Origin of the sequence: Gilliamella sp. Pas-s27 (assembly GCF_009795865.1) — a bacterium.
GTDB lineage: Bacteria > Pseudomonadota > Gammaproteobacteria > Enterobacterales > Orbaceae > Gilliamella.
In genome coordinates, this window is sequence record NZ_WTEW01000011.1 from 1 (window position 1) to 57,671 (window position 57,671).

55 protein-coding genes, 1 tRNA gene, 2 pseudogenes and 1 other annotated feature (1 of these 59 running past the window's edge) are annotated in these 57,671 nt (G+C 34.8%); of the genes and pseudogenes, 31 read left to right on the forward strand and 27 right to left on the reverse strand.

Annotation, left to right across the window (positions count from 1 at the left end):
* Window positions 1–158: 158 nt before the first annotated feature.
* The 3 genes from GQ589_RS05600 to GQ589_RS05610 form a co-directional block, all read right to left on the reverse strand.
* Window positions 159–905 carry a hypothetical protein gene (locus GQ589_RS05600; RefSeq protein ID WP_160425031.1) on the reverse strand — a complete coding sequence of 249 codons (747 nt, stop codon included), beginning with the start codon at window positions 903–905 and terminating at the stop codon, window positions 159–161.
* A 344-nt stretch (window positions 906–1,249) separates the two neighbouring features.
* Window positions 1,250–2,485, reverse strand: a complete 1,236-nt coding sequence (locus GQ589_RS05605) for an integrase domain-containing protein (protein ID WP_160425033.1) — start codon at window positions 2,483–2,485, stop codon at window positions 1,250–1,252.
* 161 nt (window positions 2,486–2,646) lie between these two features.
* Window positions 2,647–2,723: transfer RNA gene (locus GQ589_RS05610), tRNA-Ile, on the reverse strand.
* Between the two features lie 211 nt (window positions 2,724–2,934).
* On the opposite strand from GQ589_RS05610, the gene GQ589_RS05615 reads away from it, so the two are divergent.
* The gene (locus tag GQ589_RS05615; protein WP_160425035.1) at window positions 2,935–3,294 is read left to right on the forward strand and encodes a DUF4156 domain-containing protein; all 360 of its coding nucleotides are present in this window, start codon (window positions 2,935–2,937) and stop codon (window positions 3,292–3,294) included.
* A 68-nt stretch (window positions 3,295–3,362) separates the two neighbouring features.
* Here GQ589_RS05615 and serC read toward each other — a convergent pair whose 3' ends face one another.
* The 6 genes and pseudogenes from serC to GQ589_RS05645 all read right to left on the reverse strand — a co-directional run bounded on the left by serC (window position 3,363) and on the right by GQ589_RS05645 (window position 11,113).
* Window positions 3,363–4,448, reverse strand: coding sequence for a 3-phosphoserine/phosphohydroxythreonine transaminase (gene serC, locus GQ589_RS05620; RefSeq protein WP_160425037.1), 1,086 nt, complete (start codon window positions 4,446–4,448; stop codon window positions 3,363–3,365).
* Between the two features lie 158 nt (window positions 4,449–4,606).
* Window positions 4,607–5,980, reverse strand: a complete 1,374-nt coding sequence (gene argH, locus GQ589_RS05625; protein WP_160425039.1) for an argininosuccinate lyase — start codon at window positions 5,978–5,980, stop codon at window positions 4,607–4,609.
* Window positions 5,981–6,223: 243 nt separating this feature from the next.
* Window positions 6,224–7,441 (reverse strand): annotated as a pseudogene (locus GQ589_RS05630) (argininosuccinate synthase); the annotation flags it as partial.
* Between the two features lie 104 nt (window positions 7,442–7,545).
* Window positions 7,546–8,325 carry an acetylglutamate kinase gene (gene argB, locus GQ589_RS05635; RefSeq protein WP_160425043.1) on the reverse strand — a complete coding sequence of 260 codons (780 nt, stop codon included), beginning with the start codon at window positions 8,323–8,325 and terminating at the stop codon, window positions 7,546–7,548.
* Window positions 8,326–8,401: 76 nt separating this feature from the next.
* Window positions 8,402–9,412, reverse strand: coding sequence for an N-acetyl-gamma-glutamyl-phosphate reductase (gene argC, locus GQ589_RS05640; protein WP_160425045.1), 1,011 nt, complete (start codon window positions 9,410–9,412; stop codon window positions 8,402–8,404).
* A 237-nt stretch (window positions 9,413–9,649) separates the two neighbouring features.
* The gene (locus GQ589_RS05645; protein ID WP_160399763.1) at window positions 9,650–11,113 is read right to left on the reverse strand and encodes an aminoacyl-histidine dipeptidase; all 1,464 of its coding nucleotides are present in this window, start codon (window positions 11,111–11,113) and stop codon (window positions 9,650–9,652) included.
* Between the two features lie 148 nt (window positions 11,114–11,261).
* On the opposite strand from GQ589_RS05645, the gene gpt reads away from it, so the two are divergent.
* The 6 genes from gpt to proA all read left to right on the forward strand — a co-directional run bounded on the left by gpt (window position 11,262) and on the right by proA (window position 16,536).
* Window positions 11,262–11,795 carry a xanthine phosphoribosyltransferase gene (gene gpt / locus GQ589_RS05650; RefSeq protein ID WP_160399762.1) on the forward strand — a complete coding sequence of 178 codons (534 nt, stop codon included), beginning with the start codon at window positions 11,262–11,264 and terminating at the stop codon, window positions 11,793–11,795.
* 23 nt (window positions 11,796–11,818) lie between these two features.
* Window positions 11,819–13,075, forward strand: coding sequence for an alpha/beta hydrolase (locus GQ589_RS05655; protein WP_160425047.1), 1,257 nt, complete (start codon window positions 11,819–11,821; stop codon window positions 13,073–13,075).
* 25 nt (window positions 13,076–13,100) lie between these two features.
* Window positions 13,101–14,213, forward strand: a complete 1,113-nt coding sequence (gene proB, locus GQ589_RS05660) for a glutamate 5-kinase (protein ID WP_160411486.1) — start codon at window positions 13,101–13,103, stop codon at window positions 14,211–14,213.
* A 12-nt stretch (window positions 14,214–14,225) separates the two neighbouring features.
* Window positions 14,226–14,522, forward strand: coding sequence for a hypothetical protein (locus tag GQ589_RS05665; RefSeq protein ID WP_160399759.1), 297 nt, complete (start codon window positions 14,226–14,228; stop codon window positions 14,520–14,522).
* Window positions 14,523–14,558: 36 nt separating this feature from the next.
* The gene (locus GQ589_RS05670; RefSeq protein ID WP_160425049.1) at window positions 14,559–14,978 is read left to right on the forward strand and encodes a hypothetical protein; all 420 of its coding nucleotides are present in this window, start codon (window positions 14,559–14,561) and stop codon (window positions 14,976–14,978) included.
* A 304-nt stretch (window positions 14,979–15,282) separates the two neighbouring features.
* Window positions 15,283–16,536: a glutamate-5-semialdehyde dehydrogenase gene (proA, locus tag GQ589_RS05675; RefSeq protein WP_160425051.1), complete on the forward strand. Its 1,254-nt coding sequence runs from the start codon at window positions 15,283–15,285 to the stop codon at window positions 16,534–16,536.
* Window positions 16,537–16,594: 58 nt separating this feature from the next.
* On the opposite strand, the gene yegQ is transcribed toward proA, so the two are convergent.
* A complete protein-coding gene (gene yegQ / locus GQ589_RS05680) occupies window positions 16,595–17,938 on the reverse strand; it encodes a tRNA 5-hydroxyuridine modification protein YegQ (RefSeq protein ID WP_160425053.1) in 1,344 nt (447 codons plus the stop codon).
* Window positions 17,939–18,251: 313 nt separating this feature from the next.
* Here yegQ and GQ589_RS05685 point away from each other — a divergent pair, with 313 nt between their 5' ends.
* From GQ589_RS05685 to GQ589_RS05695, 3 genes are all read left to right on the forward strand, one after another.
* A complete protein-coding gene (locus GQ589_RS05685; RefSeq protein ID WP_160399755.1) occupies window positions 18,252–19,556 on the forward strand; it encodes a GntP family permease in 1,305 nt (434 codons plus the stop codon).
* A gap of 16 nt (window positions 19,557–19,572) precedes the next feature.
* Window positions 19,573–20,718, forward strand: a complete 1,146-nt coding sequence (locus tag GQ589_RS05690) for a glycerate kinase (RefSeq protein WP_160399754.1) — start codon at window positions 19,573–19,575, stop codon at window positions 20,716–20,718.
* 236 nt (window positions 20,719–20,954) lie between these two features.
* Complete coding sequence (locus GQ589_RS05695; RefSeq protein ID WP_160425055.1) at window positions 20,955–22,109, forward strand: sugar diacid recognition domain-containing protein; 1,155 nt, start codon at window positions 20,955–20,957, stop codon at window positions 22,107–22,109.
* Between the two features lie 38 nt (window positions 22,110–22,147).
* Here the strand turns inward: GQ589_RS05695 and GQ589_RS05700 are convergent, their stop codons facing one another.
* Window positions 22,148–22,339, reverse strand: a complete 192-nt coding sequence (locus GQ589_RS05700; RefSeq protein WP_160399752.1) for a thermostable hemolysin delta-VPH — start codon at window positions 22,337–22,339, stop codon at window positions 22,148–22,150.
* 147 nt (window positions 22,340–22,486) lie between these two features.
* Window positions 22,487–24,070 carry a glutamine-hydrolyzing GMP synthase gene (gene guaA, locus GQ589_RS05705; protein ID WP_160412140.1) on the reverse strand — a complete coding sequence of 528 codons (1,584 nt, stop codon included), beginning with the start codon at window positions 24,068–24,070 and terminating at the stop codon, window positions 22,487–22,489.
* 258 nt (window positions 24,071–24,328) lie between these two features.
* Between guaA and GQ589_RS05710 the strand changes: the two genes are divergently transcribed.
* Complete coding sequence (locus GQ589_RS05710; RefSeq protein WP_160399750.1) at window positions 24,329–24,760, forward strand: hypothetical protein; 432 nt, start codon at window positions 24,329–24,331, stop codon at window positions 24,758–24,760.
* Between the two features lie 3 nt (window positions 24,761–24,763).
* Complete coding sequence (locus GQ589_RS05715) at window positions 24,764–25,231, forward strand: MarR family winged helix-turn-helix transcriptional regulator (RefSeq protein WP_160425057.1); 468 nt, start codon at window positions 24,764–24,766, stop codon at window positions 25,229–25,231.
* Between the two features lie 225 nt (window positions 25,232–25,456).
* Here GQ589_RS05715 and pta read toward each other — a convergent pair whose 3' ends face one another.
* Window positions 25,457–27,607 (reverse strand): phosphate acetyltransferase, encoded by a 2,151-nt coding sequence (gene pta / locus GQ589_RS05720; RefSeq protein ID WP_160425059.1) that lies wholly within the window; start codon window positions 27,605–27,607, stop codon window positions 25,457–25,459.
* A gap of 65 nt (window positions 27,608–27,672) precedes the next feature.
* Window positions 27,673–28,878 carry an acetate kinase gene (locus GQ589_RS05725; RefSeq protein WP_160425061.1) on the reverse strand — a complete coding sequence of 402 codons (1,206 nt, stop codon included), beginning with the start codon at window positions 28,876–28,878 and terminating at the stop codon, window positions 27,673–27,675.
* A gap of 190 nt (window positions 28,879–29,068) precedes the next feature.
* On the opposite strand from GQ589_RS05725, the gene yfbV reads away from it, so the two are divergent.
* Together yfbV and priC are read left to right on the forward strand one after the other, a co-directional pair.
* On the forward strand, window positions 29,069–29,518 hold the full coding sequence (yfbV, locus tag GQ589_RS05730; RefSeq protein WP_255471111.1) for a terminus macrodomain insulation protein YfbV: 450 nt from the start codon (window positions 29,069–29,071) through the stop codon (window positions 29,516–29,518).
* A 14-nt stretch (window positions 29,519–29,532) separates the two neighbouring features.
* Window positions 29,533–30,042 (forward strand): primosomal replication protein PriC, encoded by a 510-nt coding sequence (gene priC / locus GQ589_RS05735; protein WP_160412146.1) that lies wholly within the window; start codon window positions 29,533–29,535, stop codon window positions 30,040–30,042.
* An 89-nt stretch (window positions 30,043–30,131) separates the two neighbouring features.
* Here the strand turns inward: priC and GQ589_RS05740 are convergent, their stop codons facing one another.
* Window positions 30,132–30,779, reverse strand: a complete 648-nt coding sequence (locus GQ589_RS05740) for a hypothetical protein (RefSeq protein WP_160425078.1) — start codon at window positions 30,777–30,779, stop codon at window positions 30,132–30,134.
* 267 nt (window positions 30,780–31,046) lie between these two features.
* Here GQ589_RS05740 and cysK point away from each other — a divergent pair, with 267 nt between their 5' ends.
* A complete protein-coding gene (cysK, locus tag GQ589_RS05745) occupies window positions 31,047–32,012 on the forward strand; it encodes a cysteine synthase A (protein WP_160425080.1) in 966 nt (321 codons plus the stop codon).
* A gap of 108 nt (window positions 32,013–32,120) precedes the next feature.
* Here cysK and ruvB read toward each other — a convergent pair whose 3' ends face one another.
* A complete protein-coding gene (gene ruvB, locus GQ589_RS05750) occupies window positions 32,121–33,125 on the reverse strand; it encodes a Holliday junction branch migration DNA helicase RuvB (RefSeq protein ID WP_160399742.1) in 1,005 nt (334 codons plus the stop codon).
* A gap of 13 nt (window positions 33,126–33,138) precedes the next feature.
* Entirely contained in the window at window positions 33,139–33,747 is a 609-nt protein-coding gene (ruvA, locus tag GQ589_RS05755) for a Holliday junction branch migration protein RuvA (RefSeq protein WP_160399741.1), read from the reverse strand.
* Between the two features lie 267 nt (window positions 33,748–34,014).
* Between ruvA and GQ589_RS05760 the strand changes: the two genes are divergently transcribed.
* Complete coding sequence (locus tag GQ589_RS05760) at window positions 34,015–34,821, forward strand: cold-shock protein (RefSeq protein WP_160425082.1); 807 nt, start codon at window positions 34,015–34,017, stop codon at window positions 34,819–34,821.
* A 66-nt stretch (window positions 34,822–34,887) separates the two neighbouring features.
* On the opposite strand, the gene GQ589_RS05765 is transcribed toward GQ589_RS05760, so the two are convergent.
* Together GQ589_RS05765 and dnaX are read right to left on the reverse strand one after the other, a co-directional pair.
* Window positions 34,888–35,226, reverse strand: coding sequence for a YbaB/EbfC family nucleoid-associated protein (locus GQ589_RS05765; RefSeq protein ID WP_065635232.1), 339 nt, complete (start codon window positions 35,224–35,226; stop codon window positions 34,888–34,890).
* Between the two features lie 33 nt (window positions 35,227–35,259).
* A complete protein-coding gene (dnaX, locus tag GQ589_RS05770) occupies window positions 35,260–37,509 on the reverse strand; it encodes a DNA polymerase III subunit gamma/tau (RefSeq protein WP_160425084.1) in 2,250 nt (749 codons plus the stop codon).
* Between the two features lie 508 nt (window positions 37,510–38,017).
* On the opposite strand from dnaX, the pseudogene GQ589_RS05775 reads away from it, so the two are divergent.
* Window positions 38,018–38,329: pseudogene (locus tag GQ589_RS05775) on the forward strand (DUF805 domain-containing protein); the annotation flags it as partial.
* Window positions 38,330–38,455: 126 nt separating this feature from the next.
* Here the strand turns inward: GQ589_RS05775 and GQ589_RS05780 are convergent.
* On the reverse strand, window positions 38,456–39,073 hold the full coding sequence (locus GQ589_RS05780; RefSeq protein ID WP_160412156.1) for a riboflavin synthase subunit alpha: 618 nt from the start codon (window positions 39,071–39,073) through the stop codon (window positions 38,456–38,458).
* A gap of 191 nt (window positions 39,074–39,264) precedes the next feature.
* Between GQ589_RS05780 and crcB the strand changes: the two genes are divergently transcribed.
* Together crcB and GQ589_RS05790 are read left to right on the forward strand one after the other, a co-directional pair.
* Window positions 39,265–39,642, forward strand: coding sequence for a fluoride efflux transporter CrcB (gene crcB / locus GQ589_RS05785; RefSeq protein ID WP_160399730.1), 378 nt, complete (start codon window positions 39,265–39,267; stop codon window positions 39,640–39,642).
* A gap of 106 nt (window positions 39,643–39,748) precedes the next feature.
* Window positions 39,749–40,159 (forward strand): SulA-like leucine-rich domain-containing protein, encoded by a 411-nt coding sequence (locus tag GQ589_RS05790; RefSeq protein ID WP_160399729.1) that lies wholly within the window; start codon window positions 39,749–39,751, stop codon window positions 40,157–40,159.
* A gap of 14 nt (window positions 40,160–40,173) precedes the next feature.
* On the opposite strand, the gene GQ589_RS05795 is transcribed toward GQ589_RS05790, so the two are convergent.
* The gene (locus GQ589_RS05795; RefSeq protein ID WP_160425086.1) at window positions 40,174–41,685 is read right to left on the reverse strand and encodes a class I adenylate-forming enzyme family protein; all 1,512 of its coding nucleotides are present in this window, start codon (window positions 41,683–41,685) and stop codon (window positions 40,174–40,176) included.
* Window positions 41,682–42,521, reverse strand: coding sequence for an SDR family NAD(P)-dependent oxidoreductase (locus GQ589_RS05800; protein WP_160425089.1), 840 nt, complete (start codon window positions 42,519–42,521; stop codon window positions 41,682–41,684). The genes GQ589_RS05795 and GQ589_RS05800 overlap by 4 nt, the downstream gene beginning before the upstream one ends.
* A gap of 970 nt (window positions 42,522–43,491) precedes the next feature.
* Between GQ589_RS05800 and GQ589_RS12205 the strand changes: the two genes are divergently transcribed.
* Both GQ589_RS12205 and GQ589_RS05810 read left to right on the forward strand, forming a co-directional pair.
* Window positions 43,492–44,241 (forward strand): hypothetical protein, encoded by a 750-nt coding sequence (locus GQ589_RS12205; protein ID WP_202115035.1) that lies wholly within the window; start codon window positions 43,492–43,494, stop codon window positions 44,239–44,241.
* A gap of 62 nt (window positions 44,242–44,303) precedes the next feature.
* A complete protein-coding gene (locus GQ589_RS05810) occupies window positions 44,304–44,627 on the forward strand; it encodes a hypothetical protein (protein WP_160412159.1) in 324 nt (107 codons plus the stop codon).
* An 89-nt stretch (window positions 44,628–44,716) separates the two neighbouring features.
* On the opposite strand, the gene GQ589_RS05815 is transcribed toward GQ589_RS05810, so the two are convergent.
* Window positions 44,717–45,613, reverse strand: a complete 897-nt coding sequence (locus GQ589_RS05815; RefSeq protein ID WP_160425091.1) for a DUF4261 domain-containing protein — start codon at window positions 45,611–45,613, stop codon at window positions 44,717–44,719.
* Window positions 45,614–45,729: 116 nt separating this feature from the next.
* Window positions 45,730–46,641: a LysR family transcriptional regulator gene (locus GQ589_RS05820; RefSeq protein ID WP_160425093.1), complete on the reverse strand. Its 912-nt coding sequence runs from the start codon at window positions 46,639–46,641 to the stop codon at window positions 45,730–45,732.
* Between the two features lie 142 nt (window positions 46,642–46,783).
* Here GQ589_RS05820 and GQ589_RS05825 point away from each other — a divergent pair, with 142 nt between their 5' ends.
* Window positions 46,784–47,185: a DoxX family protein gene (locus GQ589_RS05825; RefSeq protein WP_160412165.1), complete on the forward strand. Its 402-nt coding sequence runs from the start codon at window positions 46,784–46,786 to the stop codon at window positions 47,183–47,185.
* 211 nt (window positions 47,186–47,396) lie between these two features.
* Here the strand turns inward: GQ589_RS05825 and GQ589_RS05830 are convergent, their stop codons facing one another.
* Entirely contained in the window at window positions 47,397–47,948 is a 552-nt protein-coding gene (locus tag GQ589_RS05830) for a cysteine hydrolase family protein (protein WP_160425095.1), read from the reverse strand.
* 118 nt (window positions 47,949–48,066) lie between these two features.
* Between GQ589_RS05830 and GQ589_RS05835 the strand changes: the two genes are divergently transcribed.
* The 9 genes from GQ589_RS05835 (at window position 48,067) to hisIE (ending at window position 55,903) form a co-directional block, all read left to right on the forward strand.
* Window positions 48,067–48,459 (forward strand): Lrp/AsnC family transcriptional regulator, encoded by a 393-nt coding sequence (locus GQ589_RS05835; protein WP_160425096.1) that lies wholly within the window; start codon window positions 48,067–48,069, stop codon window positions 48,457–48,459.
* Window positions 48,460–48,654: 195 nt separating this feature from the next.
* Window positions 48,655–48,779 (forward strand) — a sequence feature (His leader region).
* 38 nt (window positions 48,780–48,817) lie between these two features.
* A complete protein-coding gene (hisG, locus tag GQ589_RS05840; RefSeq protein ID WP_160399723.1) occupies window positions 48,818–49,717 on the forward strand; it encodes an ATP phosphoribosyltransferase in 900 nt (299 codons plus the stop codon).
* Between the two features lie 4 nt (window positions 49,718–49,721).
* Window positions 49,722–51,023, forward strand: coding sequence for a histidinol dehydrogenase (gene hisD / locus GQ589_RS05845; protein ID WP_160425099.1), 1,302 nt, complete (start codon window positions 49,722–49,724; stop codon window positions 51,021–51,023).
* Window positions 51,024–51,032: 9 nt separating this feature from the next.
* Entirely contained in the window at window positions 51,033–52,091 is a 1,059-nt protein-coding gene (gene hisC, locus GQ589_RS05850) for a histidinol-phosphate transaminase (protein WP_160399721.1), read from the forward strand.
* Between the two features lie 8 nt (window positions 52,092–52,099).
* Window positions 52,100–53,167 (forward strand): bifunctional histidinol-phosphatase/imidazoleglycerol-phosphate dehydratase HisB, encoded by a 1,068-nt coding sequence (gene hisB / locus GQ589_RS05855; RefSeq protein ID WP_160399720.1) that lies wholly within the window; start codon window positions 52,100–52,102, stop codon window positions 53,165–53,167.
* Complete coding sequence (hisH, locus tag GQ589_RS05860) at window positions 53,168–53,755, forward strand: imidazole glycerol phosphate synthase subunit HisH (protein ID WP_160399719.1); 588 nt, start codon at window positions 53,168–53,170, stop codon at window positions 53,753–53,755.
* A 17-nt stretch (window positions 53,756–53,772) separates the two neighbouring features.
* Window positions 53,773–54,510 carry a 1-(5-phosphoribosyl)-5-[(5-phosphoribosylamino)methylideneamino]imidazole-4-carboxamide isomerase gene (gene hisA, locus GQ589_RS05865; RefSeq protein ID WP_160399952.1) on the forward strand — a complete coding sequence of 246 codons (738 nt, stop codon included), beginning with the start codon at window positions 53,773–53,775 and terminating at the stop codon, window positions 54,508–54,510.
* Window positions 54,492–55,268, forward strand: coding sequence for an imidazole glycerol phosphate synthase subunit HisF (hisF, locus tag GQ589_RS05870; protein WP_160399718.1), 777 nt, complete (start codon window positions 54,492–54,494; stop codon window positions 55,266–55,268). The genes hisA and hisF overlap by 19 nt, the downstream gene beginning before the upstream one ends.
* Window positions 55,262–55,903, forward strand: coding sequence for a bifunctional phosphoribosyl-AMP cyclohydrolase/phosphoribosyl-ATP diphosphatase HisIE (hisIE, locus tag GQ589_RS05875; RefSeq protein ID WP_160399717.1), 642 nt, complete (start codon window positions 55,262–55,264; stop codon window positions 55,901–55,903). Before hisF ends, hisIE begins: the two co-directional genes overlap by 7 nt.
* A 78-nt stretch (window positions 55,904–55,981) precedes the next feature.
* Here hisIE and cysB read toward each other — a convergent pair whose 3' ends face one another.
* Both cysB and topA read right to left on the reverse strand, forming a co-directional pair.
* Complete coding sequence (gene cysB, locus GQ589_RS05880) at window positions 55,982–56,953, reverse strand: HTH-type transcriptional regulator CysB (RefSeq protein ID WP_160399716.1); 972 nt, start codon at window positions 56,951–56,953, stop codon at window positions 55,982–55,984.
* Between the two features lie 163 nt (window positions 56,954–57,116).
* Window positions 57,117–57,671 carry the 3' end of a type I DNA topoisomerase gene (gene topA, locus GQ589_RS05885; RefSeq protein ID WP_160425100.1) on the reverse strand. The gene runs 2,055 nt beyond the window's last position, so 555 of the gene's 2,610 nt are visible here — the last part of the coding sequence; the start codon falls outside the window, past its right edge — the gene reads right to left on this strand; the stop codon is at window positions 57,117–57,119.

The following is a 57,671-nucleotide window of genomic DNA, read 5'->3' on the forward strand; positions in this document are numbered from 1 at the left end:
AAATATTGTTATGGGAAGACACCCTGGCAAACATGGAATGATGCAAAGGGGTTGGTTAAGGAAAAGCAATTGGAGAATTTATTTTGCTCATCGGACACGCATTTTGTTAAAATGAAAACCGATGAGTAATAGGTGTCTGTCAGGTTAAGTTTGAGCTACTACATGTTTTCTGTATCGATATTCCATCGAACATTATTAGCAACTCCTATTCCATAATTAGCAGTTATTAATGCTTTTATAAATTTAGCTTGAGCATTAAGTGATTTAGGACTATGTTGTAGACGAGTTTGTTGTTGTTTTCTTCGCTGAAACTCCATTTCAGCATTTTCATTGAACCAATGATACTCCCCACCATTTTTTAATAATTCCAATTCATAGTGACTAATATAGAGATTTGAAATTTTCATATACCAACATACTGAAAATTCAAAATCAGAGGGTTCATAACCGTCAGTTTTTGTGATTATTTTATCAACCCTAGGCAAACTAGCTGAGCATATATCAATAACTTTGATCTCTGATTTATTGCGTTCATAATACAACCGTCTAGTATCACTAAAATCTAATGCTAATAAACCACCTATAAAAGTATCATGTTCAATACAATCCCCAATTCTAATTGTTCTTTCTAAAATACTTGTGTACATAGTTTCATACTTAGCAAAAGCGTCATCCAGCTGATTTATTGGAATATCATTTAGAGTTGCTCCATCGCTTTTGATTGTTATAATCTCATCCTCTATACCAGTATCATCATAATAGTCATTAACAATATAATCGTCTGGAACTAAAAAACATAATTGTAAAACGCCCATATAAGCATAATGAAATAAGTCATCAACACTACATTTAGCTTTTTCTGCGGCTTGTTCAAGTGTATAAAATAATCTTTCTGGTAATGCCATAAATAAACCCTATCATCTGATTTGAACTTCCTTGAACATTATATCACTACTGGATAAAATTACATGTGTTTTTAATATCACTTTTTAGAGAAATCTGGCTAGCCAAAGGAAAGGCTCTCATTTAGAAATCAGTACGGATTTAGAATCAAACCTAATGACATAATTTAATGTTATATATGTTATTATTATCTTTTAATAACACTTAAAAAAATATATATAAATCAATTATATTATGTTATTAGTGTTGTTAGTGTTATTAAAAATAATATATAAAGTATATTCCTATATAAGAGGCAATAAAAAACCAGCCTAGTTGACTGGCTTAATATATGACTATGGCAAAACTAATCATTAACGGTTTTCAAAGCATTACTCCCTGATAAAGACACATTCCCTTGGCTTGCTTGCTCTACAAAATCACCCCACCAATTCATTAATTCACGACGTTGCTCAAGATAATTTGCTCGGTTATAAATACTCCTAACTTCATTTTTATCAGCATGAGCCAAGGATGCCTCTATCAAGTCAGGATTAAAGCCTTGTTCATTTAATGCCGTGCTTGCTAATGACCTTAACCCATGAGAAACAAGGCGACCATCAAACCCCATCCTTTTAATGGCCATATTGACAGTTTGGCTACTCATAGGCTTATTAATAGAACCTTTCATACTTGGGAATACGAATTCTTTATGACTGGTTATAGGTAGCATGATTTCAAGTATCTTTATAGCCTGATATGGTAGCGGAATAATATGATCTCGCTTCATTTTCATTTTACTAGCAGGAATTGTCCAAATCCTTTGCTTGATATCTATTTCCTCCCATAAAGCACCTACTGCCTCACTTGGTCTTGTGATAGTCAATAATTGCCATTCTATTAAGCATCTGGTTTGTAATTCTATATTAGCCAAAGAAAGGGCTTGCATAAATTCAGGCAGTTCGTCAGGTCGAATACTTGGCATATTTGTAGGTGTTGGGCTTTCAAATACTTTGCCTACTTTAATTAACTTGTTAGATTCTATTAATTCATAATTAACAGCATAATCCATTATTTTATTAACTCGCCTAATTACTCGTTTTATCATATCGAATTTTCTAGCTGCTTTTAATGGAGCTAATATATTAATAAATAGTGTCGGGGTTATATCTGTTATTAGTGTATTACCAAGATAAGGGAAAACATGATTTTCTAGTGACTGCCAACTTTTTTTGATTGTCTCATCCTTATAACCTTGTGACTTCTCCAATATAAGCCAATCATCGGCCACACTTTTAAGTGTTCTTATCTTTTGAGTATTGATTAACTCTTTTTCTAATGGATCTTTATTTTGCCTAATTAAATCTCTGGATTCATTACGAAGATTTCTAGCATCAATTAAACTAACTTGAGGATAATGACCAAAACTAATTAATGCCCTTTTTTTAGTTGATGGACGAATATAATTAAAGCGCCATATTTTAGAACCAGTCTTTTTAATCAGCAAATATAATCCGTCTCCATCAGATAAAGTGTAATCCTTTTCTTTTGGCTTGGCGTTTTTAATTTGTGTATCAGTAAGAGGCTTAACTATTTTTACCATGTTATACAACTCGATGTTATATTCAAACGTATAACATAATATATAACATAAAAGTTTGAATTTTGCTAAATCAGGATGAACTTAGTTGAACAGTAAATTAACTGGAAAGCTTGTTAGATAAAGGTTTTTTGAACGTTTTTAAACTTACTTGATTATTGCGATGGTGGCCCCTACTGGACTTGAACCAGTGACCAATCGATTATGAGTCGACTGCTCTGACCAACTGAGCTAAGGGGCCATTTGGATGTGCTACTGAGTTAGTAGGGTTGCGATTATAATAGAGTTAAATCGAATTTGCTACAATTAATTAATAAAACAAGTTGATTTGGCTATTTATTAATCTGTATTTTATTAAGTTTTATGCTAATTTAATTACTGATATTTTTTGTTTAACTAAACTGATACAATAATTTAAGTTATTATTCGTTGTTATATTGGATGAGGAAATTATGTTTATCAAAAAATCACTAGTTATCGGCGTTGCAATATCAGCAACGCTGCTTTTAAGTGCTTGTAGTAACTCTAATCATCAACTTACCTCTGCTGGTAGTCAGGTTAAATTCATCGATACAAAGCCTGCCGCTTCTTGTCAATTATTAGGTAAGGCTGAGGGGCGTCGTAGTAGTTTCTTTTCAGGAGTAAAAACGCATAGCGAGCTTATTCGTGATGCCGCGACAGAACTGATGAATAAGGCCGCTGAGATAGGAGGAAATGTGATTTACAATGCACAAGATACGTCTATGCAGTACATTTCAGATATTGCACCAACAGATGCAGTTATGGTTGGTGAGGTTTATAGTTGTAAATAATTTGTCACTAAAAAGCGGGAGGTTTTTCCTCCCTTTTGGTTATTGATACTTCTTAGTAAAATCTTAAATTAACCATTTTGTTTTTCAAATTGTTGCATAAAATCAATTAAATAATTTACACCATCTTGATCCATGGCATTATAAATAGATGCACGCATTCCTCCAGCAATTCGGTGACCTTTTATTCCTATAATGTTAGCTTGGGTTGCTTCGCTTACAAATTTTTTATCCAATTGTTCATTTGGTGATAAAAAGGTGACGTTCATTATTGATCGATTAGCTTTAGAAACCGTATTTCTATAAAAACCGGATTGATCGATAAATTGATAAAGTAATTGCGCCTTGGCCTGGTTTCGTTGTTGCATTGCTTTTAGTCCACCAAGGTTTTTAATCCATTTAAAAACTAAACCAGACATGTACCATGCAAATGTAGGCGGTGTGTTAAACATGGAGTCGTTGTCTAATAAGATTTTGTAGTCTAATATTGATGGTAGGATTTTTTGTGCATAGCCAATTAGGTCTTCACGCACAATAACTATAGTGATACCTGATGGGCCGATATTTTTTTGTGCACCAGCATAAATGATGCCATATCTACTTATATCAATAGGTTGTGATAATATGCACGAAGATAAGTCAGCAACAACAGTTTTGTTGTCAAAATTAGGTTCTTCGAAGATTTGAACGCCGTCGATTGTTTCGTTTGGACAATAGTGTACATAAGCAGCGTCATTATTTAATTGCCATTCTGACATGGGTTTGATAGCGGTTAATCCATCTTGTTTAACAATAACATTTTGTTCATTAATTTGGCAATATTTGCTAGCTTCTTTGGCGGCACATTGGCTCCAGTAACCGCTGTTAATGTAGTCTGCACTGGTTTTATTCCCTAAAATGTTTAGTGGTACGGCGGCAAACTGTGCTCTGGCTCCTCCCTGACAATAAAGGATTTTGTAATTATTAGGGATGTTTAAGATTTGACGCAGATCATTGCTTGCTTCAATAGCACATGCATCAAAATCTTTACCTCTATGGCTTAATTCCATGACCGATGCGCCAGTATTATGCCAATTTAATAATTCAGCTTGAACTTGTTTTAATACATCTGTAGGTAATTTTGCAGGACCTGCACTAAAATTATAACTTTTATTCATTGCAATTCACTTTAATCCATTCAAAAAAGAGTTCTATTCTTGCACTGTCTGCACAGATATACAATCAGATTTTTTATAACAAAATCGCATAGAAGTGAATACGTTAGTATAAAAACGCCAGCAGATGCTGGCATAACGTTATTGAGGAGTTTAGTTGATTATGATAATTGTTGTTTTGCAACTTCAATTGCTGATTTTACTTGTTGTGGCGATACACCACCTTTAGCACAACGTTTAGCTAGGCAGGATTCTAATGATAATACTGGGTAAACGTCACTTTCAATCACTAAGCTAAATTTCTGTAATTCTTCAAGTGAGAGTTCTTCAAGTGCTTTTTGTTTTGCAATAGCCTCTACCACCGCTTCACCAACAATATGGTGAGCTTCTCGAAATGGTATGCCTTTAGCAACGAGATAATCAGCCAGTTCGGTCGCATTAGAATAGCCTTGTTTGGCCGCTTCTTCGCAATTTGTGTAATTAATTTTAATATCTTCTAATACTAGTGTAGCCATATCCAAACATTCTAGCCAAGTATCAAGCGCATCAAATAGGTGTTCTTTATCTTCTTGTAGATCTTTATTGTAAGCCAGAGGTAATCCTTTGAAAGTCACTAATGCTCCTGTTAGCGCACCGACAACTCGCCCTACTTTGCCACGGATCAATTCTAATGCATCGGGATTCTTTTTTTGTGGCATAAGTGAAGATCCCGAAGTCACACGATCGGATAGTTCAACAAAATTGGCTTCGCCACTATTGAAAATAATAAGATCTTCAGCAAAACGAGATAGATGTATCATACCTATTGAAGCATCATTTAATAGTTCAAGAATGTGATCACGATCAGACACAGAATCTAAACTGTTATTAGTTGCTTGGGTAAACCCTAACCAATGCGCTAGTTGGTCACGATCCATTGGATAGGCTGTTCCTGCTAATGCACCTGAACCTAAAGGACTAACATCAAGACGTTTTAATGTATCTTCTAAGCGACTAACATCACGACTAAGCATTTCAAAATAGGCTAAACACCAGTGGGAAAACGTTATTGGCTGGGCTCGTTGTAAGTGGGTATAACCAGGCATAATCGCATTTTGATGTTGTTCTGCTGTTGTAACTAGTGATTGTCGCAACTGATCAATTGCATTAATTAAATGAGAAACTTGCGTTTTACACCATAGTTTTAGGTCAGTTGTCGATTGGTCGTTACGACTTCGTCCTGTGTGTAATTTTTTACCTAAATCACCAATTTTTTCGATCAGTTTTTGTTCAATCCAGCTGTGTATGTCTTCAGCATCACTTTGTAAAATCTGTTGAGGAGCTTGTTGAACTGAAAGTAGTAATTCATTTAAGGCTTTTTCTAGTTTTTTTTGCTCATCATAAGATATAACGTCAACGGTCACCAATGCTTTTGACCAAGCAATCGAACCGATAATATCTTGCTCAGCAAGACGATAGTCAAAGCGTAATGAGTCATTAAAATGTTTAAACCTTTGATCTGCCGCTTGGCTAAAACGTCCACCCCATAATGCCATAATTACCTCAATATTATTTTAATGATTAGTTATACGATTTTAATTTATCGTTTTTATATGTTTATATTTATAATAAAATTTGATTTTATCAACAATAAAAATAATATATACAGGGTTTAACCTGTATATATTTATTATAGTAGTTTGATTTTTTGATACTAGCGCTTATTTTTTCGTTTTTGTGACTGCTTTTTTAGTCGCTGTTTTTGGACTTTTAGCTGTTTTAGCCTTTTGGGCCGGTTGCTTTTTCTTTTCTTCGTTTAAGGCACGTATGCGTGATGACAATGAGAATAGACGAATAAACCCACCTGCATGGCTGTGATCATAAACTTCATCTTCACCAAATGTAGCAAATTCTTCGTTATATAAGCTATTTGGCGATTTCTTTTGTACTGCCGTTGCATTGCCTTTATAAAGTTTGACCACAACTTCGCCGGTCATGTCTTGCGCCAAGACTTCGGCTGCAGCTTGAATAGAACGACGATATGGTGCAAACCAACGACCATCATAAACAACATAAGCCATTTCTAAACCTAATTGTTCGCGCCATTTAAAACTGTCACGATCTAATATTAATTGTTCTAAGCCTCGTAATGCTGCCATCATTATGGTACCACCAGGGGTTTCATAACACCCTCGTGATTTGATACCAACTAAGCGGTTTTCAATAATATCAACTCGACCAACACCATGCTTAGCACCAATTTTATTTAATGTTGCAACGCAGTTATAAGGTGATAGTTTTTTACCATTGACTGAAACAACTTCGCCTTTTTCAATCCCAATAGTAACAAGTTCTGGTTTATTTGGCGCATCTTCTGGCGAAACAGTCCAAGCCCAACAATCAGCATTAGCTTGGTTCCATGTGCTTTCAAGAACACCACCTTCGGTTGAAATGTGCCATGCGTTTTCATCACGGCTGTAAATTTTTTCAACGGTTGCGGTAGTTGGAATTTTACGGGCTTTTAAATAATCAATTAACGCTTCGCGTGAACGTAGATCCCACTCACGCCAAGGTGCGATAACTTTAAGTTGTGGGGCTAGTGCAGTATAAGTGGTTTCAAAGCGTACTTGGTCATTACCTTTACCTGTTGCGCCGTGGCAAAGTGTGTCTGCACCGACTTCTAATGCATATTCAACTTGTGCTTTTGCAATAATTGGACGAGCCATGGAGGTTCCAAGATAGTAAGTACCTTCATATAGAGCCCCAGTTTTTAATACCGGATATACATAGTCTTTAACAAATTCTTCTCGTAAATCAACCACTTTACAAGCAACAGCACCTGATGCTTTAGCTTTCTTTTCGACATCTTTTAATTCTTTGGGGTCTTGACCTACATTGGCAACAAATGCATAAACTTCACATCCACCATAGTTCTCTTTTAACCAAGGAATAATTGCTGATGTATCTAAACCGCCCGAATAAGCCAACACAACTTTTTTTGTTCCACTTTTTTTCATGTTATACCCTTTCTAAATTAACTTACGTAAATAAATGAGTTAAAGATGTTTACTTTTAATATTCAAATAGAGATAGCCAAATTAATATACTAGCAGCTCAATATTTAAGCAATAATTCTTGTGCCTGTTATACCTGATTGTCCGTTAAATAGTTCAATCAATTTGTCAGATTCTTTCCAACTAGCAATATCAATAGCTCGTCCTAAGGCTTTAGCTGCCTCAAAAGCAGCATTGACTTTCACTATCATACCCTCAGTAATAACACCTTTGGCAATTAGTTGATCAGCTTGCGATTGTGTTAGTGCTTCAATACGTTGTTTATTTTCATCAAGTACGCCAACCACATCAGAAAGTAATATTAAATCGGCATTTAAAGTTTTAGCAAGAGTAACAGCAGCGTGATCGGCATTGACATTCATCATCTTACCTTCTTCAGTAATACCAATTGAGCTGATAATAGGTAAGTAACCAGCATTAGTAAGTAAGTTTATTAACGTAGGATCGCCAGCTTTAGCTTCACCAACATAACCTAAATCTTCTGAAATTTGTTTAACTTCCACACTATTACCGTCAGCTAAACAGAGCCCAACACTAGCTATTTTTTGTTTTTTTGATTCTGACAATAATGTGGTATTGGCACTACCTGCAAGACTACCGACAATAACATCAATTTGGTCAGCGGGTGTTACACGTAACCCATTTCGACGAACTACAGGTAAGGAGAGTCTATCCATCAAAGAATCAACGACCGTACCACCGCCATGAACAATGATTAATGAACGTTGAAAATTCTTTTTATATTCACTAATGACAAGAAATAATTTACTTAAGGCGTCTTTGTTATCAAGTAATACGCCACCAAGTTTTATAACTAATGGTTTCATTTTAGTTCCCTATTAATTTAACTTATTGTTAATACGTTCAAAATTTTGGGTAAAATTAAAATAATTTAACCCTTTTTTATAATAATGATGCTGTTTCATCAAAACCAAATCGAATATTCATGCACTGCACCGCTTGCGCTGCAGCACCTTTTAATAAGTTATCTTCAACAGAAATTAATATTAAATGACGATCTTTTAATACAAAACCAATATCACAATAAGGCAAACCAATTACAGACTTTAGTGCAGGCCAATCTTTCTGGTAAACTCTAATTAGCGGTTTATTCTGATAGTATTTATTTAAAGCAGTTAGAATGTCTTGTGATGTTACCCCCTCTTTTACTCGGCAAGTTATTGTGGCATGAATACCTTGTTTAAAACTGCCTAAATGGGGTGTAAAAATTACCTCTTGAGCTAAATGTGTTGCAATTTCAGGTTGGTGACGATGCGTAAATAATCCATAAGCGTGTAAACTTACTTCACAAAATATATTATTATGCGAAGGTTTTCGCCCTGCACCACTCACACCACTTACAGCATTAATGACTGGCCATTGCGAATTATCTAATAGCCCCTCTTCAATTAATGGTTTAAGCGGTAATTGAGAAGCCGTAGGATAACATCCTGGTACCGCAATGAGTTGTGCATTTTTGATCTGTTCGCTATTCCATTCAGCTAAACCATAAACAGCTTTGTCTAACCATTTTTGCTGTTGATGTGTGAAACCATAATACTCAGAATAAAAAGTAGCCGAATTGACCCTAAATGCACCTGATAAATCAAAAACAACGCAGCCATGATCTAAAAAATGAGGTGCAATATTGTGGCTGACAGCATGTTCAGTTGCTAAAAAAACAACGTCAACATTATTAATATAAGAGGAATAATCTGCTGTAGCAATAAGAGGTAAATCAACAATACCTTTTAATTGGGGATGTAAATCGTAATCAGAAATCAGTTTACCAGCATCTTGACTGTTCTCTGATACAGTTAATGCAATAAGTTCAATATGTGGATGTTTGTGTAAATAATAAGCTAATTTCGCACCAGCATAACCACTCGCACCAACAATAATAGCCTTTAACATACCAACCCTTATTTATTTTTTATGCAATAATGTTCATATAGTAGGTTATTTATAAAGCTATTACAAGTACAAAATGAATTTTTATTCACTTTTTTTGAATTTAATTTCATCTTACAGGTGTTTTTTTGTTATCTGACTATGATGTTCAAAGATAAAACATCATAGTCTTGAATGATTTTTAATAAGATAACTCAAAATGTTAATTTTCTGCCGAAAAAATCAGCAGATACTAGAAAATTATTTTAGGCAGCTGGCCGATTTTAAGATCGCTATTAATAATTCCCAATATCGGTAAACACTTTGAATATTGACTTTTTCGTCTGGAGAATGTGGTGAAACAATTGTTGGTCCAATTGAAATCATATCCATGTTTGGATAACTCTGCTTAAATAAACCGCATTCAAGCCCTGCATGAATCACCATTATTTTCGCTTGCTGAGAAAATATTTCGTGATATTTATTTTTTGCAAGTTGTAACAATTGTGAATCTAAATTAGGCTCCCAACCAGAATATCCTCCACTAATTTCATAATTAGCATTTGCCAATTGGCTAAGCGATATCAATGTCGATACAACAGCATCTTTTGCACTATCAACTTGAGAACGAATTAAAAAATGAACAATTAGTTGATTATCTTCAATATTGACAATACCTAAATTAAGTGATGTTTCAACCACACCGTCTAATTGGTTGCTCATTCTAACCACACCATTAGGTGCTGTATTTAACCAATTGATGATTTTATTTTGATGCTCAGTAGTTAATACGCGTTTTACTTTATTGGACTGAACTTCTGATAATGTGATTTCAATAGTCGGCTCTACATGACCTAACTCATTGTGCAAAATAGTTTGATATTGTTGAACAATTGCTTCTAATTTAGGTAAATCTTGTTTATTTAGTGTGATTTCAGCAAAGGCTTCTCTTGGAATCGCATTACGTAATGATCCGCCTTTTATATCAGCCAATCTAAATGAAATATCTGGTGCATATTGAGCTAAAAAGCGAGCCATCAATTTAATTGCATTACCTCGACCAAGATGAATATCACAGCCTGAATGCCCACCTTTTAACCCTTTAAGTGAAAGATTCATATAGCAATCATGCTTTTCTGGCATTACAGCATAAGTAACAGCAAAGGTAGTAGTAAAGTCAACGCCACCAGCACACCCTGTAAATATTTCACCTTCATCTTCAGAATCGGTATTAATTAAATATTGGCTTTTTAACCAATTAGGTTGTAAACCAAAAGCACCGTGCATACCGGTTTCTTCTGATACTGTTACTAATACTTCAATTGGTCCATGTTCAACTGTTGGATCAATTAAAACAGCAAGTGCAGATGCTAGTCCAACACCGTTATCTGCACCTAATGTAGTACCTTTGGCTCTTACCCATTCGCCATCAATATAAGCTTGAATTGGGTCGGTTAAAAAATCGTGAATTGTACCCTCATTTTTTTGTGGCACCATATCCATGTGTGCTTGTAAAGCAATGGATGGGCATTCTTCCATACCTTTGGTAGCTGCTTTAGTTAATAAAATATTACCCACTTTATCAAGCTTACAATCAATATGATGTGTATTGGCAAAATCGACAATATATTTAGTTATCATTTGTTCATGATGAGACGGATGTGGAATATTACAAATATCATTAAAAATTTGCCAAACAGATCTCGGTTTTAGTGTAGAAAGCATAATATAACCCCAATATTAAGTAAGTAATAAATTTGAGTGGTTTTTTTTATCTAATCACTCTATAATAAGGTGCAATTTTACATCTATTTTTAGTCCATTAATATTAATTTATTATATTCGTATATCCGATTAAAATTGCAGGTTACTCATGTCAATAGAACAAACATTAACAGAAGAAGAAATTAAAGCCAAAAAACAACAAAAAGCAGAACTTATTGCTGAAAAGAAAAAATTCAACGTCACCTGGGAAATGTTACAATCCTACGGTCGTCAGCTTTCAGAGCGTTTATTACCTGCAACACAATGGAAAGGCATTATTGCCGTTAGTCGTGGTGGACTTGTTCCTGCTGCTATTTTAGCGCGAGAATTAAGTATTCGCTATGTCGATACAGTTTGTATTTCAAGCTATGACCATGACCACCAGCGTGAAAAACTAATATTAAAACAAGCCAATGGAGATGGTGAAGGCTTTATCGTAGTTGACGATTTAGTCGATACGGGTAACACAGCTCATACCATCCGCGAAATGTACCCAAAAGCTCATTTTGTCACTATTTTTGCAAAACCTGCTGGTAAGCCTCTTGTTGATGATTATGTGATTGATATTGCACAAGATACTTGGATCGAACAGCCTTGGGATACTGGTGTCATGTTTGTTAAACCGATTTGTGATCATAAATAATCAAGAAGAACATTAAATTTGTTATGGTAGCTACCGAAAATCTAACAGCACAAATATTTAAGCCACAATTTGATTACCCCGAGACATCAACGCTTATTAAGCGTATCGATAGTGGCGATGGTAGTAGCATTAGTGCCTTAGATGGTGAAATTGACTCAAGATGGTATCGAATTATTAATGCTGTTTTGTGGCATTGGCGGGGGTTACCAAAATTAGAGACTGAAGCGGTTTTATCAAAAATTGCCGCTTCAACTAAGCATCACACCAATGATAAATGGTTAGATACAGTCGTTGGTTACCAATCAGGTAACTGGGTTTATGAATTTTTAAATCAAGCAGCAATATGGCAAACTAAAGCTGAATCGTTTGATAAAACAAATCTTACCAACGAAGATAAAAATAATTTACTCAATTATTATCTTATTGCCAGTGAATTATCAAGTATTGCTAGCTATCCACATTTTAAAAATGACGAACTTGCAATGTATGCCCAAACTTGTGCTTACCAAAGTTATACAAAAGCACTTAACTTTTCACCATTTTTGACTAAAGAACTTGAATTTAAAGTTGATAATCGTAATGTCAAAGCAATATTACATTTACCAAAAACAGAAGGAACTTGCCCTGTTGTACTAATTTGTAATGCATTAGGTAATTTACAAATTGATTATTACCGTTATTTTAGTGAATTTTTAGCACCTTATGGATTTGCTATGCTAACGGTTGATCTGCCAACTGTAGGTTATAGCCGTAACTTTGCTTTATCTCAAAATAGTAGCCAAATTCATCAAGCCATAATAGAACAGCTTCCATCCATACCTTGGGTTGATAATAATCGTATCATTGTTGCAGGGTTTCGGTTTGGTTCGCATATTGCAACACGTTTAGCTTATTTGATGCCAAACAAAATAAAAGGATTGTTTAATTTTACTCCACTAATCCATCAGATCTTTGTTGATAAAACGCTACAAAAAAACCTACCGAATAGTTACAAAGATATGCTTGCTAGTCGTTTAGGATTACCGTCAATATCCAATCAACAATTAGCAGCTGAGTTGAACTACTTTTCGCTAAAAAATCAAGGACTTTTAAATCATGCTTGCCAAGTTCCTGTTATGAATATCATTTTTGAAGATGATAAACTAAGTAACCTTTGCGAGGCAAAATTGATTCATTCAACTAAACAAAACAAAGTAATAACTGTATCTAAAAAACAATTACAAAAAAGCCTGCATCAGGCGTTAGCACAATCAGTAAAATGGATGGAGTCAGTTCTATAATTCACGATTAAAAAAGAGTAATATTATGACTAATAAAAAACAACAGACAATTGTTGTTAAATTAGGTACTAGTGTGCTTACTGGTGGATCTAAGCAATTAGATAAAGCAAAAATAATTGAACTTATTCAACAATGTGCATTTTTACATCAAGATGGACATAAAATTATTATTGTTACATCTGGCGCAATTGCTGCTGGTCGCGAATATCTTAACTTTCCTCCCCTACCCAACACCGTTGCATCCAAACAATTACTTGCCTCTGTTGGACAAAGTAAATTAATACAACTTTGGGAACAGCTATTTTCTATCTATAAGATCTATATCGGTCAAATGTTACTTACTCGTGCCGATTTGGAAGATCGTGAACGATTTTTAAATGCACAAGACGTTTTAAAAGCAATGTTAGATAATCATATTATTCCTATTATTAATGAAAATGATGCTGTTGCAACCGCAGAAATTAAAGTTGGTGATAACGATAACTTATCAGCGCTAGCTGCTATTTTAGCCGAAGCTGATAAACTAATTTTATTAACAGACATTGAAGGTCTTTATACAACCGATCCAAGATCAGATAAAAGTGCCAAATTGATTCATGAAATTGATCATATTGATGATAATTTACGAAGCATCGCTGGTGATAGTGTTTCTGGACTTGGTACTGGTGGTATGAGCACAAAAATACAAGCGGCCGAGGTCGCTGGTAGTGCTGGTATTGAAGTTATAATTGCCGCAGGAGGCAAAGCCAACGTTATTATTGATATTGTTAATAATCAATCTGTCGGTACACGATTTATACCTCAAAAAACCCCACTAGAACATCGAAAACACTGGCTTTTTGGTGCACCAAAAGCTGGAATAGTACAATTAGATGATGGTGCGGTTAATGCAATATTAAATAATGGGAGTTCACTATTACCTAAAGGTATTATCAACGTAGAACAGAACTTTTCTCGTGGTGAAGTTATTGATATTTGCGATAAATCTGGCAAACGCATTGCGCGTGGTGTCAGTCGTTATAACAGTGATGCTTTAAGGCAAATTGCTGGGCATCATTCTCAAGAAATTAGTCAAATTATTGGCTATGAATATGGTCATGTTGCTGTTCACCGTGACGATATGATAATTAAACAATAAGGAAAGAAAATCATGGGATTAGCTATTGGTGGTATAATTGCGAATTGGTTTGCAGTATTAATATTTTATCTTAACTCTTCATTAAACCGTGATGAGGCATCACAAATAGTTTTACCATTTGCAATTATTTTTGCTTTGATTGCTACATTAGGGTTAATTGTTGCAACAAACAATAAAAAAATTGGAGGTATATTAATCATTATAGGAAGTATATTTTTTATACCTCTAGGGCTAATTGGTGTTTTTGGTGGAAAAAAAGTTGTAAGTCAAGAAAATGCCAAATCTTTAGATGAAAGACGCAATTTCTAGAACAAAAAAGAATATTACATTAATTAGGATAAAAAAGTGGAATCAAAAAACCAAACTACTAAACAATTTTATGCACGATATTTATCAATGCTTCGTATTGTCGTTTGTATTATTGTTATCATGGCAATGTTGGTCATAGCTCCAGAATTATGGTATAACATTATATTATTACTATTAGTACTAGTCATATCCATTTGGCAATATTTTATGGTATATATTACTATTGGTGAAGATTTTATTACACTTAGACCTGCACCAATAAGAAGTGATATAAGCGTACTTTTTGATGAAGTTAAATCAGTTAGATATGAACCTCAAAAAATATTTATAGAATATTGTAATAAATTAAGTAAACAGGAATCTACCTTAAAAATATATTTAAATGTTTTAGATAATGCTACAAAAGCAGAACTTTTAAATACTTTACATACAGTTTTAAAAGATAAAGAGTCATAAATTGATGTTTACAAGAGCAAAGAAGCACAGTTCTTTGCTTTTATTTCTATTTGTACAGCTGCAATACTTAAATAGAAAATATTATTATATCCTACTTAGATTTTACTTCTTTTCAAGAAAAGTATATTTTTGATATCTATCATCATTAAAGATAAATAAAACGTAAGAGAATACTGAGTAAATAATGAAATAAAAATTTATTGTTAAATTTCAACACAATATTAACGTTATATAAGAAATTATTTTATAAAAATAATGCTTAAACAAGTAGAATTATTAAAAATAAACTTTAGAGACAATAACAATGTTACAGCAAATGGGAAAAACAGCTAAACTTGCTTCATATCAACTAGCACAATGTCCAACCGCAATGAAAAATAACACGTTGATGGTTATGGCTGATTTATTAGAACAGCATAGCGCAAATATACTCATTGCAAATGAAAAGGACATCCAAGCAGCGAAAGAACAATGTTTAGACGAAGCCATTTTAGATCGTCTACTTTTAACACCTGAGCGATTATCATCTATAGCCAATGATATCCGCAAAGTAGTTTCCTTAGCAGATCCCATTGGACAAATGATTGATGGTTCAATTTTAGATAACGGATTAAAGTTACAACGTTGTAGAGTACCTTTAGGCGTTATTGGTGTGATTTATGAAGCTCGCCCAAATGTCACGATTGATATTGCTGCCCTTTGTTTAAAAACAGGCAACGCAGCACTACTTCGTGGAGGGAAAGAAACAATCAATACCAATGTTGCCATAATTTCTGTGATCCAAAAAGCATTAAAACAAGTCGGATTACCTCAAACAGCTATCCAATGTATTAATAATCCTGATCGTAAATATATTCATGAATTACTTAAACTCGATAAGTATATTGATATGATTATCCCCCGTGGAGGTGCATCTTTACATAAGTTATGCCGTGAACATTCAACAATTCCCGTTATTACAGGTGGTATTGGTGTCTGTCATATTTTTGTAGATGAAACGATTGAGTTTGATAAAGCACTACCAATTATTGTTAATGCCAAAACTCAGCGCCCAAGCACGTGTAATACACTTGAAACGCTACTAATTCATCGAAATATTGCAAAGCAATTTTTACCTAAACTCAGCCAAGCTATGGCAGATAATAACGTTATATTACATGCCGACCCAAGCTGTTATGACATATTAAAAACAGAAACTGCAACTGTCGTTCCCGTTAAAAATGAAGAATTACAGCAAGAATGGTTATCAAAAGATTTGAATGTAATTATTGTTAATTCGCTTGAACTGGCTATAGAGCATATCCGTGAATATGGTACAGGTCATTCAGAATCAATTCTAACGCGTAGCTTACTTAATGCTGAACAGTTTGTAAATCAAGTTGATGCGGCTGCAGTTTATGTTAATGCATCAACACGTTTTACTGATGGTGGACAATTTGGTTTAGGAGCAGAAGTTGCAGTTAGTACACAAAAACTACATGCCCGCGGACCGATGGGACTTGAAGCACTAACAACCTATAAATGGATTGGTTATGGTGATGATTTAATTCGCCAATAACAAAATCAAAGTGAATATACTGTTCAGACTAGCTGAACAGTTTTTAAACCGAATAAAACTAATCAAAATTACGCATTAATAATGCAAAATTTAAATCGATTTCTTCAGGAATTGGAATATAAACAATATGACCATCGCCAAGCCCTGAAGGTACTGGCTGTCCCTTTTTATTTTCCATACGCTCAATAATAAAGGTCTTATTGCCTTTTGGTGTCATCATTTCAACGCTATCACCGACTGAAAACTTATTTTTAACAATAATCTCAGCAAGACCATTTAAACGTTGACCACTAAATTCACCGACAAACTGTTGCCGCTCAGACACAGAATGGCTATGTACATAATTTTGCATATCTTCATGTTTATGGCGACGTAAAAAACCTTCGGTATAACCACGATGCGCAAGCGAATCCAGTTCTGCTAATAACCGAGGATCAAAAGGCTTACCTTCACTCGCTGCATCAATGGCTTGACGATACACTTGTGCAGTTCTTGCACAATAATAAAATGACTTAGTACGTCCTTCAATTTTAAGAGAATGTACTCCAATTTTGGTTAAATCATTCACAAGTTCAACCGCCCTTAAATCTTTTGAATTCATGATATACGTACCATGTTCATCTTCAAAAGCTTGCATGTATTCACCAGGCCTACCCGATTCTTCAAGCATAAACACTTTATTCGTGGTTTGACCAATGCCTAAAGTTGGTTCAACCTGTTGTACGGGGATTGGTTCGCATTTATGAACAATTTGCCCTACTTCGTCTTCTTTACCTTCAGCAACTTTGTACTCCCAACGGCAAGCATTAGTACAAGTACCTTGATTTGAATCACGCTTGTTAATATAACCGGACAATAAACAACGCCCAGAATAAGCCATACAAAGTGCACCATGAATAAACACTTCTAATTCCATTTCAGGGACTTTTTCACGGATTTCAGCAATTTCATCAAGTGATAATTCACGGGATAACACAACACGAGTTAATCCCATTTGATGCCAAAACTTTACCGTTGCCCAGTTAACCGCATTGGATTGCACCGATAAATGAATTTCCATTTCAGGAAAATGTTCACGAACTAACATAATTAAGCCTGGATCAGACATGATAAAGGCGTCTGGCTTCATATTTACAATAGGCTCTAAATCCCGAATAAAAGTTTTGAGTTTAGAGTTATGAGGAGCAATATTAACTACCACATAAAACTTTTTGCCTTGAGCATGAGCTTCATTGATACCAATAGCTAAATTTTCATGATTAAATTCGTTATTCCGTACACGTAAACTATAACGAGGTTGACCAGCATAAACCGCATCCGCTCCATAAGCGAAAGCGTAACGCATATTTTTAAGAGAACCAGCAGGAGAAAGTAACTCTGGTTTTGTATATAAAGTTGTCATTAAAATGCCTCTGATTTCAAGTCAGTATTACTTATTAGTAATAGGTTAAGCAAAACAGGATGGGGATTTTACGCTTTAGCTTGTCAGTTGGCAAATTAATTAAATAACTTAGCTAAATAATTAACTATTCATAATCATTATGAACATTTTTTAGCAAATAGTGTGACTAAATTCACACCTTTTTGTAACTATGCCTAATTTTTTCTAATTTTAAAATAAAATTTTTATGCAAAACTACATAGCATAATGCTTAGTACAATAATAAAATTAGTCAATCTTATAAATTAACTGTATAGAAATAAGAGAAAATCTAATGAATGAAATAATTTCTTGGTATGGTGCTCTAATAGGATTATTTCTTGCAATATTTTTAATATTGCGAGGAATAAATCCTGTTTATTCGTTATTTTTTGGCGCAATAATTGGAGCATTTATTGGTGGTGCTAATTTAATTCAAACTGTATCTATTTTAGTTAGTGGAACACAAAGTATTATGGGCACAGTCATTCGAGTATTGGCAGCAGGTATTTTAGCTGGCGTTATGATGGAATCAGGAGCCGCCGAAACTATAGCTCAAGCAGTGGTCAAAAAGTTAGGGGAAAAGAAAGCGCTATTAGCTTTAGCGCTTGCAACAGGAATCATTACTGCGTCTGGTGTATTTATTCCTGTAGCGGTACTAATCGTTGCACCAATTGCTTTATCTGTTGGGAATAAAATGGGCATATCACGATTGGCACTATTGCTAGCTTTATCTGGTGGTGGTAAGGCAGGAAATATTATATCACCTAACCCTAATACCATCGCTGCAGCAAATGGTTTTAACTTAAGTTTAAGTGATGTCATGATAGGTGGTTTTATTCCAGCTATATTTGGGTTAACTGCAACTGTTGTTATTGCCTCATTAATCAAGAATAAAGGAGACAAAATCGTTGAGCAAGAAGTGCTTGCTTTAAAAAAAGATGAACCAGAAAATAAAAGCAATACGCCATCTTTAATCAAAGCTATTGTTGCTCCAGTTACAGCAATAATTCTGCTAATGATTAGCCCAATTGGTAATATTTGTCATATTGATTTTTTAGCTAATTTAAAAATTGACGCATTGTATGTACTACCAATAGCAGGAATGATTGGAATGTTTGCTATGGGTCAACATCGTAAAATAGCAATGTACACAAAATCAGGAATAGATAAGATGACACCTACTGTTCTTATTTTAATCGGCGCAGGGGCAATTGCAGGTTTAATTGGTGCATCGAATCTTGCTGGCCAAGTTATTCATATAATCCAATCAATGGGGATTTCCGGTTATTACTTATCACCAATTTCAGGCGTCCTAATGGCTGCAGCTACTGCTTCAACTTCAACTGGGGTCATTTTAGCAACAGGAACTTTCGGCTCGACAATTACTAATATGGGTATACCGGCAATTAGTGCTGCTGTCATGATGCATACAGGTGCTACAGTTATTGATTCATTACCTCAAGGAAATTACTTCCATGTCACTGGTAACAGCATGAATATGTCAATTAAACAGCGTATGAAATTAATCCCATACGAAGCGCTTGTTGGTGGAACAATGACAATTATTGCAACTTTATTATATGGCTTCATTATTTAATATCAGGAATAACTTTATGAAACAAAAAACATTTGTACTTGCACCCGATTCTTTCAAAGAAAGTCTAACAGCCAAAGAAGTTTGTGAAGCAATGGAATCAGGTATAAAAAAAGTATTTTCTGATGCTAAATTTGTTCATGTACCAATGGCCGATGGTGGCGAAGGCACAACACAATCATTAGTTGATGCCACAAATGGGACATTACATACTTGTGAAGTAACTGGACCTCTAGGTAATAAAGTGATTGCCCATTTTGGTATTTTAGGAGATAAAACCACTGCAGTGATTGAAATGGCGTCAGCAAGTGGAATTCAACTTGTACCCAAAGAAAGCCGTAACCCATTAATAACTACCACTTATGGAACTGGCGAATTAATTTTAGCTTGTATAAAACATGGGGTAAAAAAAATCATTTTAGGTATTGGCGGTAGCGCCACCAATGATGGTGGTGCAGGAATGGCACAAGCTTTGGGCGTCAAATTTTATGATAAAAATAATCAATTATTAGGCAAAGGTGGAGGGAGCTTAGATAAATTAGCAAAAATCGATGTATCAGAAGTTAACTCATTACTTGATAATGTAGAGTTTATTGTTGCTAGTGATGTCACAAACCCATTATGTGGAGAAAAAGGAGCATCAAGCGTTTTTGGTCCACAAAAAGGGGCAACACCTGAAATGGTTAAGCAATTAGATAAAAATCTACAGCATTATGCATCTGTTATAAAATCACAATTAGGAAAAGATGTTTCAACCATTCCTGGCGCAGGAGCTGCTGGTGGATTGGGCGCCGGATTAATGGCATTTACTAACAGTAAAATGGAAAAAGGAATTAATATTGTTATTCGATATAGTGATTTAGAAAGCAAATTAAAAGGTGCTGATTTTTGTTTTACCGGTGAAGGAGGAATTGATTTCCAAACTAAATTTGGCAAAACACCTTTTGGCGTAGCTCAAGCAGCTAAAGCACAGCAAGTTCCTGTAATTGCTTTAGCTGGCACAATTGGAAAAAATATTGAAGAGCTATATCCTGAAGGAATAGATACTATTTTTGGTATCATTCCTAGTGCTTCCACAATAGAAGAATTACTAAATAACGGTTTTAAAAATATAGAACGAACTAGTGAAAACATAGCTCGTTTAATTAAAATAACTCAAATCTAACATCCTAAAAATAAATTAATAGCAAAAGAGGAATAGCATACTGACAATACTATTCCTCTTTTTATTTAAAATAATAATATCAACTAAATTTAGTTCACTATAATCAGTTAATAATTTTGATTAATAAAAATTTAATTATAAAAACGATATAAATAATTAGTTATAACAAGTTAAAATCACAGTCATTGTATTAAAAACAATCGTTTCATTAACAATAAAATTAGGAATCTACATCAATGAAATCTATAAGTATCACCCCTAAACTTGCCCAATATATTGTTGATCGCACAATGAAGATTATTGATTGTAATATTAATGTAATGAATAATAGTGGCAAAATTATTGGTAGTGGAGATATAGAAAGAATTGGGGAATTACATGAAGGAGCCATGCTAGCCATTTCACAAAAAAGAGTTGTAACAATTGATAATCCAACAGCAAAAAAATTAAAAGGAGTAAAACCAGGAGTCAATTTTCCGCTTAAATTAAACGATGAAATCGTAGGAGTAATTGGCGTTACAGGAGAACCTAAAAAAATCATTCAGTTTGCAAAATTAGTTTGCATGTCAGCAGAAATGATGATGGAACAGGAGCATTTATTAAAACAATTATCTCAAGATAACCGTTTAAAAGAAGAGTTTATTTTATCCATTATCCAATCGGATAATAAAGTTTCGGATCTATCCGAATGGAGTAGAAAACTCAATATCAATATTTCTCTACCTCATGTAGCTGTTATAATCGAAATAGATAGTGGACAATTAGGTATTCAAACAGCAATGAGTGAATTGCAACATATTCAAAATGAACTACAAATTATCACAAAAAGTAAACTAGTTGCTATAAAGTCTTTAACCGAAATTGTTATGCTGATTCCTGCATTAAATAAGTTTAATCGCTGGGACCTTGCTGAACACAAAAGTAACTTAGAAAAGTTGGTCAATTATATTAAAACGTCTTGCCAAGTTTTAGTTAAAATTTCTTTAGGAAACTACTTCCATCACGGTATTGATATGATTGCCCGCTCTTATCAAACTGCTAAAATAGCAATGTTGGTTGGAAAAAAAAGAATGCCAAATTGTCGTCATTTTTACTATCAAGAATTAATTCTACCTGTTCTTTTAGATAGTTTAAACCATGACTGGCAGGCAGAAGAATTGCTATCACCATTAAAAAAATTAAAATCTTTTGACCATAGTGGAATATTACAAAAAACACTCACCACTTGGTTTAATCAAAATCTACAAAATAGCAAAACAGCTAGCACATTATTTATTCATCGTAATACATTAGAATATCGTCTAAATAGTATTTCTAAATTAACTGGACTAAATCTATCTAAATTTGATGATCGAGTACTACTATATATTGCACTTCAACTAGACAAATAATTATTTAAAAAAATCCTAAACTATTTTTTTGCATAAAATTAATCGCTATTATTCAACAATGGTAAATATTCATCCCATCGATACTCTCTAATTGGCATAGGGTTAGTATTTTTAAAATATAAAACTAAAGCCGGTTTAATACCATTCCAATTATCAACAAATTCATATTTAACAAGCTCCCCATCTTTGATTAACTTCTTTGCTTTCGCATGATAATTAAAATACCCCATAGATTTATGATTCCGTTTGGCGAATTTAATAACAATTTAATATAAACATACCATACTCTAAAACCTATCAAATATTATTTTAAGTGGTATAAAATAAAAACCTTGATTAACAAGGTTTTTATAAAATATATCTACTTTAAATTGGGATTATTCCCACTCAATAGTAGCTGGTGGTTTTCCGCTTATATCATACACAACACGGGATATGCCGTTAACCTCATTAATAATGCGGTTAGAAACTCGACCAAGGAATTCATATGGTAAGTGAGCCCAATGAGCAGTCATAAAGTCAACCGTTTCAACTGCCCGCAGTGAAACAACCCAATCATATTTACGCCCATCCCCCATTACACCTACTGAACGTACAGGTAAAAACACAGTAAAGGCTTGACTAACTTTATGATAAAGTTCAGCTTTGTAAAGTTCTTCGATAAAAATAGCATCAGCTTGACGTAATAAGTCACAATACTCTTTTTTAACTTCACCAAGAACTCGTACACCTAAACCTGGTCCTGGGAATGGATGGCGATAAAGCATATCGTAAGGTAAGCCAAGTTCTAAACCTATTTTGCGTACTTCGTCTTTAAATAGCTCTCTTAATGGTTCAACTAAGCCCATTTTCATATCTTCAGGTAAACCACCAACATTATGATGTGATTTAATCACATGAGCCTTACCTGTGTCGGCTGCTGCCGATTCAATAACATCAGGATAGATAGTACCTTGTGCTAACCATTTTACATCTTTAAGTTTTGCTGCTTCTTCATCGAATACAGCAACAAATTCACGTCCAATAATTTTACGTTTAGCTTCCGGATCCGCTTCACCTTTTAGTGCAGCTAAAAAGCGATCTTCGGCGTTTACAGCAATAATATTTAAGCCAAATTTATTACCAAACATATCCATAACTTGCTGCGCTTCATTCAGGCGCAATAAACCATGATCAACAAATACACAAGTTAACTGATCACCAATAGCTTGATGTAATAATAATGCAGTTACAGAAGAATCCACTCCACCTGATAAGCCAAGTAACACTTTGTCATTACCAACCTTTTCTTTAATGCGAGCAATAGCGTCACTAATAATTGATGATGGAGTCCAAAGTTTTTCGCAGTGACAAATGTCGATCACAAAACGTTGCAGTAATTCAAAACCTTTAATCGTATGCGTCACTTCTGGGTGAAATTGCACACCATAAAATTGTTTTTCATCATTAGCCATAATAGCAAATGGACATGTTTCGGTACGACCAATAAGTGTAAAACTGTCTGGTAGCGTTGTGACTTTATCGCCATGGCTCATCCATACATCGAGTTGGTTAATCCCTGTATCAGTCGTATTATCTAAAATGCCATCAGTTAACTTAGATGATCCAACAATATCCACTTTGGCATAACCAAACTCTCGTTGATTAGAAGCGGTAACTTGCCCTCCTTTACCTACTTGAACTGCCATAGTTTGCATGCCATAACAGATCCCCAATACTGGCACACCTGCATTGAACACATATCCGGGTGCTCGTGGGCTGTTTGGTTCAGTAGTACTTTCAGGGCCACCTGATAAAATAATACCTTTGGGATTAAATTGTTTGATTTTTTCTTCCGATACATCCCACGGCCAAAGTTCACAATAAACACCAATTTCGCGAATACGACGAGCAATTAACTGAGTAACTTGCGAACCAAAATCAAGAATTAAAATGCGTTGCTGGTGGATGTCTTTTTTCATCAATTTTATTCCTAAACTATGAACTAATACAAAATTAGGGTGATATTGTACCATTTACCAAATAAATTGAGAGCATTAATTAAAAACAATTATAAATATTTTATATTATCAATAATTTTCAAATCACCTTATTACAGAATTCAATATCATGGTCATCAGACTAACCTTGTGATAAGTCAGCAAATAAAAAAAATTAAATTCCCTTTACTTAGTTAATAAGTAAACTTATAATAAGTCAACTTATTAAAAGGAGACACTATGGATACCATTTCAATTTCTTTCATATTACCAACCAAAGCTAAACCAACTCAAATTTGGCAATACTATACTGATCTTAATTTAAGAAAATTATGGGAAACTGATCTTGAAGAATTTCGTATATTTGGTGACTTAAAAACAGGATCTAAGGGTATTTTCAAATTACAAAATATACCAGAAATGGAAGTTACTTTATCAAAGATTATTGATGAGCAAGAATTTACAGAACAATTTGATATGCCTGAAATAGGTTTACTTTTTTTCTCACATCAAATTATTGAAATATCGCATAATCAATATGCATTAAAATCAGAAATTTCTCTAAAACCGAACAAAAAAATGGATACTAAAGCATCTTATGATTTTATAAAACAGATTTCAGATGATATTATTGATAAAGCTTACAAATTAAATAGCTTAGTTGAAGGGTAAATTATGACAAAGGACAATAAGTTTTTGACTCAATTCCAAACTGATTCTGAATCTATTGGTTTTGTTTTTATGAAAACTTATTCGTCCTGGCATACGAATATCAAAAATTGCTTGAAAAAACAGTCTATCACTCATCCTCAATTTATTGTGCTTGCAACACTTGCTTATCTATCACAGCAACCAGACGAAATAACACAAGTTATTTTATCAAATAAAACAAATATCGATGTGATGACAATTTCCCAAATATTAGAGAATTTAGAAAAAAAGGATTATATAAAACGCTCTTGCTCAATTAAAGATAGCCGGGCAAAATCCATTCAATTAACACAAAAAGGATTGAATAAAGCGAATGAAACTGTACCTTTGGTTGAACAAATAGATAAAGATTTTTTTTCAACATTACAAGGTAATAAAGAACAATTTATGAAAATGTTATTAACACTATTAAAAACCAACATGAAGGGATAAAATCATTTATAACTTTTTATTATTTATTGTTTTTATCAACTTTGAATGCTTAGACTTGACTCAAAATAAGTTTTTGAAGACCTTCTCTCAAATTTCTAGAACAAAATACTTTAAAACTGAATCGTTATAACTCAAACTTTTTAAAGCTTATTACTTGGCTCAATTTAATTGAAAAAAGGTGATATTTCATCACCTTCTATCTATAGTTAAAATGTATTACTAAACTTATTTTGAAGCGTTTTGTTCTTGGGCCGATTGAATTGCGGTTAATGCTATAGTGTAAACGATATCGTCAACTAATGCACCACGAGACAAGTCATTAACTGGCTTACGCATACCTTGTAGCATTGGACCAATTGAAACAAGATCTGCAGAACGCTGTACTGCTTTATAAGTCGTATTACCCGTATTAAGATCAGGGAAGATAAATACAGTTGCTTTACCAGCAACTTTCGAATTAGGCGCTTTTGATTTAGCCACATCAGGCATTACGGCTGCATCATATTGTAATGGACCATCGATCATAAGATCTGGGCGTTTTTCTTGAGCAATACGAGTGGCTTCTTTTACTTTTTCTACATCAGCACCTTGACCTGAACTACCTGTTGAATAAGAGATCATTGCAACGCGTGGTTCAATACCGAATGCGATAGCTGTATCAGCTGATTGAATCGCAATTTCAGCTAATTCTTGTGCATTTGGATCAGGATTAATTGCACAGTCACCGTAAATGTAAACTTGATCAGGCATTAACATAAAAAATACTGATGAAACAAGTGAACTACCTGGTGCTGTTTTAATTAATTGTAATGGTGGACGAATAGTGTTAGCTGTTGTGTGAACCGCACCTGATACTAAACCATCAACTTCGTTAGCTTCAAGCATCATCGTACCAAGTACTACGTTATCAGCTAATTGCTCGCGAGCAATAACTTCAGTCATGCCTTTGTTTTTACGTAATTCAACAAGACGAGGAACATATTTTTCACGAATATTTTCAGGATCAACGATCTCAACCCCTTGTCCTAAAATCACACCTTGTGAAGCAGCAACTTTACGTACTTCATCAGGATTACCAATAAGCACACATTTTGCAATGTTGCGTTCAGCACAAATTGCCGCAGCTTTGACTGTTCTTGGCTCATCACCTTCTGGTAATACAACAACTTTCTTAGCATTACGCGCAAGCTCAGTTAATTGATAACGGAAAGCTGGTGGTGATAGACGACGTGCAGAATTCGCTACTTCATTTAATGATTTAATCCAATTTGCATCTATATGATCAGCAACAAAATTCTGGGTATTTTCCATGCGCTCTTTATCATCAACAGGAATTTCCAAATTGAATTGTTGTAAATTGATAGAGGTTTGGAAAGTATTGGTTTTAACAGTAAATACAGGTAAACCTGTATCAAAAGCTGGTTGGCATAATTTTGCGACTTTTTCATCGATTTCATAACCACCAGTTAATAAAACACCACCAATTGAGACGCCATTCATTGCAGCTAAACAAATAGTGGTTAATACATCTGAACGATCGGCTGATGTTACTAAAAGAGCATTTGGTTGTAAATGACTGATAATATTAGGAACACTACGTGAACAGAAAGAAATATGTTTGATACGACGGTTTTTGATATCACCTTCGTTAATAATTTTTGCATCAAAATGTTTAGCAATATCAACAGATCGACAAGCACTTAAGTCCATATTCCAAGGAATACAACCAAGAACAGGAAGTGGGCTATACTCATTTAAATCTTTGATTGTGACTTTTTTACCGTCAAATTTAGGCGTATGATAAATTTCTGCCACATCAGGACGAGCAAGACTTTGCTCTTCAACTGGTGCATTAACTTTATTAACAATAACACCAATGATTTTTTCATTTTTGATACCACCAAAATTAGAACGTGCAATTTCAATACGATCTTTAAGTTGCTCTGGTGAATCTTTACCCATATTGACAACAAAAATAATTTCAGCACCAAGTGTTTTAGCAATATTATTATTAAGCTCATTAGCAAAAGGATAATCAGATGTTGGTACAATACCCTCAACTAAAACAACGTCAGCACCTTTAGTGTTTTCAGCATAAAGTGCAACGATTTCTTCCATTAGCACATCTTGTTGATTCAAACCTAATAGGTTTTCAACATGGCTCATTTTAAGCGGTTTCAAAGTTGGAATTGACGTGTTATGGCTAACTAAAGTTGTTGTGTTATCTGGAGCATCACCACCAGATCTTGGTTGTGCTACTGGCTTGAACACATTTAAGTTAATACCTTGACGCTCCATTGCTCGAATAACACCAAGGCTCACACCGGTTAACCCGACATTAGTACCGGTTGGAATGAGCATAATTGTACGAGACATAATTTTACCTCTTAATTCTTTATTAAATAAAAACAAACCGCCATTAAGGCGGTTTTTATTGAATATTACGCAGTTAGACGCGCAGCATCTTGAGCAATCACAAGCTCTTCATTAGTTGGAATTACCATTGCGATAGCTGAACCATCTTTAGTGATTGTGCCCCCTTTACCAAAACGAGCAGCTAAGTTACGCTCTTGATCAAGTTCAAAACCAAGAATACTTAATTTTTGTAACGCCATGCGACGAACCTCTTCAGAATTTTCACCAATACCACCGGTAAAGATGATAGCATCTAAACGACCATCTAAAAGCATTGCATAACCACCAATATATTTAACTAAACGGTGAACAAAAACATCTAAAGCGTTTTTAGCATTTTCATCTGTTTCGTAATTATCAGTTACATAACGGCAGTCACTACTTACACCTGTTAAACCTAATAAACCTGATTTTTTATTTAATAGATTATTAATATCAGAAACAGACATTTTTAAATTGTCATGTAAGAAAAACATAATAGCAGGATCGATATCACCACTACGAGTACCCATTACTAAACCTTCTAGTGGTGTTAAGCCCATTGAAGTTTCAACACATTTACCATTTTTAACAGCTGTAATTGAAGCACCGTTACCTAAATGACAAGTGATAACATTAGTTTGATCAACTGGTTTATTTAATAATTTTGCTGCTTCACGACTAACATAATAATGGCTAGTACCATGTGCACCATAACGACGAACACCATGTTTAGTATAAAGTTCGTTAGGAATAGCATATAAATATGCTTCTTTTGCCATTGTAGTATGGAAAGCAGTATCAAATACAGCTACATTTTTAGCTTTTAAATGTGGAAACGCTGCAAATGCTTCACGAATACCAATTAAATGAGCAGGATTATGTAATGGTGCAAATGCTGCTGCTTCTTCGATTCCTTTTAATACTGAATCATCAATAACTACCGATTGAGTATATTTTTCACCACCATGAACAATACGATGGCCAATCGATTTAATGCTATCTAATAATTCTGGTTTTTGTGGAAAGATGCTATTAACAATAAAACGAATTGCTTCACTATGTGCAGCACCTGCACCTAAAGAGGCTTCACCTTTAACACCGTCAAGTTTCCACTTAATACGTGCATCAGGAAGGTTAAAACATTCAGCTAAACCAGATAAAAATTCATCACCGTTTTCAGGGTTTATAATGGCAAATTTTAATGATGAACTTCCGCAATTAAGAACAAGAGCGTTATTACTTGATGACATAGTAATTCCTATAGATTGAATAAAAAGACATATACCAATCAAAATTGGTAACTCAGCACATGATAAAATCAATGTGACTACACTAGGTGACTTCTGATATCTTGCTTTTTGAGATAAAATAGAGGAGTCTCCAATTTGAATAACACTATTTTAAGACAATAAGAAGTGAATGTCGAGGAATCCGCAAAAGATGAACCTAATAAACACAATTAAAGCAGGGATAAGGTATATGAAGCTTTGTCCGACGGACAAACAGCTAATGCATTCATTTCCTGAATTAAAAATCATTAACCACATAAAAACCGCAAATAAATACTTGCCCCCTATCATTATTGGCTTACTAGTTTGGCAATATTGCCTGCCTGCTCAAATTGCAGTAACAGCAATAACCATATTATTTGCCTTAAGTTTACCTTTACAAGGGATATTTTGGCTAGGACGACGCGCACTATCACCTTTACCACTTAACTTAATTGACTGTTATAATCAATTAAAATTAAAGTTGATTGCTAAAAAAATCATCGCAGAAAATAGCTCAGAAGACAATAAACTAACATTTGAAGCATTTATGAAAATTATAAATTTAGCCAAATTGCACTTAGGTGATTACTTTGGTTCAGATGATTCCTTACCTTATTAAAAAGGCCGACAATAATGGCAGATTTACTCACAACACTACAAAATCAAATTAACCAGCTAGAACAACAAATCAATTTAGCAAACGAAAAGCAATATCAAGAGCCCTATTTTGACGAACAACTATTTCAAACCAATAAAATTGTGACAGACAAAACATTTTATCTTGAAAAAATAAAACACACCTATCAAACATTAGTTGCTAATATCGAATCAGAAAAAGTCGAACAAATCACTTTTTTATCAGACATGTTAGTCAACCAAATTACAGCCCTAACACGTGAACTAGCCACCCACAATTTGCGCAAAAAAGAGCCCCAAATCATTATTGAAGAAACCCTAGCTCAAAAACACATGCGCCATTTAGATTATTTACGTCGATTGCAAGAAATGAAATACGAGTTAGAACTATCATCTGACATCATTAACCAAAGCAAAATAGCTGCACTTGATAATCGAATTTACCGCTGTGAACAAGCAATTAAAAAAATTGAGTTTGAGATGGAAAGTGATATCAATGATTTCTAATAAAAGCCAATTTAATGTCGTAAACAAAATAGTTACATAACTATTGCATAAAATTATAAAATTAAATACCAGCCTTTAATAAATCATTATCAATTATTTGATGATTTAAAACCCATTAATTGAGAAAAATATTTAGCACCATAGCCTTTAAAATAAAATTGAACCTGACGACTTTTCAAAGCGTAGATAAATGCGCTTGTTTCCTCATACGAATAAAAACCACTTACCCAACGTTTATTTAACTTAAGCTTATCATTTTTGAAAGTCAAACATAACAAACATGAATTTACGAATGCTGAAGATCTATACCTATTTATTCCATCATGCTGACGAGATAATCGCATAGTAATTTTAACATTAAGATCACTATTGATATCATAACAAATATCTCGCCTAAATTTTCGTGATACAATAATTTTATTATTGCTAACTATAGAAAAAACTGGCGAAAAAAACATTTTCACTATATACAACAGACTAGTAATTAAAAAAATCCCACATATACAACTATTAAAATTCAATAAATTCAAACCTAAAAAACGATTAACTGCGTCAAAAAAAAGTAAAGTATCGACAAAATAAAAATCAATTACAAAAATAAATAAAACACAACACACACCCCCTAACAATATTCCTGTAATACAACCCATTATCAAGGTACAAATTAAAGACTTTTGGAACGGTCCTAATATTTCTATTTTTGGCTTTGATCTTGTTGGTTTTAGTCGTTTTCTCATTAAGCTACGGTCAAATTAATCTATTAATTGCGTTAATATAATAACAAAAAATCTATCATTTAAGATGATGATAAAAATAAAATCAAAAAAACATTATACGGGATTAGTGTTTATTTTTCTTATCATAAGATTATTCTTATGACTAAAATGAATATTGTTATAATGATTAATTAGTATCGTCTTTTTGGATTATATTTATAATAATGATTATTCATAATCAGTAGTACAATACTATTTATTTTAAAACGATTAATTAAGGATTTTGATATGAGTAACATATTTGATGATAACTCACAAACCATTGGGCATACTCCATTAGTCAGATTAAAACACTTTGGTCATGGCAACATATTAGCCAAAGTCGAATCACGCAATCCGAGTTTTAGTGTTAAATGCCGCATTGCATCGAATATGATTTGGGATGCTGAAAAACGAGGTTTATTAAATTCTGACGTTGAATTAGTTGAACCCACCAGTGGCAATACGGGCATTGCGCTCGCCGCTGTTGCAGCCGCTCGTGGTTATAAATTAACATTAACAATGCCTGAAAGCATGAGTATAGAGCGTAGAAAGCTACTTAAAGCGCTTGGCGCTAACTTAGTATTAACCGAAGCAGCCAAAGGAATGAAAGGCGCTATCGAAAAAGCTGAAGAAATTGTCGCAAATGATCCTACAAAAAATATTATGCTACAACAATTTAGCAATCCAGCCAATCCAGAAATTCATGAAAAAACAACGGGTCCTGAAATTTGGCAAGATACCGATGGTAAAGTCGATATTTTTATTGCTGGCGTCGGAACTGGAGGCACTTTTACAGGTGTAACACGTTACCTTAAAAAAACACAAGAAAAGGATATTACTGCGGTTGCCGTTGAACCAACTAACTCATCAGTCATTAGCCAAGCACTCGCTGGTGAACCAATAAAACCGGGGCCACACAAGATCCAAGGTATTGGTGCAGGATTTATTCCTGATAATTTAGATTTAAGCTTAATTGACTTAGTTGAAAAAGTCACCAATGAACAAGCCATCAACACAGCTCGAGAATTAATGGAAAAAGAAGGCATATTAGCGGGGATCTCATCTGGTGCCGCAGTTTTTGCAGCAGATCGCCTCGCAAAATTACCTGAAAACGCCAACAAAACCATCGTCGTTATTTTACCCTCTTCTGGCGAACGTTATTTAAGTACCGATTTATTTAGTGGGATTTTTACTGAAAAAGAGTTGGGATAAACGACATCAAATGAATATCTTAAAAACTAACACCACCTTATAGTGGTGTTAGAATAATAAATCACATATTTATCAACAAAATATTAATAATAAATTAAAGATATCCGCCTATGCATCTTGAATAATGCCAAAATGCCGATACGCATGTGGTGTTGCAATTCTGCCACGAGGCGTTCGTTGAATATAACCTTGTTGAATTAAAAAAGGCTCAAGTACATCTTCGATCGTTTCACGTTCTTCACCGATAGCTGCAGCAATGTTATCGAGACCAACGGGGCCACCCATAAATTTTTCAATAATGGCTAGCAATAATTTACGATCCATATAATCAAACCCTTCGTTATCAACATCAAGCATATCAAGTGCTTGAGTAGCTATTTTTTGATCGATAACACCTTTTGATTTTACATCGGCATAATCACGCACACGGCGCAAAAGACGATTAGCAATCCGAGGGGTACCTCGAGAACGTTTAGCAATTAAATGTGCACCTTCATCTGACAAATCCATCCCCAAAAATTTGGCACTACGACTCACAATATACTCCAAATCCTCGACACGATAAAACTCAAGACGTTGCACAATACCAAAACGATCACGTAGTGGCGAAGTTAATGACCCAGCACGCGTTGTTGCACCAATTAACGTAAAAGGGGGAAGATCAATTTTAATCGAACGCGCAGCAGGTCCTTCACCAATCATAATATCCAATTGATAATCTTCCATTGCTGGATATAAAATTTCCTCAACAACAGGAGACAATCGATGGATTTCATCAATAAACAACACATCATTAGGCTCTAAATTGGTCAGCATAGCAGCTAAATCGCCAGCTTTTTCGAGCACAGGGCCAGAAGTAGTCCGTAGATTAACATTCATTTCATTAGCAACGATATTAGCTAACGTGGTTTTCCCCAATCCTGGTGGCCCAAAAATCAACACATGATCGAGTGCATCTTTACGTTGTTTGGCTGCTTGAATAAAGATCTTCATCTGTTCACGCACCTGTGGTTGCCCAATATATTCATCCAAACATTTAGGACGAATTGCACGATCTAGTGATTCTTCTTCCTTTTGCGCTTGTGGAGCAATCAAACGATCCGCTTCAATCATAATCAATCCCTATTTACAGTGCCGACTTTAAGGCTTCACGAATCAGCGTTTCGCTATCCATTTCAGGTTTAATGACTTTACTAATAATACGGCTAGCTTCTTGTGGTTTATAGCCTAATGCAATTAGAGCCGAAACCGCCTCGCCTTCAATTTGATTAGCCGATTTTTGAACGTTATCCATATCAACAAACGTACTAGTATTGGATAATGGTTCTCCTAAATGCTTAATACGATCTTTCATTTCAACAATTAACCGCTGTGCTGTTTTATTGCCCACACCGGGTAGCTTAACTAAAGTCTTAATTTCGCCCTGTTCAACCGCACCAATAAATTGCGATGCTGACATACCTGACAAAATAGCTAACGCTAATTTAGGTCCCACACCATTAACTTTAATAAGTTCACGAAATAACTCGCGCTCTTGCTCTTGATTAAATCCATAAAGTACTTGCGCATCTTCACGCACAGCAAAATGAGTTAATACAATAACTTCTTGCCCGTTTTCAGGTAATTCATAAAAACAGGTCATCGGCATAAACACATTATAACCGACGCCACCAACTTCAATCAGAACTTTCGGGGGTTGTTTTTCAATAATGGTGCCACGTAAACGACCAATCACAATATATCCTTAAAAATAAAGCATAACAATTAAGCAAATAATTGGTTAGTTTACCCGATAGCAAACAAATAATAAAGAAAAACTGTATAAATAGACAGGCAAATCAAAAGTTAATTACAGCATATATCATTTTACTAAATGATATATGGAATGAATCTATATATAATACTGATTAAAATAGTCGCTTTGTCTATAGAGGTTGTAGTTATTCAATAATCAAAAATTATGTTTTGAAGTCATAATTTATTCCATTAAGGAGCGTTATATATGATTAGTCAAATAAAAAAACTTTGTAAAGATAAAAATAATGAAGATGCCTATTATGGATTTGTAAGAGCATTGGATGAAGGAAAGGATTATTACTTTACCAAAAAGGATTTTGATAATTTACCTATAGATGAAATAGAAATAGGCCTACGAGTGGCATTTACTGCTAATGAAAAAGATTCAGGTCAACGATTTGCAACAAATATTAAAATCATCAGAGATCAAGCAACAGAAAACAATCAACGGAGCCTATCTGATGATAAATCTTTGAAAAATAAAATTGATTCCCAAGGCTATCAAGCACTTTTAATAAATTCTGTCCAACAAATCAAGTATATTAACGAACCACTGGCGTTTGAAGATTCAGTCTTCAATTTATTAAAAGTGATTGGTTTAAATAAAATATTTCAATTTGATCGTGATAATCAAGCGGGTAAGGCCGATGGCTTTTTTATTATCGAAAATTTAGCTGTAATGTATGACTGTACGCTGCAAAAAAACTTTGAATCGTTTAAAGAAGAACAAATAGAAAACTACATAAATAAACTAAACCAAAAAGCACAATTAACTTTCAACATTAAAAAAAATGATGGTGGAATCACCCCTAAAACAATTCCATTAACAGGCAAAAATAAACAAGTTTGGATTATTACCAAAGGAGAAAGCAAAGAGATAAGCGATTTCGATAATGTGAAAGTAAAAGAAATTTCGATATATGACTTATGTGAAATTTACAAAAAGCGATTAAGTGATATTACTTATGATAATGAAAAACTAGTAAACGATTTTATCTTTATTGGAAAATAATTTTTAGCAAAAAAACAGAAAGAAAATATAATTTTTCTTCCTGCTCACACTCAAAATAATCTATTTTTAAAACGGCATTTTAAAACCTGGTGGTAATTGCATGCCACCTGTTACTTGCGCCATTCGCTCTTTTTGCGCTTCGTCTAAACGGCGGCTTGCATCGTTATAAGCTGCCGCAATAAGATCTTCTAGCATTTCTTTATCATCTTCGGTTAATAGCGATGGATCGATTTCAACACGTTTACAGCTATGTGTACCATTAACGGTCACTTTAACCATACCTGCACCTGATTCGCCTGTAACTTCTAATTTAGCGATCTCTTCTTGCGCTTGTTGCATTTTTGCTTGCATTTGTTGGGCTTGTTTCATTAAGTTGCCCAATCCACCTTTTCCACCTGAAAACATAATAATTCCTCGTTTAAAAAAATATGACCATGATTATACAGGACGAACACTTGCTTCATCAATCTTAGCGTCAAAATATCGGCAAATTGTTGCCACTTTTGGATCTTCGGCAACGGCTATCTTTGCCTGCGCAAGTTTTTCTTGGTACAACTCCTCGCGCATTTCGATTGGTGTTTTATAATTTAGATCATCATCAATAATAATATTCACATCAAGCTCTTGATTACGATGTTTACAAAGGGCTTTTTTTACTTTAATCACATTCGATATCGAATTAATCAAATGCTTAACGCTTGAACGCAGGTGCAACACAATCATCCCATCATCTGTTTGTTCAAAAAAAGAGTTAACGACAATTTGCTTAATCAAAGGTGACAAATCCAATTGCTCAATTTCAGCACACCATGCATCCTTTTGAGCCATTTCGGCAATCAACTTTTTAGTCATTTCGGGTGTTTTTTCACCGTTAAGAGACTCACGAAAAGCTTTCGTATCCACAACAAGCTCTTCTTTCATCGGAATTAAGCCACTAGCTTGCCATTGATAATTTTCAGCAGTGATTTCTTCTTCCTCGTCATCATTATCGATACGACTATCACCGCTATCAGTATTGACAGACTCAACAGAAACAGAATTTTGCTTAATCCGCTCAAGTGATGCGTTGATGACTGAACTTTTAGGTTGAGCAGCCTTAGTTGCATCAACCGCTTTAGACTTTTTTGGATTTTGTTCCTCTTTCATCAACTGCATGCGCATTTCTAAAATACTCTTAGTCACCGACGAAACTTCATCAGGAATCGCTAAATCATCACCTCCTGATTTAGCCGTTTGTTCAACTTTAGGGCTGGCAACTAACGACTTATCATGCGCAGGTTTAGAAGAAACATGCGGTTGTTCAGGTTCAGATAAAGGCGAACCAAGCGCTGATTGTTGTGCTTCAAGTGAAGAGGGTTTAACGGGCTCTGAATGATTAACCGCATTATGTCCTAGCTGACTTACTTGTGGTGCCTTTGTAGCTTCTGCTGGTGTTGTTGCATGCGAAATTTGCGTTTGAGAATTAACTGACTTATTACCCTCTGCTTGCTTCGATACATTCGTTTTCCCCATTGCTTGAACTTGAGCTTGGGCTTGGGCTTGAGCTTGGGATTGAGTTTGCGATTGTGACTGTAGCGCAGTTGGAGAAACAACTGCATCAACGTCCTTTGGCATAAAAGCCAAGGCCCGCAAAAAGCTCATTTCAACACCAATTTTTTTATCGGGAGCAAAAGCAAGCTCTTTACGACCCATTAACAAAATTTGATAAAACAACTGCACATCATTCGGAGCCATATATTGTGCTAAAAAACGGATACGTTCTTCGTTATCGGTATAATCGCCTAATGCGGTTGGCACCACTTGTAATAACGCAATTTGGTGCAATAGCGTAATGGTTTCGGCTAATAAATTGTCCCAATCAGCACCTTGAATTGCCGCAGACTCGATTTGTTGCATTAAGGCATTACCGTCACAATGATGCAATGCTTCGAGCAACGAAAATGGGATCGATTTATCAAGTGTACCAAGCATTACAGATACTGATTCAGCGTCGACTTTACCGTTACCAAGGGCAATGGCTTGATCAGTTAAACTTAGCGCATCACGCATACTACCATTAGCAGCTTTAGCCAATAGGCCAATGGCTTTAGGATCATGAATAATTTGTTCTAACTGTAAAATATGATCCAGTTGTTTGCTGATTAACGTCGAATCAAGCACATTTAAATGCAAATGCAAACAGCGTGACAAAATAGTAATTGGCAACTTTTGAGGATCGGTAGTTGCCAATAAAAATTTAACGTGTTCGGGTGGCTCTTCTAAGGTTTTTAGTAATGCATTAAAGCTACTGCGTGACAGCATATGAACTTCGTCAATCAAGTAGACCTTAAAACGCCCTTTGGTTGGCAAGTATTGAATGTTATCAAGGATTTCGCGCGTGTCCTCGACCTTGGTTCGCGATGCTGCGTCGATTTCGAGCAAATCAACAAATCGCCCTTGCTCAATATCACGACAATTATCACAAACCCCACAAGGCGTTGCCGTAATACCCGTTTCACAATTGAGTCCTTTTGCTAATAAACGTGCAATTGATGTTTTACCCACACCCCGCGTGCCTGAAAACAAATAAGCATGATGAACACGACCAAGTGATAAAGCATTAGACAAAATTTTAAGGACATGCTCCTGCCCCACTACTTCAGAAAATGATTTTGGTCGCCATTTGCGTGCTAAAACTTGATAACTCATAATCACCATAACTTATTGCCATTGAATTTGGCGCTAATCATACCACAAACCAATAAAATAGTCTTTAAACTGCCGATAATTAATGCAATATTGAACAACAAAAATCACTCTACAATTAGTCAAAAACTCTACTGTAAAAAATAACCAACTTATTGATAAAGAGCACAAGATAGGATTGAAAAGGATTTGATTTTAAACAAAAAAAGAAAAATAAAAAACTTCAATAAAATCAATACCTTTCCTGACCGTTTTTTGAGTAATGATTAGATCTTTTTATCTCCTATTTTAAAAAACACTCAAAATTAACAAACTTTCGAATACAATCAACTAAAAGAATATTCGTTAATAAAATACTATTACCTTGCTAATATGAAAATTTGAAATAATCATTATCTTATTATATAGTCGCACAGTTTTTTATAAAATAAAAAATACATAAGGAGTATTAAGTGTTAAATAAAGCCATTAATTCATGACTTAATGGCTATAAAAAGTATTTTGTTATAAAGGTCGTTCAACTCGTAGTGAGTTTGGTTATTTTATTCTTATCCAAATGATAGCATCGATGTTTTTTACTACAATTGGAGTGAAAATATTACCACTTTTTTTAATTATGCTTTGTTTGGTTATATTTTTGATTGTTAGCTTCTTAGCAATGTTATCCTACAATGTTAGACGACTACATGATGCAGGAATGAGTGGTTGGTGGTGCCTTGCTTATTTTATCGCTGGAGCAGTTTTAATAGGCGTATCTCTAGTAATGACTCCAACTCCAGGTGCAAACCAATACGGACCAGATCCAAGAACATCATCAAAATAATAAAATCCCCCGCCTTACTAGGTGGGGGTACAGATTATCCTTATATCCAATCCCCCTAATCTTAATTATTTTATCTAACCTTTATTCTAAGTTTTAAAGTAACTTTCATCTTGATATTTTAACGATTTAATTAACCCAATTTTTTGTTGCTAATACTCGCTCAACGGTATCGACAATTGCTTGAGTTTGAGAATCAATTTCGATATTAACTTTGTCCCCAATTTTTTTAGCATCTAATGTGGTAATGGCAAGCGTTTCAGGAATTAGATGAATCTGAAAACAACTATCGTTAACCTTACCAACTGTCAAGCTTGCACCATCAATCCCAATAAAGCCCTTATATAATACATACTTACTAAACTCTACAGGCAACTGTAACATCATTTGGCAATTGGTTGCGGTTTTTTGAATATCAACAATCGTTGCAGTACAAGAAATATGACCAGACATAATATGTCCACCTACTTCATCGCCATATTTTGCACTACGTTCAATATTAACAAAATCATGGACTTTCTTATCGCCTAATGTCGTTAACGCTAAGGTTTCTTGCATAATATCAAACGATACCCAATCTTGCTCAAAACCTGTCACCGTCAAGCAACAACCATCATTAGCAATTGAAGCACCAATTTCAATTTTATTGGCCAATTGATGTGGCAATTTAACTTTATATGTTCTTAATTTATCTTTATCTTCAATATCAATAATCTGACCAACACCTTGCACAATACCTGTAAACATATATAAACCTCAATACTTAATAATACTCAACATTCTATCTCAATCTGCTTAGAATTTCCTATTTCTATTTTCTACTGGTATGATCGCTTCAAATGTTTATGCATCAATTATTATTGATATCGATAGCAAATTCATATTTCAATTTTATAAAATAACTTTTTATTTCAGTATATAAGCAAGGACATATCATTATGTTAAAACTGATTTTAGCTATTTCGATCGGTTCGGTGGCGGGTGGTTTGTTGCGTTGGTTTTTATCGCTTAAATTAAATATTATTGCTTTTGCAATTCCGCTAGGCACATTACTGTCTAATTTGGTTGCAGGTTATATTATTGGTTTTGCCATTGCCTTTTTTAACCATTCTAACCTTTCTGCCGAATGGCGTTTGCTTGTGATAACCGGTTTTTGTGGTGGACTATCAACTTTTTCGACTTTTTCAGCCGAAATTGTTAACTTTTTACAAGAAGGTCGAATATCTTGGGGCTTAGCAGCCATATTGATTCATGTAATTGGCTCTGTTTTAATGACATTTTTAGGGATTTTATCGTACCAATATTTGCGATCTTAAAGTGATTTAATTAACAAATAATACAAAAAATAATCACAAATAGAGTTTACAACACCAAAATACTGTATTAATATACACTGTATATAGGTACAGCATTGAGGTTATTATGCTAATTGAACATTCATCACAACAACTTATGGCAATTCATTTTGAATCACCTTTTCAACAACTGTTACAACAACAACGCTCTTTATTAAAATCACTTAATAAAGCCAAAAAATGGCAATTATGGCTTTCTGAACGCCCAATGTTAAAACGTTCATGGATCAATACTGCAGGGTTAGACAAACAAAAAGTTGTTCATTTAAGTAATTTAAAAAACGAAAATCTAATATCGACAATAGAAAAGGCACTACGAAGCCAAACCTGCAGTTATATCGTTGCGTGCATCAACGATCTTAATGAACAAGACAAACAACGATTACAACAAGCCGTATTATCAAGTAATACCTGCCTACTTTTAGTTAACGATGAACAACCAAATGAACAACACGGACAGCCAATTCAATATCATTAAATTACAAAATATGACTAACAAGACAAATACAGTTGAGTTAGTCGTTTTCGATCAACTTTACCGATCTTTGTCATAGGTAATTGATCGATAATATTGATCTTTTTCGGCATTTGATAACGGGCAATTTGAGACTTTAACCAACAAAATAGTACTGTTTCGGTTAATTTACTATTAGGTACTAAAACAACAAAAGCCACTAACCGTTGCCCAAATTCTGTATCAGGAACACTAATAACAGCGGTATCTTTAATTTCAAGATGCGATAGTAAATGTTGCTCTAGTTCAAACGGATAAACGTTTTCCCCACCTGAAACAATCATGTCATCTACTCGACCTTTTAGATAATAAAATCCCTCAGCATCTTTATCAGCCAAATCCCCAGTTGCAACCCAACGCTTGCCCAACGTTGACCAAGCACATTTGATATAAAGCTCCTTTTTATCTTCTTTTGCTACTAATTTAGCGCAAAGGCCTTTAAGTGGCCTGCCTATTGTCGTTGGCTTGATAGCTAAATCATCGGGAGTGGCAATCATACAAACGCCAGCTTCAGACGTGCCATACAAATTGAATAAAACCTTACCAAGCTGATCTAATGTTTGTTTAACCAACATCGCAGTAATCGGTGCTCCACCAGTAATAATACAACTCAGGCTTTTAAGTTGATCAACAGAATATGTCAACATTCGATTTAACATTAAAGGCACCAATGTCACCACTTCAATTTGATTATCAGCAATTAATTGACATGATCTTTTAGCTTCAAACCGCCTAGTTAAAAACATGGTTGCCCCTAATAATACCGACATACATAAAGTCGCTATACCAAAACCATGATAAATCGGTGTAGCAATATAGATTTTTTTATAATGGCTAAGTTTCAATTTTACTAATAACTGCAAAAATGGACGCATAAAATTCTGCGCTTTACTGCTACGCCCTGCCATCTTAAAGCGCCCCGTTGTACCACTGGTTAAAACTGTTACCTTAGCAAAGTGCGTCACTTTAATTTTAGTTTGAGGTGTTAACGGCAAAGCGGTTAATAATGAATAAACAGAAGTTTGGCTTTCATGATAAGTTGGCAAGCTGTTTTTTATAGGTGGTAGCGCAATAACATCAGGATCATAAATGACCCAATCAAATTGCACATTATTGCTAATATCATTAACTTGTGCCGCCGATAGCTCAGTATTTAATAAATAAATATCAGCCCCAAGCTTTGCCACTGCAAATAAAGCATGAACCAAAATTGTGTGATTACTTGCCATAATAGCGACTTTTTGATGAGGTTTAATACCACAATGTAACGCTAATTGCATTGCCAAATGTTGAGATTGACAATAAAGTGTGCGGTAATTAATACAAACACCATCTTGGCTAATCGCAATTTGCTCAGGGCAAAGTCTTTGGCGAATATATAGCAAAGCCATTAAATTCATACCAACAAGACGAATACTAGCAAATAAACACCTAATGCCTTTAAAGGTCAATAATTGCGTTTTATACAAAGCTAAAATCGATTTTATCATTGTTTTTTCTTAATATAATAATAATTTAATTTGCACCAAACGCCGTTAAAAATAACAGAGGCCAGTTGCCCCAAAATCGCCCACCATGGTTTATATTGACGTTTTTTGGTAACAAGCAAACGACTAATAATAGTTGCCACTTGGTTAGGTTGCAGTGCAGGAAGTTTTTTATAGATTTTAGTCGGCGCTATCATTCGGGTTTTAACTAAAGGCAAATAAGCTGTCGAAACGGCTATCTGCTGGTTTTCAAACTCGCTACTAGCACAACGTAGCCACTGGTCAAAAGCGGTTTTAGATGCTTGATAAGCCGCCCAATTAACAGTTGGTGCTAACAAAACGTTTATTGCCGAAACATTAACAATGTGCCCTTTCGATTGTTGTAATTTAGGAACTAATGCCAAACACAATTTAACGGGAGCCAAATAGTTTAGCTTAATGGTTCTTTCAAAATCATGCATACGATCTAACGATTGCATAATTGGGCGGCAAATTGATATACCTGCGTTATTAATAAAGACATCAACATGATAAGGTTCTAAATAAGTAATAAAACTATCTAACTGTTTAGCATCGCGCAAATCGGCACTAAACAGTGCAACTTTTGCTTTTTTGTTTGATAACGATTGCTTAATGAATTGCAATTTATCTGCTGTTCTAGCCACTAAAATCAGTTGACACTCAATATCAGCCAAAAGATAACATAACGCCTCACCAACTCCAAAACTAGCGCCAGTAATAATAATTGTTTTATGTTGTAAAGACTGTGTTAACTGGCAAAAATTGGGCTTGCGTATAGGGAAAAGGAGATAATTAAGCAATTCAATCAAAATCTTCATCGGTCAATAATTAATATTTTAACGTAACAGTATAAAATTAATGCTAAACAAGTCAATATGATAGATATTTTAACAAAAGCCGACAGCACAACAAATCATTGCCATAGGAATAAAAATTGGAAATATAATCCTCCCCACTAATATCAAATGATATTTATTTCATGATTTGTTTTAAATGATATGCTTATTGGCTTTGGCAATAAATATTGTTCAGACAACGCATTAATTTGTTTATAAGCCATCCCTTTACTTGTAAATAGCACTTGATAATAACCATTTTCCAAAGCCAAATTTGATTTATCCTTTTCAAGGAATTTTTTATCACCTAATGTTTTTTTGAAGATAAATTGGTATACCGAACAGTAATTTCATCATCTAAATTTTCTTGATAAAAAATGATTAATACACTTTTATCATAATTCTTATATCCAGCTAAAAACTCAAGATAAATTTTAAGTTGCAGTAACGCATCAGGACTAGTAAATTGGTATGAATATTATTTAGACTCGGCAATAATACCGGTGTTTTCATCGGCTTTTAATTTTATAATAACGTCTTTGTTCGGTAAAATATTTTTATACGCACATCCACAAAGACTAAAAATAAGGATAAGAATAAAAAAAAATTTTTTCGTTATATCTTTTCTATTTTAAGTATCGGGATGGAAATGAATTATTATTCTATGTAATCCATTTTTCTATAAACCTATTAAACTTTACAGTAGAATTATCACTTAACAATATGAGTAGTTAAATTACTTTAAATTTTCAACTAAATTTTAGTGCTATTTGCCTAATTTGTTTACTGATTTTACATACTGTATCATCGATTTAGACAACAAAAATCAATTTAACCTAACAATTCATCTCAAAAAAGAATAAAATTCATTAAATATTATCGAAAACAGGGGAATATTTTTGCCAGATCGCCCTTAAATTAATCGCAAAAGAATAGTGCTAAGTAGGAACAGATGAATACACCCCAAAAATGGTTAAGATTTTTAATTAATGAGGATTGCACATTTGAACAATTATTGGACAATCTTGAGCAGACCTTCAACAGTACATTCACCTATAAAAATGACAGTAGCATAGCTAAGGCTAAATTAGATGATTTTACAATAATGGTTCATGACAAAATCGATCGTATTTTTGATATTGCTCTTCGTCCAACTTATATTCTTAGTTTTATGATTGCAAGAGATAAATGCCTTAATTGTCACGTTGAAGAGCATATTCAAACAACTTTAACCTCTCATGGTATCACTTATCAACAATCACAAGTAAAAGATCTTGCCTATCCCATTGAACTTCCTTTTTGGCAAGCACCCAACAATGATCTTGTTATAAAATCTAGCGGCGATAAGTTAACCGCCTATTGTAAAATATGGTACAAACCAGCAAAATATTCTAAATTTACAGGAATATTTCAGTTTTCTGATGTTTGGGCAATGCGTTTTGAACGAAACAAACAGCTTGCTTACTATAGCCATTGTGATGGTGATGATTTTAATGCTTGTTATTGGATTATTCCAGAATCATCATGGCTTGAACAATTAAAAAATGAACGACAATCCCATTTTCCTGATTGGCAACATTATGATTGTGGTGATTATTGGCATTATATTGTTCAAAGCGATAAATTTTATGTAGAGGTCATCGCAAAACAAATCGAAATATCAAAAAAACAATTAAATGGAATCTTTTTAGCAAAAAAATGAATCATTTAAAATTTTTTATAAACAATTTTATACAAACAAACAGAAAACAACGATATCACTTTTTGCTTCATAGCAAATGGAAAAAATTTTCCAGTAATATTAAACATCTTGATAACCATTTAAATCACTATTGTGTAAAAATTGATAACAATACTTTTGAGGCATTTAATCAAATAGTAAAACATTATTCGATTAAATCAGGCTACTACTATGATGCCAATACTAAAGGAATAGAAATATCGACAACTTGCTTAGATTGCATTTGTGATGATAGCCTGCTTATTTGCACTGATAACAATATTGCATTCTATTTCCATCATGATGGGTGGTTATGGTTTTGCCAAGTTAAACAATCGGAAAATAATCTATTTAGTGGTAGCCTATAATGATGAAAGAAATTAGCATAAACTAAAACGCCTATTTAAAATTAGGCGTTTTAGTTTATTAGATTGCTTTTTTAACACGTTGCTATTTATCAGATTGAGTTATTATTAATTTCAACCACCAAAACATGGCCTGTATCTTTTAAAAAATACTCATCACCTTTAGGTGCACGTAGTGACATTATTTTATTATCCCCTACTTCCATAGTATCTCCTGGTACCATTGTTGCACCACTATCACGCAAATACTGTAGAATATTACCAAACATATCAAAATAGTATTCGCCCTCATCATGGGTATTTGCCAATACAGCAAAATCTGGCAAACAAAAAACACTGGCACCATAGGTACGCATCCAAACACCTTTAACGTTTTCGACATCATATTTAACAAAACCACAAAAAAACGTCGGTAAACAATAACATAAACTATTAATACCATCTTTATCTGCGATTAGTTTATGAATAACATTAACAGGCAACGAAGTATGGCCATTAGGATTAATCACCGCTAAGGCATTAAATGGCTCAAAACAAGCTGCTACATAAGTTAAAGCTAAATATTGCTCAAGCACATCTTGGTCATATCCCACATAATATAAAAGCAAATGGCTATCGTTATGACGAATTTGTTCTTTAAGCTCCTGACTATAATGAGCAGGAGTAACACACTCCTCTAAAATATCAACAGGATAAGGTGCGTTAATACCAAACAGCTTTACCACATGCTTTCCCCAACCTACTAAGGCATAAGATCCCTCATCCAACTGCCCAAAAGGAGTTTGATATTGTGCGTTTTTTAGTGTGGGATTTAACTTACGCAGCGAATCTAACAAATCACTTTCATTAAAGTTGAGCGAACCTTTAAATACAATACTTAACGATAATGCTTCTTTAATATTGGTATTTTCGATCAATACATCATCTGCTTGGCAAAATTGAGACTGCGGTTGGGACTTTTTGCCAAACAAGCGTGAAAATAAACTCATTTCTAATTCCTTATTTATTATTCATTTATTTTATTAAAATTGATATTAAATCTAATTGTATTATTTCAATAAATTATATGATTTCAGAAAATATCTCAAATAATAACTATTATTTTTTAGTTAACAGACCATTCATAATCATTTAGTTCACTAACTAAAAAATCAATTAAACAACGAGTTCGAAGTGGTAACAATTTACGACTTGGATAAACTGCATAAATATTCAAATCCTCAATATTGTAATCCAACAAAACACGCACCAATCGCCCTATTTTTAGGTCTTGACCAATAATAAAATCAGGTTGCAACGAAATACCTCCGCCTTGTAACATAATTTGGCGACAAGTATCACCATTATTACAATAGACATTCGCTTTTAAGTTAACTGACTGACGGGTATTACCTTTATAAAAGTGCCATTGCTCTTTTTTAGCCCACTGACTATACATCACAATTTTATGATTGAACAAATCGTTAGGATCATTCGGCATGCCATACTTAGCAATATAATCAGGCGACGCGGCGGCGATAATTTGCGTAGTGGCCAACTTACGACAAATCAGCGACGAACTTTCTAACTGGCCTATTCGAACAGCAAGATCGTAACCCTCTTCAAGCAAATCAACCACACGATCTGATAATGTAATATCTAGTTCAATTTTGGGATATTTATCGATAAAATTTTGCCATAAAGGTGCCAAGTGCAAAATACCAAAACTCACAGGCACATTAACCCGAAGAATACCTTGAGGACTTGCTTGATCTAAAGTGAGGTTATTTTCAGCTTCTATAGTGGCATTAATAATGGCTTTAGCTTGCAAATAAAAAATTTGCCCTTCGTGAGTAATAACCATTTTGCGAGTGGTTCGTTGCAATAACCGAACTTGCAAGCGATCTTCTAATGCTTGAATATAACGTGACACCGCCTGCTTAGACATATTTAATTTAATTGCCGCATCAACAAAGCTACTACAATCAACCACCGCCACAAAAACCGTCATTTCTAGTAATTTGTTAGATCTATCCATTTGCTTTCACCTACACAAATCAATTGTTCCATTTATTATGACAATAAATCACATAATAGCTTATTTATCTACAAAATAATAACCATTATGATAAACAAACAGTAATAATTGATCGTAATAATCAACCTATAGGACATCAAAAATGAAATACTACCAAATAGATCTAGCTTCGCTAATATTACGAATTGCATTAGGTGTTATGTTTTTAGCGCATGGTTTCACCAAACTATTTGTCTTTACTCCAACAGGCACCGCACAATATTTTCAATCACTTGGCTTTCCAAGTTTTGTAGGTTACTTAACAATTATGTTTGAAATTGGTGGTGGTCTATTATTACTTTTAGGCATTTTAACGCGCATTATTAGTTTATTAGCAGTGATTCAAATGACTGTTATTACATTTATTCACTCGGTGAATGGCTGGTCATTTAGTAATTCAGGTGGCGGTTGGGAATACCCAGCTTTTATGGCCCTCACTGCGCTTAGTTTAGTGTTGTTGGGGAGTGGTCGATTTAGTGTGTTGCCTAAGTATATTGCATATTAGTGAGGATATTAGCTATTTTTTGACAAAACACCCAAAAAACATAAATAAAATCAACACCTTTCCTGAATGATTTTTGGGTGGAGAATATCGCCTTTTTTAGATGATTAGAATAGATTAGGTGTAGGATTTTAGGACGTTTGTTATGCTATCACTTTTGTGGCATCCATTAGCCATAATCATTTAATCACAATACGATAATTTATCAAATAATCTATTTGGTTTGAATAAACGTTTCACAACTTATAACCGATGCAAAATTGCTTAAGGCAGACATAAAACTATTATGTACCACTTGGAATGGAATCGTTTTACCGTCAAATTCAAGATCACGAGTTGTACAAGCATCATGGATTAATATCGGTTGATAAGCAAGTTCAGATGCGTGACGTGTTGTTGAGTCAACACACATATGGCTCATCATTCCACAAATAACAAGTTGTTGAATCTGTTCTTGTTGTAATTTTTGTTGTAACTCTGTTTGATAAAAACTGTTAGGAAATGCTTTTTTTACAAGATATTCATGCAAGTTACCAAGCGGTAACAAACTTGGGTGAATTTCAGCACCTAAACTTCCGTTAGCAAAAAAATTAGAATGAGGATCGGGTTTTATATGCTGGATATAAAAGATTGGGAGTTGTTGTGTTCTAAAGTGTTTTTGCAGTTTTAAGGTATTTTGTAATGTTAATTCTGTATTGTTTAAAGTAAATTTACCCGTTGGGAAATAGTCATTTTGTACGTCGATAATTATTAACCCTTGTTTCATTGTTTTGTCCTTAAATTATGTTTGAGTTGATAATTATGCGATAATGATGCTATCTGTTACATAACGAATTGAAAGTATTATTACTTAGCTACTTTCAATATGAAAAAGATGAGCAAGTATGGATAAAAAAGATCGTGCTATTTTAGATGAACTTAAAAAAAATAGTCGCCAATCATGGAAAGAAATTGGCGAAAAAGTATTTTTGTCAGGACAGGCTGTTGGACAGCGAGTTCAAGAATTGTATGATAGTCATATTATTGAAAAATTTACTATTAAAGAAAAAACAAATCAGCTTCAGTTTATTACAATTTATATGAATTCAAATCAATTCACCTTGTTCGAAAACATGGTCATGTCGTTTAAGGAAATCATCGAATTTTATAAAATCACAGGCGATGGGTGTTATTTTATAAAAAGTGAATTTACAGACCAAAATTTAATCTACTTTTTAGACAAGCTTGAGCACTATTGTCGTTATAAAGTTAGTCATCAGTCAAAAGTGATTCAATAATGCTATTTTAAAGATTTACATCTAAACTTGTTGACTATTTTTATATAAAAATTTTTAAATAAAAATCAAAAAAAAGTTGCGAGCATGTAAATTCTGTTATATTTTGTTCAGTGGCTTTAATTATCAACTCAGTTAAAGGTTTTTTATTTTTATGAATTGTTTTTGCGTTTTTATTACTAATGCTATTAGTACACATCATCATCACCATCATTCCTGAATAGTCTTCGGGCGATTGGTGCTGGAAGACGTTGATCTTCCGGTGATATCGCAAAAGCAAGCAGAGAACCCTCGGAAGATCAAACTTCCGAGGGTTTTTTGTTTGTGGTTTATAAATTTTTAGATAACTTTGGAGAAAGATATGTTGGATAATTCGCGTTTACGCATTGCAATGCAAAAGTCAGGTCGATTAAGTGACGAATCAAAAAAGTTACTTGCTCAATGTGGTATTAAAATTAATCTTCAAGAACAGCGTTTGATCGCTTTTGCCGAAAATATGCCAATTGATATTTTGCGTGTTCGTGATGACGATATCCCCGGATTGGTTATTGATGGTGTTGTCGATATTGGGATTGTCGGCGAAAATGTTTTAGAAGAAGAAGTATTAGATAGGCAGGCCGAAGGCGAAGATCCACAATTTAAAAAATTGCGCAGTTTAGATTTTGGTGGCTGTCGGTTGTCGATCGCTGCACCTCGTGATTTTGAATATTCTGGACCAGAATGTTTAAATGATTTGCGTATTGCCACCACTTACCCTCATCTGCTCCGCCGTTATCTTGCTCAATATAATGTTACCTTTAAGACCTGTTTGCTGAATGGTTCGGTCGAAGTTGCCCCTAGAGCAGGGCTTGCTGATGTTATTTGTGATTTGGTGTCTAGCGGTGCAACGCTTGAGGCCAATGGACTAAAAGAGATCGAAGTTATCTATAAATCCAAAGCCTGCTTAATTCAACGTCAAGGCGAAATGCCACCAATAAAACAGGCGTTAATCGATAAAATCATGACACGCATTCAAGGCGTTATTCAGGCTCGCGAATCGAAATATATTATGCTCCACGCCCCTACCGCTGTTTTGGAAGATATTGTTGCCTTATTACCGGGTGCAGAAAACCCTACTATTTTGCCTCTCACTGGTGAGCAAAATCGTGTTGCGTTACATATGGTGAGTAGTGAGTCTCTATTTTGGGAAACCATGGAAGAGTTAAAAGCATTAGGCGCAAGTTCAATTCTTGTATTACCAATTGAAAAAATGATGGAGTAATAAGATGAAACTTTCTTATTGGCAACAATGTACTGACGATCAACGAAAGATACTACTGACTCGCCCTGCAATTAATGCGTCGGATTCGATTAGCAAGGCAGTAGCCGATATTTTGGCACAAGTAAAACAGCACGGCGATGAGGCTCTAAAAGCATTAAGTAACAAATTTGATAAAGTTCAAATTGAGCAAATAAAGCTTACAAAAGAAGAAATTAAAACCGCCGTAAATCGTGTTAATCCTGAATTAAAACAAGCCATGCAATTAGCGGTTGCCAACATTAAAAAATTTCACCAAGCACAAGCCTATCAATCCATTACGGTCGAAACAATGCCAGGGGTAAAATGTCAGTTAGTTACTCGTCCTATTGATTCAGTTGGGCTTTATATTCCGGGTGGTTCTGCCCCTTTATTATCTACTGTGTTAATGCTTGCAACGCCAGCTAAAATTGCGGGTTGTCGTCAAGTTATTTTATGTTCGCCACCGCCCATCGCTGACGAGATTTTATATGCTGCTCAGTTGTGTGGTGTTAGCGAGGTTTATCAATTAGGCGGTGCGCAAGCCATTGGTGCAATGGCGCTAGGTACTGAGTCGGTTCCTAAAGTTGATAAGATTTTTGGTCCAGGTAATGCTTATGTTACCGAGGCTAAACGACAAGTTAGCCAGCGACTTGATGGCGCTGCCATTGATATGCCAGCAGGTCCGTCTGAAGTGTTGGTGATTGCGGATAGTTCAGCGAATCCTGCTTTTATTGCCGCCGATCTTTTATCGCAAGCTGAGCATGGTCCTGATTCGCAAGTGGTGCTATTAACGCCAGATGAAACGATTGCTCAAGCTGTTTCGCAAGAAGTGGATAAACAGTTGGCTGAGCTGTCTCGCCAAGGTATTGCCGAAAAGGCACTCCAAGAAAGCCGTTTGATTGTCACAAAAGATTTGGATGAGTGTGTGGCAATTAGTAATCGTTATGGACCTGAGCATTTAATTATCCAAACCCGTAATGCCGATGAGTTAGTGGAACAGATAACCAGTGCTGGTTCAATATTTTTAGGCGATTGGTCGCCAGAATCAGCCGGTGATTATGCTTCAGGAACGAACCATGTTTTGCCAACTTATGGCTATACAGCAACCTGCTCTAGTCTTGGTTTGGCAGATTTTCAAAAACGTATGACGGTGCAAAAATTATCACCAGAGGGGTTAAAAGCTATTGGTCATGCGGTTGAGTTAATGGCAGAAGCTGAACAACTCACCGCCCATAAACAAGCGGTTAGCCTTAGACTTGCGGTATTAAATTCAATAAATCAAAAATAGGTGGTTAAAATGGATATCAATAAATTAGTTCGAAAAAATGTTCAGCAATTAACGCCTTATCAATCTGCTCGCCGTATTGGTGGTCAAGGTAATGTATGGCTAAATGCAAACGAGTATCCTGTTGCTCCACATTTTGAATTGACCGATCAATCCTTAAACCGTTATCCAGAACCACAGCCTGAAAAAGTAATTCAGCGTTATGCACAATATGCAGGCGTGCAATCTGAGCAGTTAATTGTTAGCCGTGGAGCAGATGAAGCCATTGAGCTATTAATGCGTGCATTTTGTGAGCCAGAAAAAGACAGCATTTTGTACTGTCCTCCAACTTATGGTATGTATCAAGTGAGTGCGGAAACGTTAGGTATAAATACTAAAACCGTGCCTACCACAGCTGATTGGCAACTCGATCTTGAAAGTATTGAGCAAAATCTTGAGGGAGTTAAGTTGATTTATGTCTGTTCGCCAAATAATCCAACGGGTAACTTGATTGATCCTGAAGATATCAAGACGTTACTCAATATCGCTTACGATCGTGCCTTAGTTATAATTGATGAAGCTTATATTGAGTTTTCTCCAAATTCAACGGTCGTGAGTTGGCTTGCTGACTATCCACATTTAGTGGTTTTACGCACACTATCAAAAGCGTTTGCTTTGGCAGGATTACGTTGCGGTTTTACCATCGCAAATAAACCGGTTATTGATGCATTACAAAAAGTGATTGCCCCCTATCCTCTTGCGACGCCTGTTGCCGATATTGCCGCTCAAGCGCTGAGTAAAGAGGGGATTAATACTATGAAGTTACATGTCATTAATTTAAATAAACAAAAAGAAAAATTTGCCAGTTTACTCACACAATTATCGATTGTTGAAAAAGTTTATCCAAGTTCATCAAACTATTTATGCGTAAAGTTCCAAGACCATAAAGCAGTGTTTGAAACCTTATGGCATAAAGGTATTATTTTACGCGATCAAAGCAAGTCGATTGGGCAAGATAATATGATTCGAATTACCATTGGCACCCAAGCTGAGTGCGAAGCGGTTATTTCTGCGCTCAAAGCAATAAAATAGGAGCAAATATGTTACAAAAATACTTATTTATTGACCGAGACGGCACATTAATTACCGAACCGCCCGTTGACTTTCAAGTTGATCGCTTTGATAAACTGGCTTTTGAGCCGAATGTAATCCCTGCCCTTCTTAAATTGCAAGCCGCTGGCTATAAGCTAGTGATGGTGACGAATCAAGATGGACTTGGTACCAGTAGCTATCCACAAGCCGATTTTGAGGGTCCGCATAATTTAATGATGCAGATTTTTAAATCACAAGGGGTTAATTTTGAGGAGGTCCTTATCTGCCCTCATTTTCCTAAAGATAATTGTGAGTGCCGTAAACCAAAAATTCAATTAGTTTTACCTTATCTTACCAGTGGCAAATTAGATAAAGCCAATAGTTACGTTATTGGTGACAGGGTCACAGATATTCAGTTAGCTGAAAATATGCAAATCAAAGGACTACGCTATCATCCTAAAAATTTAAACTGGAACGAAATAACCCAACAATTAACCACTAAAGATCGCTATGCGAAAGTTGAACGCAACACCAAAGAAACAAAAATACGCGTTGAAGTATGGCTTGATCGTCAAGGTGGTAGTCATATCAATACGGGGATCGGTTTTTTTGATCATATGCTTGATCAAATTGCCACTCACGGTGGAATTAAACTTAATATTCAAGTCGATGGCGATTTGCATATTGATGATCATCATACTATCGAAGATACAGGGCTTGCCTTGGGTGAGGCTTTAAAAATAGCACTCGGTGATAAACGTGGTATAACTCGCTATGCCTCAGTAATTCCGATGGATGAGTGTTTAGCAAAATGTGCAATGGATATTTCAGGTCGCCCTTATCTTAAATTTTCGGCTCAGTTTACCCACCAGAAAGTGGGCGATATGAGCACTCAAATGGTTGAGCACTTTTTTTATTCAATCAGCTATGCAATGGCAATCACCTTGCATATTGAAACAGAAGGCGATAATGATCACCATAAAGTTGAAAGCTTGTTTAAAGCTTTTGCTCGCACCTTAAAACAAGCAATTAAGATTGAAAGTGACCAACTACCTAGCTCAAAAGGAGTGCTATAAATGAATGTTGTCATTTTAGATACTGGCTGCGCCAATCTTTCATCGGTTAAGTATGCAATAGAAAGATTAGGTTATAAGCCAATTATTAGCCTTGATCCCGAAGTAGTGTTAAATTCAGACAAGCTTTTTTTGCCCGGTGTGGGTTCTGCTTCAGCAGCGATGCAAAAACTAAAAGAGCGTAATTTAATTGAACTGATAAAAGTTTGTACTCAACCAGTATTAGGGATCTGTCTTGGTATGCAGCTTTTAGCTGATTATAGTAATGAAGGGAATGTGCATACACTTGGTATAATTAATGAAAAAGTGACTGAAATTCCTGATTGTGGATTACCCCTTCCGCACATGGGGTGGAATAAAGTCTACCCAAAAGCCGGACATCATCTTTTTCGAGAAATTCCTGATGGTGCTTATTTTTATTTTGTACATGGATACGCAATGCCTCTATGCTCAGCAACAATAGCAGAAACCAATTACGGCGAAAGCTTTACCGCAGCCGTGCAAAAAGACAATTTTTACGGCGTGCAATTTCATCCAGAACGTTCTGGTTTAGCCGGTGCAAAATTGCTCAAAAACTTTTTGGAGATGTAATTATGGCTGTTTACCCAATAATTATTCCTGCTCTTGATTTAATTGACGGTAATGTGGTGCGATTACATCAAGGCGATTATGAACAAAAACGTGATTATGGCAATAATCCGCTTTTACGTTTACAAGATTACGAAAAGCAAGGTGCTAAGCTATTGCATTTGGTGGATTTAACTGGTGCGAAAGATCCTAATGCTAGGCAAATTTCGTTAATAAAATCACTTATTAGTGGTGTTCAAATTCCTGTGCAGATTGGTGGTGGTATTCGTACCCAAAATGATGTTGAAGCATTATTATCCGCAGGTGCTGCGCGTGTGGTGATTGGTTCAACCGCCATTAAACAACCTGAAATTGTTAAACAGTGGTTTACAAAATATGGTGCTGAAAAATTGGTATTAGCGCTTGATGTACGAATTGATTCTAAAGGAAACAAGTATGTCGCTATCCACGGTTGGCAAGAAGACTCAAAACAGACATTGGAATGCGTAATTGATAGCTATTTGCCTTATGGATTGAAACATGTGCTTTGTACTGATATTTCGAAAGATGGTACGCTTAGCGGTTCGAATGTTAAGTTGTATCAAGAAATCAGTCAAAAATACCCTCAAATCGCTTTTCAAGCTTCTGGCGGAATTGGTCAATTAGATGATATTGAAGCGCTTAAAGATAGTGGTGTTGCTGGCGTGATTGTCGGGCGAGCACTGCTTGAAGGTAAATTTACTGTTCAGGAGGCAATTTTATGCTGGCAAAAAGGATAATCCCTTGTTTAGATGTTCGTGATGGTCAAGTGGTTAAAGGCGTGCAATTTCGAAATCACGAAATTATTGGCGATATTGTCCCTTTAGCAAAACGCTATGCTCAAGAAGGCGCTGATGAGCTCGTTTTTTATGATATTACGGCTTCATCTGACGGTCGTGTAGTAGATAAAAGCTGGGTTGCTAAAGTTGCCGAGGTGATTGATATTCCGTTTTGTGTCGCTGGTGGAATTAAAACAATTGAAGATGCTGGGCAAATACTCTCATTTGGTGCTGATAAAATTTCAATCAACTCCCCTGCGCTTGCTGATCCAACCTTAATTACTCGCCTTGCCGATCGTTATGGTGTGCAGTGTATTGTTGTTGGTATTGATACTTGGTATGACAAAGAATCTGATAATTATCACGTTTACCAATTTACAGGGGATGAAAAGCGCACCATTGCCACTAAATGGAACACGCTTGATTGGGTTAAAGAGGTGCAGAAGCGTGGTGCTGGCGAAATTGTCCTTAATATGATGAACCAAGATGGTGTGCGTAATGGCTATGATCTGACTCAACTTAAAGCTATTCGTGAAGTTTGTCATGTACCACTTATTGCTTCGGGTGGTGCGGGCTCTATGGCTCATTTTTTACAAGCATTTACAGCGGCCAACGTTGATGGTGCATTAGCAGCTTCAGTATTTCATAAGCAAATGATTAATATTGGTGAACTTAAACAGTATTTAGCTCAAAATGGAGTAGAAATTCGATTATGTTAACTCAAAATTGCGATACAAAATTAAATTTACAACAACTAGATTTGCAACAACTGGATTGGCAAAAAGTAAACAATCTAATGCCGGTGATTATTCAGCATTATGTTTCTGGTGATGTGCTGATGCTGGGTTATATGAATCAAGAGGCATTAGCGCAAACAAAAAATAGTGGTAAAGTGACGTTTTATTCACGCACCAAACAGCGACTTTGGACCAAAGGCGAAACGTCTGGTAACTTTTTAAATGTGGTGAGTATTTCGGCAGATTGTGATAATGATACTTTACTGATTTTAGTTGATCCTATTGGTCCAACCTGTCACACAGGATCAAATAGCTGTTTTGATAAAGTAAAAACCGAATGGGGATTTTTGTTTGAGTTAGAACAGCTAATAGCTGGGCGTAAAAATGCCGATCCTAAATCATCATATACCGCCAAACTCTATCATGACGGCACTAAACGTATTGCTCAGAAAGTTGGTGAAGAAGGCGTTGAGACAGCATTAGCCGCAACCGTACATGATCGCGAAGAGTTAAAAAATGAATCTGCTGATTTGGTTTATCATCTTTTAGTTTTACTTCAAGATCAGAATCTATCGCTACAAGATGTGATCGGGATTTTAAAAGCAAGACATAAATAATAAACCTAGCTAAAGTGCAAATCCCATTGCACTTTAGTGTTAATTTTATATTCAATTAGCAGAAAACAATAAATCAACTTAGCAAACGGGTAATTTTACCCCGTTAAACATTGCTAATACTTCGGTATTGTTTTCACATAAAATAAGCTTATCAACTGTTTGTCGATTCAAATGAGGTGCAAAAAGATGAGTAAAATCGTACATATAACTACGTAAAAATAGCGATCGTGAAAAAACAATATAGGTCGTACTGTAAGGAAAGATATGTCCTGCGTTAAGTACAACAAAATTATCATCTGAATTATTACTTACCGCCATTTTTGCAACAATACCCACCCCTACACCTAGCTTTACATAAGTTTTAATTAGATCAGCATCGGTTGTACTAAAAACAATATTTGGCGATTGCTTAGCCTTTAAGAAGGCTTGATTTAAATCTGAACCATCATTTGAAAAATCATAACTGACTAACGGATATTTAGATAATTCTTCAATCGATATCAAGCGGCTTTTTGCTAAAGGATGATCTTTCATAACAATAACCGCTTGGTTCCAGTGATAGCAAGGCAAAGCGATCATATCGTCATTTAATTGTGAAATATCAGTCACAATAGCAAATTCCGCTAGCCCTGTTTGTGCTTGTAATATGCATTGTGCAGATGATCCTTGTTCCATATGTAAAGTAATATTTGAGTATTGCTTCATAAATTTTTGGATCACAGACGGCAAAGCATAACGGGCTTGAGTATAAGTGGTTGTAATGGTGAGTGATCCTTGATTTGGCTGACTAAACTCTTTGGCAATAATTTTGATATCGTTAGATTTATTGAGGATTTCTCTAGCCGATGCAATAATTTTTTCACCAACGGGGGTTACTTGTGAAAGGTGTTTACCTGTTCGAGTAAAAATTTGCACACCAAGTTCATCTTCTAATAGCTTTATTTGTTTGCTAATGCCTGGCTGAGAGGTATACAGTTTTTCGGATGTTAGCGATACATTAAGATCGTTATTTGCGACTTCAACAATATAACGTAATTGCTGCAATTTCATGACAAACAAAAGCTCCTTTAACTGTATGCTTTCTCCCTTTTAATAATGCTTTAAAAGGGAGAATTTAGGAGGTAAGTTTTTCACACATCAGCACAAAAAACAATCGTTTTATACTGAAAGGTATACTCCTTTGAAACTTTTAATAAAATTTAAAGGTTCTTACCTATTTTTTACCATTAATCCATTTGCCATCCACATAGTGCATTACCCAACCTGTCGATTTTCCATTAACTTCAGAAGTGACATACTGTTGTTTATTTTTACGACTAAAACGAACAATAGAGGGATTGTCTTCAGGATCTTTATTTGGTGCTTCGGTTAAGTAAATAAATTTTTCTGGTAAGCGATCTTTAAAGCGTTGTAACTCTTCAATTAAAGGCGCTCGTGTTTCCCTTGATTTTGGAAAGTTATGCGCAGCTAAAAAGATTCCTGAAGCACCATCACGTAACACAAAGTGTGCATCTGATTTACTGCATTGAAGCTCAGGTAAATCAACAGGATCTTCTTTCGGTGGCGCAACTTCACCATTTTTTAAGATTTTACGTGTATTTTTACAATCAGGGTTAGTACATCCCATATAAAGACCAAAACGACCTGATTTTAAATGCATTTCTGAACCACATTTTTCACACTCAATAATTGGGCCTTCATAGCTTTTTATTTTGAAGTTACCTTTCTCGACAATAAAGCCATCACAAATTGGGTTATTACCACAAAT

What these genes read in the sequence shown, in the direction of transcription:
- GQ589_RS05685 (WP_160399755.1), top strand. Translation starts at nt 18,252, where the DNA reads ATGAATGAAATAATTTCTTGGTATGGTGCTCTAATAGGATTATTTCTT.
- GQ589_RS05645 (WP_160399763.1), bottom strand. Translation starts at nt 11,113, where the DNA reads ATGCTTTCTACACTAAAACCGAGATCTGTTTGGCAAATTTTTAATGAT.
- GQ589_RS05765 (WP_065635232.1), bottom strand. Translation starts at nt 35,226, where the DNA reads ATGTTTTCAGGTGGAAAAGGTGGATTGGGCAACTTAATGAAACAAGCC.
- GQ589_RS12205 (WP_202115035.1), top strand. Translation starts at nt 43,492, where the DNA reads ATGAATACACCCCAAAAATGGTTAAGATTTTTAATTAATGAGGATTGC.
- GQ589_RS05795 (WP_160425086.1), bottom strand. Translation starts at nt 41,685, where the DNA reads ATGATAAAATCGATTTTAGCTTTGTATAAAACGCAATTATTGACCTTT.
- GQ589_RS05820 (WP_160425093.1), bottom strand. Translation starts at nt 46,641, where the DNA reads ATGGATAGATCTAACAAATTACTAGAAATGACGGTTTTTGTGGCGGTG.
- GQ589_RS05695 (WP_160425055.1), top strand. Translation starts at nt 20,955, where the DNA reads ATGAAATCTATAAGTATCACCCCTAAACTTGCCCAATATATTGTTGAT.
- guaA (WP_160412140.1), bottom strand. Translation starts at nt 24,070, where the DNA reads ATGAAAAAAGACATCCACCAGCAACGCATTTTAATTCTTGATTTTGGT.
- pta (WP_160425059.1), bottom strand. Translation starts at nt 27,607, where the DNA reads ATGTCTCGTACAATTATGCTCATTCCAACCGGTACTAATGTCGGGTTA.
- hisIE (WP_160399717.1), top strand. Translation starts at nt 55,262, where the DNA reads ATGTTAACTCAAAATTGCGATACAAAATTAAATTTACAACAACTAGAT.
- argB (WP_160425043.1), bottom strand. Translation starts at nt 8,325, where the DNA reads ATGAAACCATTAGTTATAAAACTTGGTGGCGTATTACTTGATAACAAA.
- argH (WP_160425039.1), bottom strand. Translation starts at nt 5,980, where the DNA reads ATGGCATTATGGGGTGGACGTTTTAGCCAAGCGGCAGATCAAAGGTTT.
- GQ589_RS05600 (WP_160425031.1), bottom strand. Translation starts at nt 905, where the DNA reads ATGGCATTACCAGAAAGATTATTTTATACACTTGAACAAGCCGCAGAA.
- GQ589_RS05740 (WP_160425078.1), bottom strand. Translation starts at nt 30,779, where the DNA reads ATGAGAAAACGACTAAAACCAACAAGATCAAAGCCAAAAATAGAAATA.
- yfbV (WP_255471111.1), top strand. Translation starts at nt 29,069, where the DNA reads ATGAACCTAATAAACACAATTAAAGCAGGGATAAGGTATATGAAGCTT.
- hisD (WP_160425099.1), top strand. Translation starts at nt 49,722, where the DNA reads ATGAAACTTTCTTATTGGCAACAATGTACTGACGATCAACGAAAGATA.
- GQ589_RS05710 (WP_160399750.1), top strand. Translation starts at nt 24,329, where the DNA reads ATGGATACCATTTCAATTTCTTTCATATTACCAACCAAAGCTAAACCA.
- hisG (WP_160399723.1), top strand. Translation starts at nt 48,818, where the DNA reads ATGTTGGATAATTCGCGTTTACGCATTGCAATGCAAAAGTCAGGTCGA.
- crcB (WP_160399730.1), top strand. Translation starts at nt 39,265, where the DNA reads ATGTTAAAACTGATTTTAGCTATTTCGATCGGTTCGGTGGCGGGTGGT.
- gpt (WP_160399762.1), top strand. Translation starts at nt 11,262, where the DNA reads ATGTCAATAGAACAAACATTAACAGAAGAAGAAATTAAAGCCAAAAAA.
- GQ589_RS05825 (WP_160412165.1), top strand. Translation starts at nt 46,784, where the DNA reads ATGAAATACTACCAAATAGATCTAGCTTCGCTAATATTACGAATTGCA.
- hisC (WP_160399721.1), top strand. Translation starts at nt 51,033, where the DNA reads ATGGATATCAATAAATTAGTTCGAAAAAATGTTCAGCAATTAACGCCT.
- serC (WP_160425037.1), bottom strand. Translation starts at nt 4,448, where the DNA reads ATGAATAAAAGTTATAATTTTAGTGCAGGTCCTGCAAAATTACCTACA.
- argC (WP_160425045.1), bottom strand. Translation starts at nt 9,412, where the DNA reads ATGTTAAAGGCTATTATTGTTGGTGCGAGTGGTTATGCTGGTGCGAAA.
- GQ589_RS05760 (WP_160425082.1), top strand. Translation starts at nt 34,015, where the DNA reads ATGATTAGTCAAATAAAAAAACTTTGTAAAGATAAAAATAATGAAGAT.
- dnaX (WP_160425084.1), bottom strand. Translation starts at nt 37,509, where the DNA reads ATGAGTTATCAAGTTTTAGCACGCAAATGGCGACCAAAATCATTTTCT.
- GQ589_RS05815 (WP_160425091.1), bottom strand. Translation starts at nt 45,613, where the DNA reads ATGAGTTTATTTTCACGCTTGTTTGGCAAAAAGTCCCAACCGCAGTCT.
- proA (WP_160425051.1), top strand. Translation starts at nt 15,283, where the DNA reads ATGTTACAGCAAATGGGAAAAACAGCTAAACTTGCTTCATATCAACTA.
- cysB (WP_160399716.1), bottom strand. Translation starts at nt 56,953, where the DNA reads ATGAAATTGCAGCAATTACGTTATATTGTTGAAGTCGCAAATAACGAT.
- GQ589_RS05700 (WP_160399752.1), bottom strand. Translation starts at nt 22,339, where the DNA reads ATGGGGTATTTTAATTATCATGCGAAAGCAAAGAAGTTAATCAAAGAT.
- hisH (WP_160399719.1), top strand. Translation starts at nt 53,168, where the DNA reads ATGAATGTTGTCATTTTAGATACTGGCTGCGCCAATCTTTCATCGGTT.
- GQ589_RS05655 (WP_160425047.1), top strand. Translation starts at nt 11,819, where the DNA reads ATGGTAGCTACCGAAAATCTAACAGCACAAATATTTAAGCCACAATTT.
- GQ589_RS05665 (WP_160399759.1), top strand. Translation starts at nt 14,226, where the DNA reads ATGGGATTAGCTATTGGTGGTATAATTGCGAATTGGTTTGCAGTATTA.
- GQ589_RS05615 (WP_160425035.1), top strand. Translation starts at nt 2,935, where the DNA reads ATGTTTATCAAAAAATCACTAGTTATCGGCGTTGCAATATCAGCAACG.
- GQ589_RS05800 (WP_160425089.1), bottom strand. Translation starts at nt 42,521, where the DNA reads ATGAAGATTTTGATTGAATTGCTTAATTATCTCCTTTTCCCTATACGC.
- GQ589_RS05780 (WP_160412156.1), bottom strand. Translation starts at nt 39,073, where the DNA reads ATGTTTACAGGTATTGTGCAAGGTGTTGGTCAGATTATTGATATTGAA.
- GQ589_RS05830 (WP_160425095.1), bottom strand. Translation starts at nt 47,948, where the DNA reads ATGAAACAAGGGTTAATAATTATCGACGTACAAAATGACTATTTCCCA.
- priC (WP_160412146.1), top strand. Translation starts at nt 29,533, where the DNA reads ATGGCAGATTTACTCACAACACTACAAAATCAAATTAACCAGCTAGAA.
- GQ589_RS05605 (WP_160425033.1), bottom strand. Translation starts at nt 2,485, where the DNA reads ATGGTAAAAATAGTTAAGCCTCTTACTGATACACAAATTAAAAACGCC.
- proB (WP_160411486.1), top strand. Translation starts at nt 13,101, where the DNA reads ATGACTAATAAAAAACAACAGACAATTGTTGTTAAATTAGGTACTAGT.
- GQ589_RS05725 (WP_160425061.1), bottom strand. Translation starts at nt 28,878, where the DNA reads ATGTCATCAAGTAATAACGCTCTTGTTCTTAATTGCGGAAGTTCATCA.
- cysK (WP_160425080.1), top strand. Translation starts at nt 31,047, where the DNA reads ATGAGTAACATATTTGATGATAACTCACAAACCATTGGGCATACTCCA.
- GQ589_RS05690 (WP_160399754.1), top strand. Translation starts at nt 19,573, where the DNA reads ATGAAACAAAAAACATTTGTACTTGCACCCGATTCTTTCAAAGAAAGT.
- hisB (WP_160399720.1), top strand. Translation starts at nt 52,100, where the DNA reads ATGTTACAAAAATACTTATTTATTGACCGAGACGGCACATTAATTACC.
- hisF (WP_160399718.1), top strand. Translation starts at nt 54,492, where the DNA reads ATGCTGGCAAAAAGGATAATCCCTTGTTTAGATGTTCGTGATGGTCAA.
- ruvB (WP_160399742.1), bottom strand. Translation starts at nt 33,125, where the DNA reads ATGATTGAAGCGGATCGTTTGATTGCTCCACAAGCGCAAAAGGAAGAA.
- GQ589_RS05715 (WP_160425057.1), top strand. Translation starts at nt 24,764, where the DNA reads ATGACAAAGGACAATAAGTTTTTGACTCAATTCCAAACTGATTCTGAA.
- yegQ (WP_160425053.1), bottom strand. Translation starts at nt 17,938, where the DNA reads ATGACAACTTTATATACAAAACCAGAGTTACTTTCTCCTGCTGGTTCT.
- GQ589_RS05790 (WP_160399729.1), top strand. Translation starts at nt 39,749, where the DNA reads ATGCTAATTGAACATTCATCACAACAACTTATGGCAATTCATTTTGAA.
- GQ589_RS05835 (WP_160425096.1), top strand. Translation starts at nt 48,067, where the DNA reads ATGGATAAAAAAGATCGTGCTATTTTAGATGAACTTAAAAAAAATAGT.